Annotated in this window: 55 protein-coding genes and 1 tRNA gene (1 of these 56 only partly in view); 24 read left to right on the plus strand and 32 right to left on the minus strand. The window is 65.4% G+C overall.

All coding sequences use genetic code 11. The annotated features are described in order from the left end of the window. Both clpA and VF643_RS15320 read right to left on the minus strand, forming a co-directional pair. A partial coding sequence (gene clpA / locus VF643_RS15315; protein WP_331044257.1) for an ATP-dependent Clp protease ATP-binding subunit ClpA occupies positions 1 to 2040 on the minus strand: 2040 nt, incomplete at its 3' end. 135 nt (positions 2041 to 2175) lie between these two features. Next, entirely contained in the window at positions 2176 to 2370 is a 195-nt protein-coding gene (locus VF643_RS15320) for a DUF1192 domain-containing protein (protein WP_331044258.1), read from the minus strand. Between the two features lie 75 nt (positions 2371 to 2445). Here VF643_RS15320 and VF643_RS15325 point away from each other — a divergent pair, with 75 nt between their 5' ends. Next, positions 2446 to 3459: an NAD(P)H-quinone oxidoreductase gene (locus VF643_RS15325; protein ID WP_331044259.1), complete on the plus strand. Its 1014-nt coding sequence runs from the start codon at positions 2446 to 2448 to the stop codon at positions 3457 to 3459. A 44-nt stretch (positions 3460 to 3503) separates the two neighbouring features. Here the strand turns inward: VF643_RS15325 and VF643_RS15330 are convergent, their stop codons facing one another. Then, positions 3504 to 3776 carry a hypothetical protein gene (locus VF643_RS15330; RefSeq protein ID WP_331044260.1) on the minus strand — a complete coding sequence of 91 codons (273 nt, stop codon included), beginning with the start codon at positions 3774 to 3776 and terminating at the stop codon, positions 3504 to 3506. A 214-nt stretch (positions 3777 to 3990) separates the two neighbouring features. Here VF643_RS15330 and VF643_RS15335 point away from each other — a divergent pair, with 214 nt between their 5' ends. Genes VF643_RS15335 through VF643_RS15350 form a run of 4 tightly spaced genes read left to right on the plus strand, consistent with a single transcriptional unit; the run spans position 3991 to position 7263 of the window. Then, on the plus strand, positions 3991 to 4662 hold the full coding sequence (locus VF643_RS15335) for a DUF1013 domain-containing protein (RefSeq protein ID WP_331044261.1): 672 nt from the start codon (positions 3991 to 3993) through the stop codon (positions 4660 to 4662). Between the two features lie 7 nt (positions 4663 to 4669). Then, positions 4670 to 5722, plus strand: a complete 1053-nt coding sequence (locus VF643_RS15340) for an MBL fold metallo-hydrolase (protein ID WP_331044262.1) — start codon at positions 4670 to 4672, stop codon at positions 5720 to 5722. A 50-nt stretch (positions 5723 to 5772) separates the two neighbouring features. Next, positions 5773 to 6639: a dienelactone hydrolase family protein gene (locus tag VF643_RS15345; RefSeq protein ID WP_331044263.1), complete on the plus strand. Its 867-nt coding sequence runs from the start codon at positions 5773 to 5775 to the stop codon at positions 6637 to 6639. A gap of 9 nt (positions 6640 to 6648) precedes the next feature. After that, a complete protein-coding gene (locus VF643_RS15350; protein WP_414713882.1) occupies positions 6649 to 7263 on the plus strand; it encodes a glutathione S-transferase family protein in 615 nt (204 codons plus the stop codon). 58 nt (positions 7264 to 7321) lie between these two features. Here the strand turns inward: VF643_RS15350 and VF643_RS15355 are convergent, their stop codons facing one another. From VF643_RS15355 to VF643_RS15370, 4 genes are all read right to left on the minus strand, one after another. Further along, complete coding sequence (locus VF643_RS15355; RefSeq protein ID WP_331044265.1) at positions 7322 to 7534, minus strand: DUF1289 domain-containing protein; 213 nt, start codon at positions 7532 to 7534, stop codon at positions 7322 to 7324. Then, positions 7522 to 8028, minus strand: a complete 507-nt coding sequence (locus VF643_RS15360) for a thioredoxin family protein (RefSeq protein WP_331044266.1) — start codon at positions 8026 to 8028, stop codon at positions 7522 to 7524. The genes VF643_RS15355 and VF643_RS15360 overlap by 13 nt, the downstream gene beginning before the upstream one ends. Positions 8029 to 8141: 113 nt before the next feature. Next, positions 8142 to 9581 (minus strand): DEAD/DEAH box helicase, encoded by a 1440-nt coding sequence (locus VF643_RS15365; protein ID WP_331044267.1) that lies wholly within the window; start codon positions 9579 to 9581, stop codon positions 8142 to 8144. A 114-nt stretch (positions 9582 to 9695) separates the two neighbouring features. Then, positions 9696 to 10118 (minus strand): hypothetical protein, encoded by a 423-nt coding sequence (locus tag VF643_RS15370; protein ID WP_331044268.1) that lies wholly within the window; start codon positions 10116 to 10118, stop codon positions 9696 to 9698. Between the two features lie 66 nt (positions 10119 to 10184). Here VF643_RS15370 and VF643_RS15375 point away from each other — a divergent pair, with 66 nt between their 5' ends. Next, positions 10185 to 11645 (plus strand): FAD-binding oxidoreductase, encoded by a 1461-nt coding sequence (locus tag VF643_RS15375; RefSeq protein WP_414713883.1) that lies wholly within the window; start codon positions 10185 to 10187, stop codon positions 11643 to 11645. Positions 11646 to 11701: 56 nt separating this feature from the next. Beyond that, positions 11702 to 12466, plus strand: a complete 765-nt coding sequence (locus tag VF643_RS15380) for a SapC family protein (protein WP_331044269.1) — start codon at positions 11702 to 11704, stop codon at positions 12464 to 12466. Between the two features lie 181 nt (positions 12467 to 12647). Here the strand turns inward: VF643_RS15380 and VF643_RS15385 are convergent, their stop codons facing one another. Beyond that, positions 12648 to 13493, minus strand: a complete 846-nt coding sequence (locus VF643_RS15385; protein ID WP_331044270.1) for an N-formylglutamate amidohydrolase — start codon at positions 13491 to 13493, stop codon at positions 12648 to 12650. A gap of 108 nt (positions 13494 to 13601) precedes the next feature. On the opposite strand from VF643_RS15385, the gene cpdR reads away from it, so the two are divergent. The 3 genes from cpdR to VF643_RS15400 all read left to right on the plus strand — a co-directional run bounded on the left by cpdR (position 13602) and on the right by VF643_RS15400 (position 15882). Next, on the plus strand, positions 13602 to 13976 hold the full coding sequence (cpdR, locus tag VF643_RS15390; protein WP_331044271.1) for a cell cycle two-component system response regulator CpdR: 375 nt from the start codon (positions 13602 to 13604) through the stop codon (positions 13974 to 13976). 72 nt (positions 13977 to 14048) lie between these two features. Then, a tRNA-Val gene (locus VF643_RS15395) sits at positions 14049 to 14123 on the plus strand. A gap of 721 nt (positions 14124 to 14844) precedes the next feature. After that, a complete protein-coding gene (locus tag VF643_RS15400; protein WP_331044272.1) occupies positions 14845 to 15882 on the plus strand; it encodes a site-specific integrase in 1038 nt (345 codons plus the stop codon). Between the two features lie 82 nt (positions 15883 to 15964). Here the strand turns inward: VF643_RS15400 and VF643_RS15405 are convergent, their stop codons facing one another. The 3 genes from VF643_RS15405 to VF643_RS15415 are packed head-to-tail and all read right to left on the minus strand — an operon-like array spanning position 15965 to position 20158. Then, positions 15965 to 17533, minus strand: coding sequence for an ATP-binding protein (locus VF643_RS15405; RefSeq protein WP_331044273.1), 1569 nt, complete (start codon positions 17531 to 17533; stop codon positions 15965 to 15967). Further along, the gene (locus VF643_RS15410; RefSeq protein ID WP_331044274.1) at positions 17530 to 19140 is read right to left on the minus strand and encodes a radical SAM protein; all 1611 of its coding nucleotides are present in this window, start codon (positions 19138 to 19140) and stop codon (positions 17530 to 17532) included. Before VF643_RS15410 ends, VF643_RS15405 begins: the two co-directional genes overlap by 4 nt. Then, positions 19133 to 20158, minus strand: coding sequence for a DGQHR domain-containing protein (locus VF643_RS15415; RefSeq protein ID WP_331044396.1), 1026 nt, complete (start codon positions 20156 to 20158; stop codon positions 19133 to 19135). Before VF643_RS15415 ends, VF643_RS15410 begins: the two co-directional genes overlap by 8 nt. Positions 20159 to 20500: 342 nt before the next feature. Here VF643_RS15415 and VF643_RS15420 point away from each other — a divergent pair, with 342 nt between their 5' ends. After that, positions 20501 to 22471, plus strand: a complete 1971-nt coding sequence (locus VF643_RS15420) for a PIN-like domain-containing protein (RefSeq protein ID WP_331044275.1) — start codon at positions 20501 to 20503, stop codon at positions 22469 to 22471. Then, positions 22468 to 24021, plus strand: coding sequence for an ATP-binding protein (locus tag VF643_RS15425; RefSeq protein ID WP_331044276.1), 1554 nt, complete (start codon positions 22468 to 22470; stop codon positions 24019 to 24021). Before VF643_RS15420 ends, VF643_RS15425 begins: the two co-directional genes overlap by 4 nt. Positions 24022 to 24092: 71 nt before the next feature. Here the strand turns inward: VF643_RS15425 and VF643_RS15430 are convergent, their stop codons facing one another. Beyond that, a complete protein-coding gene (locus tag VF643_RS15430; RefSeq protein ID WP_331044277.1) occupies positions 24093 to 25550 on the minus strand; it encodes a caspase family protein in 1458 nt (485 codons plus the stop codon). Between the two features lie 387 nt (positions 25551 to 25937). On the opposite strand from VF643_RS15430, the gene VF643_RS15435 reads away from it, so the two are divergent. Then, complete coding sequence (locus VF643_RS15435) at positions 25938 to 26840, plus strand: DNA N-6-adenine-methyltransferase (RefSeq protein ID WP_331044278.1); 903 nt, start codon at positions 25938 to 25940, stop codon at positions 26838 to 26840. 36 nt (positions 26841 to 26876) lie between these two features. Here the strand turns inward: VF643_RS15435 and VF643_RS15440 are convergent, their stop codons facing one another. The 3 genes from VF643_RS15440 to VF643_RS15450 form a co-directional block, all read right to left on the minus strand. After that, entirely contained in the window at positions 26877 to 27800 is a 924-nt protein-coding gene (locus VF643_RS15440) for a DUF5655 domain-containing protein (RefSeq protein WP_331044279.1), read from the minus strand. Beyond that, a complete protein-coding gene (locus VF643_RS15445) occupies positions 27797 to 31330 on the minus strand; it encodes a class I SAM-dependent DNA methyltransferase (RefSeq protein WP_331044280.1) in 3534 nt (1177 codons plus the stop codon). Before VF643_RS15445 ends, VF643_RS15440 begins: the two co-directional genes overlap by 4 nt. 85 nt (positions 31331 to 31415) lie before the next feature. Next, positions 31416 to 32339: a hypothetical protein gene (locus VF643_RS15450; RefSeq protein ID WP_331044281.1), complete on the minus strand. Its 924-nt coding sequence runs from the start codon at positions 32337 to 32339 to the stop codon at positions 31416 to 31418. 392 nt (positions 32340 to 32731) lie between these two features. Here VF643_RS15450 and VF643_RS15455 point away from each other — a divergent pair, with 392 nt between their 5' ends. From VF643_RS15455 to VF643_RS15475, 5 genes are all read left to right on the plus strand, one after another. Next, entirely contained in the window at positions 32732 to 33322 is a 591-nt protein-coding gene (locus VF643_RS15455) for a hypothetical protein (RefSeq protein ID WP_331044282.1), read from the plus strand. 280 nt (positions 33323 to 33602) lie between these two features. After that, the gene (locus tag VF643_RS15460; protein ID WP_331044283.1) at positions 33603 to 34433 is read left to right on the plus strand and encodes a hypothetical protein; all 831 of its coding nucleotides are present in this window, start codon (positions 33603 to 33605) and stop codon (positions 34431 to 34433) included. Between the two features lie 453 nt (positions 34434 to 34886). Beyond that, positions 34887 to 35171, plus strand: coding sequence for a hypothetical protein (locus VF643_RS15465; RefSeq protein WP_331044284.1), 285 nt, complete (start codon positions 34887 to 34889; stop codon positions 35169 to 35171). Between the two features lie 15 nt (positions 35172 to 35186). After that, a complete protein-coding gene (locus VF643_RS15470; protein WP_331044285.1) occupies positions 35187 to 35786 on the plus strand; it encodes a hypothetical protein in 600 nt (199 codons plus the stop codon). A gap of 247 nt (positions 35787 to 36033) precedes the next feature. Further along, the gene (locus VF643_RS15475) at positions 36034 to 36591 is read left to right on the plus strand and encodes a MobA/MobL family protein (RefSeq protein WP_331044286.1); all 558 of its coding nucleotides are present in this window, start codon (positions 36034 to 36036) and stop codon (positions 36589 to 36591) included. Positions 36592 to 36746: 155 nt separating this feature from the next. Here VF643_RS15475 and VF643_RS15480 read toward each other — a convergent pair whose 3' ends face one another. The 3 genes from VF643_RS15480 to VF643_RS15490 form a co-directional block, all read right to left on the minus strand. Then, complete coding sequence (locus VF643_RS15480; protein WP_331044287.1) at positions 36747 to 37316, minus strand: hypothetical protein; 570 nt, start codon at positions 37314 to 37316, stop codon at positions 36747 to 36749. Positions 37317 to 37851: 535 nt separating this feature from the next. Further along, positions 37852 to 39096 carry a type II toxin-antitoxin system HipA family toxin gene (locus VF643_RS15485; RefSeq protein ID WP_331044288.1) on the minus strand — a complete coding sequence of 415 codons (1245 nt, stop codon included), beginning with the start codon at positions 39094 to 39096 and terminating at the stop codon, positions 37852 to 37854. Beyond that, positions 39093 to 39353, minus strand: a complete 261-nt coding sequence (locus VF643_RS15490; protein WP_331044289.1) for a hypothetical protein — start codon at positions 39351 to 39353, stop codon at positions 39093 to 39095. The genes VF643_RS15485 and VF643_RS15490 overlap by 4 nt, the downstream gene beginning before the upstream one ends. A gap of 373 nt (positions 39354 to 39726) precedes the next feature. On the opposite strand from VF643_RS15490, the gene VF643_RS15495 reads away from it, so the two are divergent. Beyond that, the gene (locus VF643_RS15495) at positions 39727 to 39867 is read left to right on the plus strand and encodes a hypothetical protein (RefSeq protein WP_331044290.1); all 141 of its coding nucleotides are present in this window, start codon (positions 39727 to 39729) and stop codon (positions 39865 to 39867) included. A 126-nt stretch (positions 39868 to 39993) separates the two neighbouring features. On the opposite strand, the gene VF643_RS15500 is transcribed toward VF643_RS15495, so the two are convergent. Genes VF643_RS15500 through VF643_RS15510 form a run of 3 tightly spaced genes read right to left on the minus strand, consistent with a single transcriptional unit; the run spans position 39994 to position 40966 of the window. Further along, positions 39994 to 40167, minus strand: coding sequence for a hypothetical protein (locus tag VF643_RS15500; protein WP_331044291.1), 174 nt, complete (start codon positions 40165 to 40167; stop codon positions 39994 to 39996). 60 nt (positions 40168 to 40227) lie between these two features. Next, on the minus strand, positions 40228 to 40545 hold the full coding sequence (locus tag VF643_RS15505) for a DMT family transporter (RefSeq protein ID WP_331044397.1): 318 nt from the start codon (positions 40543 to 40545) through the stop codon (positions 40228 to 40230). A gap of 34 nt (positions 40546 to 40579) precedes the next feature. Then, positions 40580 to 40966 (minus strand): MerC domain-containing protein, encoded by a 387-nt coding sequence (locus tag VF643_RS15510; protein ID WP_331044292.1) that lies wholly within the window; start codon positions 40964 to 40966, stop codon positions 40580 to 40582. Positions 40967 to 41073: 107 nt separating this feature from the next. Between VF643_RS15510 and VF643_RS15515 the strand changes: the two genes are divergently transcribed. The 4 genes from VF643_RS15515 to rpsI all read left to right on the plus strand — a co-directional run bounded on the left by VF643_RS15515 (position 41074) and on the right by rpsI (position 44825). Next, positions 41074 to 42567 carry a tryptophan halogenase family protein gene (locus tag VF643_RS15515; RefSeq protein WP_331044293.1) on the plus strand — a complete coding sequence of 498 codons (1494 nt, stop codon included), beginning with the start codon at positions 41074 to 41076 and terminating at the stop codon, positions 42565 to 42567. 31 nt (positions 42568 to 42598) lie between these two features. Then, on the plus strand, positions 42599 to 43639 hold the full coding sequence (locus tag VF643_RS15520) for a COX15/CtaA family protein (protein ID WP_331044294.1): 1041 nt from the start codon (positions 42599 to 42601) through the stop codon (positions 43637 to 43639). 143 nt (positions 43640 to 43782) lie between these two features. Next, entirely contained in the window at positions 43783 to 44262 is a 480-nt protein-coding gene (rplM, locus tag VF643_RS15525; protein WP_331044398.1) for a 50S ribosomal protein L13, read from the plus strand. Then, the gene (rpsI, locus tag VF643_RS15530) at positions 44262 to 44825 is read left to right on the plus strand and encodes a 30S ribosomal protein S9 (protein WP_331044295.1); all 564 of its coding nucleotides are present in this window, start codon (positions 44262 to 44264) and stop codon (positions 44823 to 44825) included. The genes rplM and rpsI overlap by 1 nt, the downstream gene beginning before the upstream one ends. Before the next feature lie 718 nt (positions 44826 to 45543). Here the strand turns inward: rpsI and VF643_RS15535 are convergent. The 5 genes from VF643_RS15535 to modA all read right to left on the minus strand — a co-directional run bounded on the left by VF643_RS15535 (position 45544) and on the right by modA (position 49416). Further along, on the minus strand, positions 45544 to 45924 hold the full coding sequence (locus tag VF643_RS15535; RefSeq protein WP_331044296.1) for a response regulator: 381 nt from the start codon (positions 45922 to 45924) through the stop codon (positions 45544 to 45546). 1 nt (position 45925) lies between these two features. Continuing rightward, a complete protein-coding gene (locus VF643_RS15540) occupies positions 45926 to 47314 on the minus strand; it encodes a sensor histidine kinase (RefSeq protein WP_331044297.1) in 1389 nt (462 codons plus the stop codon). Positions 47315 to 47382: 68 nt separating this feature from the next. Next, on the minus strand, positions 47383 to 47979 hold the full coding sequence (locus VF643_RS15545; RefSeq protein WP_331044298.1) for an ATP-binding cassette domain-containing protein: 597 nt from the start codon (positions 47977 to 47979) through the stop codon (positions 47383 to 47385). After that, positions 47969 to 48667: a molybdate ABC transporter permease subunit gene (gene modB / locus VF643_RS15550; protein WP_331044299.1), complete on the minus strand. Its 699-nt coding sequence runs from the start codon at positions 48665 to 48667 to the stop codon at positions 47969 to 47971. Before modB ends, VF643_RS15545 begins: the two co-directional genes overlap by 11 nt. Continuing rightward, positions 48664 to 49416, minus strand: a complete 753-nt coding sequence (gene modA, locus VF643_RS15555; RefSeq protein WP_331044300.1) for a molybdate ABC transporter substrate-binding protein — start codon at positions 49414 to 49416, stop codon at positions 48664 to 48666. The genes modB and modA overlap by 4 nt, the downstream gene beginning before the upstream one ends. Positions 49417 to 49497: 81 nt before the next feature. Here modA and VF643_RS15560 point away from each other — a divergent pair, with 81 nt between their 5' ends. Continuing rightward, positions 49498 to 50496 (plus strand): hypothetical protein, encoded by a 999-nt coding sequence (locus tag VF643_RS15560; RefSeq protein ID WP_331044301.1) that lies wholly within the window; start codon positions 49498 to 49500, stop codon positions 50494 to 50496. A gap of 74 nt (positions 50497 to 50570) precedes the next feature. Here the strand turns inward: VF643_RS15560 and VF643_RS15565 are convergent, their stop codons facing one another. The 6 genes from VF643_RS15565 to pnuC all read right to left on the minus strand — a co-directional run. Beyond that, positions 50571 to 51986, minus strand: coding sequence for a hypothetical protein (locus VF643_RS15565; RefSeq protein ID WP_331044302.1), 1416 nt, complete (start codon positions 51984 to 51986; stop codon positions 50571 to 50573). Beyond that, entirely contained in the window at positions 51916 to 52935 is a 1020-nt protein-coding gene (locus VF643_RS15570) for an HNH endonuclease signature motif containing protein (protein WP_331044399.1), read from the minus strand. The genes VF643_RS15565 and VF643_RS15570 overlap by 71 nt, the downstream gene beginning before the upstream one ends. Continuing rightward, complete coding sequence (locus VF643_RS15575; RefSeq protein WP_331044303.1) at positions 52935 to 53963, minus strand: DNA cytosine methyltransferase; 1029 nt, start codon at positions 53961 to 53963, stop codon at positions 52935 to 52937. The genes VF643_RS15570 and VF643_RS15575 overlap by 1 nt, the downstream gene beginning before the upstream one ends. Before the next feature lie 21 nt (positions 53964 to 53984). Then, the gene (gene lepA / locus VF643_RS15580) at positions 53985 to 55808 is read right to left on the minus strand and encodes a translation elongation factor 4 (RefSeq protein ID WP_331044304.1); all 1824 of its coding nucleotides are present in this window, start codon (positions 55806 to 55808) and stop codon (positions 53985 to 53987) included. 66 nt (positions 55809 to 55874) lie between these two features. Then, positions 55875 to 56402, minus strand: a complete 528-nt coding sequence (locus VF643_RS15585) for an AAA family ATPase (RefSeq protein ID WP_331044305.1) — start codon at positions 56400 to 56402, stop codon at positions 55875 to 55877. After that, positions 56402 to 56526: the end of a nicotinamide riboside transporter PnuC gene (gene pnuC / locus VF643_RS15590; RefSeq protein ID WP_331044306.1), read on the minus strand. Its footprint extends 463 nt past the window's final position; the window shows 125 of its 588 coding nt (coding positions 464–588); the start codon falls outside the window, past its right edge; its stop codon occupies positions 56402 to 56404. Before pnuC ends, VF643_RS15585 begins: the two co-directional genes overlap by 1 nt.

The following is a 56526-nucleotide window of genomic DNA, read 5'->3' on the forward strand; positions in this document are numbered from 1 at the left end:
GAGCTGCAGTTCGAGCTGCAGGATGAACTTGTCCACCACGCGCGCCACGACCTCGGGCGGAAGGTAACCGAAGGGCACCACCGCATCCAGACGGTTGCGGAATTCGGGCGTGAACATCTTCTGCACCGCCTGCTCGTCCTCACCCTCGCGGCTGAGCGTGCCGAAGCCCAGCGTCTCGCGCGCCATGTCGGAGGCACCCGCGTTCGTCGTCATGATGAGGATGACGTTGCGGAAATCGACCGACTTGCCGTGCTGGTCGGTCAGCCGGCCGTTGTCCATCACCTGCAGCAGGATGTTGAACAGGTCGGGATGCGCCTTCTCGATCTCGTCGAGCAGCAGCACGCAATGCGGGTTCTGATCGACCGCATCGGTCAGCAGACCGCCCTGGTCGAAGCCGACATAGCCCGGGGGCGCACCGATCAGCCGCGAGACGCTGTGCCGCTCCATATATTCGGACATGTCGAACCGCTGGAGCGGGATGCCGAGGATCGCGCTCAGCTGCTTGGCAACCTCGGTCTTGCCGACGCCGGTGGGGCCGGTGAAGAGGTAATTGCCGATCGGCTTCTCCGGCTCGCGCAGACCCGCTCGGGCCAGCTTGATTGCCGAAGACAGCTTCTCGATCGCGCTGTTCTGCCCGAACACCACGCGCTTCAGATCGGTTTCCAGCGTCGCCAGCGCCAGCTTGTCGTCGGTCGATACCGACTTCGGCGGGATGCGCGCCATCGTGGCGATGACCTGCTCGATCTCCTTGGGCGTGATCGTCTTCTTGCGCTTGGCCAGCGGCACCAGCATCTGCATCGCGCCGACCTCGTCGATCACGTCGATCGCCTTGTCGGGCAGCTTGCGGTCGTTGATGTAGCGGGCGCTCAGTTCCACCGCCGATTTGATCGCATCGGGGGTGTATTTGACCGAATGATGTTCCTCGAACGCCGAGCGCAGCCCGGCGAGGATCTTGATCGTGTCCTCGATCGTCGGCTCGTTGACGTCGATCTTCTGGAACCGGCGCAGCAGCGCGCGGTCCTTTTCGAAATGGTTGCGGAATTCCTTGTAGGTCGTGGAGCCGATGCAGCGTATCGTGCCGCCGCTTAGCGCGGGTTTCAGCAGGTTCGACGCGTCCATCGCGCCGCCGCTGGTCGCACCCGCGCCGATGACGGTGTGGATTTCGTCGATGAAGAGCACCGCATGCGGCAGCTTCTCCAGTTCGCTGACGACCGCCTTCAGCCGCTCCTCGAAATCGCCGCGATAGCGGGTGCCCGCCAGCAGCGATCCCATGTCGAGCGAATAGATCACCGCGGGCAGCAATACGTCGGGCACTTCGCCCTCGACGATCTTGCGCGCCAACCCTTCCGCAATCGCGGTCTTGCCGACGCCGGGATCGCCGACATAGAGCGGGTTGTTCTTGGAACGGCGGCACAGGATCTGGATCGTGCGATCCACCTCGGGGCCGCGGCCGATCAGCGGATCGACCTTGCCGATCTTCGCCTTTTCATTGAGATCGACGCAGAATTGCTTGAGTGCGGATTCGTTCTTGCCCTTCTGCTCGCCCGGCTTCTGCGGCTTTTCCTCCTCGGCGCCCTTGGGGGTGGAGGCCTCCGCCGCGCCGCCCTTGCCGACGCCGTGGCTGATGAAGCTGACCGCATCCAGCCGGCTCATGTCCTGCTGCTGGAGGAAATAGACCGCATAGCTCTCGCGCTCGCTGAACAGCGCGACGAGCACGTTGGCGCCGGTCACCTCGTCGCGGCCCGAGGATTGCACGTGCAGAATCGCGCGCTGCACGACCCGCTGGAAGCCGCTGGTCGGCGACGGATCGGTCGCGGTATCGACTTTCAGCGCGTCGAGTTCGGTATCGAGGTAATGCGCGACGGTGCCCTTGATCTCGCCCAGATCGACCTTGCACGCGGTCATAACCTTGGACGCATGCTCGTCGTCGATCAGCGCCAGCAGCAGGTGTTCGAGCGTGGCATATTCATGGCGGCGCGCGCTGGCGGCCTCGAGGGCCTTGTGCAGCGTGGTCTCCAGCGCGGGGGCAAAAGATGGCATAAAGCTACTCCAGAAGGCCGCGTGGGGACGCGCGGCCCGTTGCCGACCATGTCGGGAGCCACAGGCCCCGCATCAAGCACCCGCACACCGTGATCGCAGCCGCGACTCCGCCGCGCGGCCGGTGGGCGAAGTTACTCATCGCCGGAATAGCTGGTCGGCGCTTGCGCGATGGTTAACGGCGCGTTCTATTTTCACGCGGGCGCGGGCGATTTCGCCTTCCAGCGTCGTGATCCGCATTTCCAGCTCGGCTACCGACAAAGGATCGAGATCCTGCCGCGCGAGTTGTGCGAGCAGATCGTCGGGACGGGGAAGTGCGTCGTCCAGGTCCATGATCGACAGCGTTGACCGGGGGCCGTGCGATGTCAATAACGCGGTTGCGGCATCCGCCTGGGGGAACACGACCGAATGGACGCGATACCGGATACCATGCGCGCGATCGACCCGGAGGCTCCGGGCGGGCCGGAGGTGCTCATCGTCGTGGACCGGCCTGTGCCGCGCCCCGCTTTGGGCGAGGTGCTGATCCGGGTCGCCGCGGCGGGCGTGAACCGCCCGGACGTGATGCAGCGCCAGGGCCGCTATCCGCCGCCGCCGGGCGCGCCGACGATCCTGGGGCTGGAGATCGCAGGCACGATCGTTGCAGTCGGCGAAGACGTGGGTATGGAACAGATCGGTCAGCGGGTGTGTGCGCTGGTCGCGGGGGGCGGTTACGCCGAATATGCCGTGGCGCCGGCCGGCCAATGCCTTCCGGTTCCCGAATCGCTGACGATGATCGAGGCTGCGGCGATCCCCGAAACATTGTTCACCGTGTGGACCAATCTGTTCGAGCGGGCCTATGCCACGGAGGGCGATGTCGTGCTGGTCCACGGCGGCACATCGGGCATCGGCACGATGGCGATCACGCTGTGCGGGTTGTTCGGCATCGACGTGATCGTGACCGCTGGCTCGCCCGAGAAATGCGCCGCCGCGCTGCGGCTCGGCGCGGCCCATGCCATCGACTATCGGGCGGAGGACTTCGTAGCGCGGGTGCGCGAGATCACCGGCGGCAAAGGCGTCGCGGCGGTCCTCGACATGGTCGGCGGCGATTATCTGCCCCGCAACCTGCAATGCCTGGGCGATGACGGCCGCCACGTTTCCATCGCGGTGCAGCGCGGTCTGGAGGCGACCATCCCGATCTTCGAGATCATGCGCCGCCGCCTGACGATCACCGGATCGACGCTGCGCGCGCGCGATACCGGGTTCAAGGCACTGGTGGCGGACGAACTCTCGCGCACCGTCTGGCCGCACGCCGAGCAGGGTCGGCTGAAACCGGTGCTCGACCGTACCTTTCCGCTCGATCAGGCTGCGGATGCGCACCGCCGGATGGAGGCGGGCGATCACGTCGGCAAGATCGTGCTGACGGTCGGGGCGATGGGGGACTGACCCGGCCGGGGAACTCGCGGCCGAGCGAGTTCCCCGGTGAAGTATCAGTTGCTGTCGGGGGAATCGTCGCCGTCGTCGTCGGCAACGACGGTCAGGACCAGGACGCTCAGCGCCGCCAGGATACCGATGTTGATGAGGGTCGCTCCGCCGAGCGCACCGCCCAGCCGGCTCTTGCCCGCCGTCGTCGTACCGGCCCGTGCGGACTTGGCCACCGACAGTGAGGCGGCGGGGTTCGGCGCCGCCGCGGCTGCGGTGGAGATCGTTAGGAATGCAGTGGTCGCCAGGGTGGCGAGCGCACGCGCGAGGCGGGTCTTCATGATCGGTAACTCCCTTTTGATACGGCGACTTTCACGGTTACTGGCGCATGATCTTGCACTGCGTCAATGCGCTGCGCGATGGCACCGGGATGTTGCACGATCGTGAATGGTGCACGGCGCTTGCCCTTGGGGCCTGTGCGCACTAAGTCGCTGGGGAATGCGCGGCCGCTCCGATGAGGGGCGGCCCTTTTTATTTCGAGTCAGGAGTAACCCGGTGGCCCAGCCGCTCATGCCCCACGCGACCGCGTCCTGGATGGTCGACAATACCGCGCTCAGCTTCGAGCAGATCGCGGACTTCTGCGGCCTCCATATCCTGGAGATCCAGGCGATCGCCGACGATACCACCGCGACCAAGCTGACCGGGCGCGATCCGGTGCGCGCGCACGACCTGACCCAGGACGAGATCGACAAGGGCCAGGCCGACCCGAATTACCGCTTGCAGATGCTGAAAGGGCCGGAGCAGGTCCGCCGCACCAAAGGGCCGCGCTACACCCCGGTCAGCAAGCGCCAGGACAAGCCCGACGGCATCGCCTGGATCATCCGCAACCATCCCGAGATCACCGACGGCGCGATCGGGCTGCTGATCGGCACGACCCGGACGACGATCGCCGCGATCCGCGACCGCAGCCACTGGAACATCGCCAACATCACGCCCAAGGATCCGGTGACGCTGGGCCTGACGACGCAGCGTGAGCTGGATGCCGCTGTCGCCAAGGCGGCGAAGGCGGCGGGGATCGAGGCGCCGGTGACCGACACCCGGCTGGAGGGCGACCGCGAGTTGTTGCTGGGCCAGCTGCGTGCCGAGCGCCAGGCCGCGCGCGAGGCCGAACTGGCCGGCGACGCGCCCGTTCCCAAGCCGATGTTCGACGATCCGTTCAAGCGCTGATCCCTGCATGAGCGCTGCGGCGGGGCGCGGCACACGCGCAGCGCTCGCCTATCCATTTGCGGGTGCAGAGCCGCCCGTCGGCGGCACGATGCGGGTTGCGCCAGGTGTCCGCTGGGTGCGGCTGAAGATTCCCGGACCGCTCCGGCACGTCAATTGCTGGCTGATCGACGATGGTGATGGCGTCGCGCTCGTCGATACCGGCATGGACACGCCGGACGCCCGCGCCGCCTGGGACAGCGTCTTTCGCGGGAACCTTGCGGGCGTTCGGGTCACGCGGATGATCGGCACCCATTTCCATCCCGACCATATCGGACTGGCGGGTTGGATGTGCGCGCATCAAAACGCACCGCTGCTGATGACGCGGGGCGAGTGGCTTTATGCCCGCATGCTGATCGCCGACGCGTGCGACACGGTGCCGGACGAGGCGGTTGCCTTCTGGCGCGCGGCCGGCTGGGACGACGAACAGGTGGCTGCGATGCAGGCGTGCGGATGGGCGGGATTACGCCGCATCGTCACGCCCCTGCCGCTCGGCTTCACCCGGCTCATCGACGGCCAGCGGCTCGCGATCGGCGGGCGCGACTGGCGCGTCGTCACCGGATCGGGACATAGTCCGGAACATGCCTGCCTGCTCGACGAGGCGAACGGCGTGCTGATCGCGGGCGACCAGGTGCTGCCGCGGATCAGCCCGAACGTGTCGATAACGATTTCCGAACCCCATGCCGATCCGCTGGGCGAATGGTTCGCCTCGATCGACAAGCTGCGCGCGCTGCCGGCCGACCTGCTGGTGCTTCCCGGCCACGGCGATCCGTTCACGGGGCTGCACGCGCGCCTCGACGCGATGGCGGACGAGCACCGCGAGCGGCTGAACGCGCTCGAACTATTCCTCGCAGAGCCGCGCCGGGCCGTGGACGCCTTTGCCGTCCTGTTTCGGCGGACGATCGGGCAGGACATGCTCGGCATGGCGACAGGCGAAGCGCTGGCGCACCTGCGGCGGCTGGAGCGTGAGGGGCGCGCCTTTGAGGAGATGCGTGACGGGGTACGATGGTGGCGCGCGACGTGACGCGCTAGGCTATCGCAACGAATCGGGAGCGGTGAATGAGCGACGCGAACATGCGTGACAGGGCCGTCCAGCTCTACGACGCCTTCACCCACGAGCACCGCGACCGGCGGACGCTGCTGCGCCAGATGACTGCGCTCGCCGGGTCCGCCGCCGCTGCCGAGGCGCTGATCCTGGGCATTGCCGCATCGCCTGCCGCCGCTGCGCGGATCGACCCGGCGGACAAGCGGCTGCGGGCCGATCGCTGGGAGGGCACGATCGCGGGAAAGCCTGCCGCGGCTTATGTCGCCTCACCCGTCAGCGGTGCCAAGCGCCGCGGCACGGTGATCGTAATCCACGAGAACCGTGGGCTGACCGCGCATATCCAGGATGTCGCCCGCCGCATCGCCCTGGCCGGGTTTGACGCCGCCGCGCCCGACTTCCTGGCGCCGCAGGGGGGTACGCCTGCGGACGAGGATGCCGCCCGCACGCTGATCGGCTCGGCCGATTACGACCTCGTCATCGCGCAGGGACTGGGGTTCGCCGAACGCTATCGCACCCGGCGCGGCGGCACGGGCAAGGTCGGGATGGTCGGCTTCTGCTGGGGCGGGGCGCTGGTCGATCGGCTGGCGGTCGCCGGCGGCCCGGCGTTCGCGGCGGGCGTATCCTATTACGGGCCGGCGCCGGCGCCGTCCGAAGCCGCCAAGGTCCAGACCCCGCTGATGCTCCATTATGCAGGCAAGGACACACGCGTCGCTGCGACCGGCGAACCTTGGGCCGCGGCGCTGAAGGCGGCGGGCAAGCCGGTCGAGGCGTTTACCTACGCCAACGTCGACCACGCCTTCAACAACGACACGTCCGCCGAACGCTATGACAAGACCGCGGCCGATCTCGCCTGGGGCCGCACCATCGCCTTCTTCCACCAGCATCTCGACGCCTGAGGATTGCCAATGACCCTTACCTTCTACACCAACCCCATGTCACGCGGCCGGATCGCGCGCTGGATGCTCGAAGAGGTCGATGCGGATTACGAGACGGTCGTGCTCGATTACAGCGGGTCGATGAAGGCCGCCGATTTCGTCGCCATCAACCCGATGGGCAAGGTGCCCGCGATCGTTCACGACGGCCATATCGTCACCGAGGGCGCGGCGATCTGCGCGTATCTGGCCGATACCTATGCCGAAATGGGGCTGACCCCGACCGCGGCCGAGCGCGCGAATTACTACCGTTGGCTGTTCTTCGCGGCAGGCCCGGTCGAGGCAGCGGTGACCAACAAGTCGCTAGCCTTCGAGGTGCCGGAAGGACGCGATCGGATGGCGGGCTATGGCACCTTCGACCTGATGGTGCACACGCTCGAGCGCGCGGTCGGCGCGCACGAATGGATCGCCGGCGACCGCTTTACGGCAGCTGACGTCTATGTCGGAGCGCAGGTGATGTGGGGGCTTCAGTTCAAGTCCATCCCGACACGCCCCGCCTTCGAAGCCTATGCCGCCCGGCTGGGCGCGCGCGAAGCATATCGACGCGCATCGGCCAAGGACGACGCGCTGATGCCGGCCGCGCAGTAGGACGTTCGATCCTCCCCGGCATGGGGAGGGGGACCAGCCGAAGGCTGGTGGAGGGGGCTCACCGCGAGCGATTCACCGCTTCGCGGCGGTCCCCCTCCCCGTACCGGGCAGGAATGTCGGGGATCAACCGGGCCATCACCGCGTCCCGCGCCACGTCACCCATCGTCGTCCACCGGACGATCTCGTCTAAGGTGCGCCCGCACCCCACACACCGATCGTCCTCCACGGTGCAGATGCCGGTGCAAGGGGAGGCGAGCGTTACGCCACCCATCCCGCAAGCCAATCCGCCAGCGCCTGCGGCGTCAGCGAGCGCGCGTCCGACAAAGCGGTTTCGCGACCGGCGTTGAGCAGGCGGTTGCTTTTGGGATCGACGACCAGCACCGCGGGCACGCCCTTCAGACGGCTGGTGATGCCGTAGCGCGCCGGAATCTGGAGGTTCTTGTCGAAACGGCCGACGTCGACCGTGACCACCTCGAAATGCCGCGCGACGAACGGCTTCATCTCGGGCAGCTCCATTACGCCCGCCAGCAGGCGGCAGTCGAGGCACCAATTACCGCCCAAGTCGATAATGAGCCGCTTGCGCGCCTTGATCGCGCGGGCGCGGGCGGCGGCAACCTGCGCGTCGGCATTGGCGGCTTCGTCATAGGGCAGGGGCAGCGGCTTGCCGAGTTGCTCGAACGACGCGGCGCGGACGTGAGGCGCAGCAACGCGCGCATCGGCGGGAACCGCGATCAGGGCAGCGGCGATCAGGAGCGGGCGGATCATGTCGATTCTCCGGAAGAGGGCGCGCATGTCATCGCCCGGCCGGGACGATGGTTGCAACACAGCTTCGCTTGGGCGCGCACAACCGGTGTGATCCGATCGGCTGTGGGGCGAGATCATCGACCCAGCGTGACACCCAGGAAATCGGGAACAGGGCCGTTCCAGCCCTCGTCAGGCCCGTCGTCCGCTTGGCGGAAACGCGGTTCGGGGCGACGCTCCTCGCGGCGGGGTTGGCGATCACGATGTTCGGCGCGGGGTGCGCGTTCCTCGCGGACGGGTGCGGGCGCCGGAGCCTGCGTCTCCACGGCCACCGCCTCGACGCAAGCCTCTTCGACTGCGGCCTCCACCGCGGGAGTCTCTGCTCTGGGCTTGCGGGTGCGCTCGCGCCGCGGGCGTTCTTCCCTGGCTGATTCGCGCGCCGGTTCCGGGGCGGCGACCGCGGCCTGATCCAGCCTTTGGATCGTCTGTCCGGTCAGCTTCTCGATATTCTGGATGTTCTCGGCATCGTCGGGCGCCACGAAGGTATAGGCGGTGCCGGTCGCGCCCGCACGGCCGGTACGGCCGATGCGGTGGACGTAATCGTCGGGGTGCCAGGGCGCATCGTAATTGAAGACCGTGCTCACGCCCTTGATGTCGAGCCCGCGCGCCGCGACGTCGGAGGCGACCAGGATGTTGACCACGCCGCTCTTGAACAGTTCGAGTTCGGCCAGGCGCTGCGGCTGTTCCATGTCGCCGTGGATTTCGCCCGACTTGTAGCCCGCCTGTTTCAGCACCTTGTTGAGGTCGCGCACCGTCGTCTTGCGGTTGCAGAAGATGATCGCGTTGGTCACCTCATCCTGCGCCAGGATGCGGCGCAGCGTCTCGCGCTTAGCGGTCTGGCTGGCGACGGTGACCAGATATTGGGTGATGTTGAGGTTGGTCGATGCCGGCCGCGACACCTCGATCCGCTTCGGGTTATCGAGGAACTTGTCCGCCAGCTTCTTGATCGGCGCGGGCATCGTCGCGGAGAACAGAAGTGTCTGGCGCTGCTTGGGCAGCTTGGTGCAAATTTCTTCGATATCGGGGATGAAGCCCATGTCGAGCATGCGGTCGGCCTCGTCGATGACCAGCATCGAACAGCCGTTGAGCAGTATCTTGCCGCGCCCGAACAGGTCCATCAGCCGCCCCGGCGTCGCGATCAGCACGTCGACGCCCTTTTCCAACGCCGCCAGCTGGTCGCCCATCGACACGCCGCCGATCAGCAGCGCCATCGAGAGTTTGTGGTTGGCGCCGTATTTCTCGAAATTTTCCGCCACCTGCGCGGCGAGTTCGCGGGTCGGCTCCAGGATCAGCGATCGCGGCATCCGTGCGCGGCTGCGGCCGTGCGCCAGGATGTCGATCATCGGCAGCACGAAGCTGGCCGTCTTGCCCGTGCCCGTCTGGGCGATGCCGATGATGTCCTTCATCATCAGGACAGGCGGGATCGCTGCCGCCTGGATCGCGGTCGGCTCGGTATAGCCGGCGTCGTTGACCGCTTTCAGCAGTTCGGGGGAGAGGCCGAGATCGGCGAAGCTCATGCAAATGTCCGGATTGGGGGCAAGCGACATCGCGCGCCAACGCGCGGTGCGCTCGCGGATTGGCGGCCGAAAGTCAAGGTTTGGCAGTGACCCAGGTTCGGCCGCCGCCGCTTCCTATCTCTTCGCCTCCAGCGCCTTGAACGCAGAAATGCCGCACTTCGCCCCCGATCGCGCGCGGATCACGTCGCGATCGGCGCAGACGTGGCCGTCGGCGCCGGGTTTCAGATAGATGCCGGAATAGAAATCGAGCGACTTGCACTCGCCGTCCAGCTTGGCTCGCAACCACTTGCCGCCATAGAGCACCATGTCGACGGTTCCCGGCTTGGTGATGAGCACACCTGCCAGATTGGCGGGGGCGACGCACTTGGGGCCTTTGCGTTCCTTCCACACGATCGGCTTGGCGGGCGCCACCGGCATGCGCCTGACGCGCACGACGATACGCTCGTGGATGGTCAATTGCGCCAGCAGGACTGCTGGCGCATCGGACAGCATCGGCGCGAGCGCGAGCAGCAGGGTGGGCAAAGCGGGATGGGTCATCGGCAGGCGAGCCAGACCGTAGGGGTGGACGTTGAACGGATGATGAACTCGGATTAACCGCGTCCCATGAAAACCTCCGCCCAGATGAATCCGGCGCAATCGGCGATGATCGCGGCGCTGGCGGACACCGTAGATCGCCGCGTCATCGTTACCGATGCGGCTTCGATCGCGCCCTGGCTGGAGGATTGGCGCGGCCGTTACCATGGTTCGGCGCCTGCGCTGCTGGCGCCGTCCACGACGGCCGAAGTGGCGGCGATCGTGCGCGCGGCGGCCGAATACCGCGTGCCGCTGGTGCCGCAGGGCGGCAATACCTCGATGGTCGGCGGCGCCACGCCGCCCGCGGACGGTTCGGCGCTGATCCTGTCACTGCGCCGCATGGACCGGATCCGGGCGCTGGACGACGAGGGGGGGCTGGTAGTCGTCGAGGCCGGGGTGATCCTCCAGACCTTGCAGGAGGCGGCACTGGCCGCGGGGCGGCGGTTTCCACTCACGCTGGGCGCGCGCGGAAGCGCGACGATCGGCGGCCTCGTCTCGACCAATGCGGGCGGCACCCAGGTGCTGCGTTTCGGAACGATGCGCGGGCTTGTCGCGGGTGTTGAGGCGGTGCTGCCCGACGGGACGATCCATGACGGCCTCGCTGCGCTCAAGAAGGACAATCGTGGCTATGACCTGACGCAGTTGCTGGTCGGGGCGGAGGGTACGCTGGGCATCGTCACCGCCGCCACCCTGCGGCTCGTGCCCGCGATCGCCGCGCGCGCCGTGGCGTGGGTCGGCGTGCACGGCCCCGACGTCGCGCTGCGCCTCCTGCGCATGCTGGAGCGGGGTACTGCTCTGATCGAAGGGTTCGAACTGCTGCCCGCCGAATCGCTCGACGCGGTCGTCGCGCATGTCGCTGGTGCCCGCGCGCCACTGTCGGGCACGCACGCCTGGCATGTCCTGATCGAGGCGGCGACCAGCGATCCCGGGGTCGATCCCGCCGCGATCCTGGAGCCGCTGCTTGCCGACGCTCTGGCGCAAGGCTTGGGCGACGATGCGGTGATCGCTGCCAGCGAGGCGCAGGCCGAAGCGTTCTGGCGCATCCGCGATTCGATCTCGGCCAGCGAACGGGCGCAGGGACCGGCGACCCAGCACGACATCTCCGTGCCCGTCGATGCGATGCCGCGCTTCATGACCGGGGCGGCTGCGGCATGCCAGGCGCGCTTTCCCGGCACGCACGCCAGCGGCTTCGGCCATCTCGGCGACGGCAACGTCCATTTCCACGTGCGCGCGCCCGCGGGTGCCTCGCCGGAACGCTGGTATGCCGAGGAGGCGCAAGCGGTAACGGCGTTCGTCCACGATCTCGTCGTCGCCGCCGGGGGTTCGATTTCGGCCGAGCACGGCATCGGCCAGATGAAGGCCGCCGAGCTCGAACGCCTGAGCAGCCCCGCACGGATGGCTGCCTTGCACGCGGTGAAGCACGCGTTCGACCCTCACGGGCTCTTCAATCCCGGTAAGCTCGTTCTTGCGCCCCGGGCCTCAACGCCATAGAGCACCGCGCCATCTAAGCGGCCGGGGGGCCGTGGGTATTTTCCGGAGAGACTGTCATGGCCAGCGCGCCGCTTCCGCTTTTCTACAACGGGCTCGAGCCGCTTTCGAGCGAGACCCACGCGAACTACCGCGTGCGGGCGCAGAATGCCGCGCCGTTCCTGATCGGGCAGCACGCCATCCCGCTGACGATCGACGAATTTCCGCTGGTCCAGCGCGCGATGCCGATTGTCTTCTCGGTCGGTGACGAGGCGATCCCGCTGGCGCTGATGGGGCTGAACGAAGGCGTCAACGTGTTCATCGACGATGAAGGCAAGGCGATCGGCGACGGTTTCTACGTTCCGGCCTATGTCCGCCGCTATCCCTATATGCTCGCCCGCCTGCGCCCCGATGCGCAGGAACTGTCCTTGTGCTTCGATCCCACCTCCGACGCCGTCGGTGCGTTCGACGAGGGGCAGCCGTTGTTCGAGAACGGTCAGCCGAGCCAGGCGACCAAGGACATTTTGGCCTTCAACGAGACGTTCGAACAGGCCGGGCAGCGCACCCAGCAATTCATGGCGGAACTGCGCGCGAGCGACCTGCTGATGGACGGGGAGGTCTCGATCCAGCCGGAGGGCGCCGAGCAGCCGTTCATCTATCGCGGTTTCCAGATGATAAACGAGCAGAAGCTGCAGGATCTGCGCGGCGATCAGCTGCGCAAGATGAGCCAGTCGGGCATGCTGCCGCTGCTCTATGCCCACCTTTTCTCGCTCTCGCTGATGCGCGACATCTTCGCCAAGCAGGTGCAGCAGGGCAAGGTGCCCGAGCCGCAGCCGGGTTTCTGACGCCCGCCTATTTTACTGCGAATTTTTCGCAATTGGCGGTTGAAAGCCCCGTCCGGGGGCATATATCCAGTGCGTACGGCGTCGTGTCCCCCCCTTTCGCGGCCCGTATGACGCGCTTTCAGCGCGTCTCCTCCCTGAACCTAGGCCACCTCGTGCTTCGTGCACGGGGTGGTTTTTTTATCTATTCCGCTGCCATCGCCGATGATCCCCGGCCAAGTGCCTCGTCCTCCAGCGCATCCAGTATGTACGCGACGATCGCCACAGTCGCCGCAAACCCCGGCCCCCGGCAGTCGAGCGCAGTATCGAGATACAGGGACCGGTCGAGTTCGAGCTGGATGGCATGCACGTCGCGCGTCGGTGCGCCGTGCGCGTCCAGGATGTGGCCGCCCGCATAAGGCGCATTGCGCGCGACCTGATGCCCGCTCGCCACTGCCGCCGCCTCGACCCGCGCGACGAAGCGCTCGTGGGCAGAGCGTCCGAAGCGGTCGCCGATCACGATCCGTGGACCCTGCCGCCCAAGCGAAGGCATCGAGTGGAGGTCCAGCAGCACCGCGACGCCGAACCGGGCGCGCGCCGCCGCCAGAGCCTGCGCCACGGCGTTGTGATAAGGGCGGTGATCCTCGACGATTCTCTGAACGATCTCGGCGTCGCTGAACCGGCGTAGCCACAGGTCGCCGGCGTTGGTCGCCCGGCGCGGCACCAGCCCCAGGCCGCTACGGACCTTGGCCGAGCGCATCGCCAGCGCGACGACGCGTGCGCCCTCGTCGACCCGCGTATCGCGCTCGTCCTCGCTGCGGTTCAGGTCGATCCACGCGCGTGCGCGCCGGGCGACGATGGTCGTCCGCACGCCCCGCGCGGCGTGTGCGATCCCATCGACGTGCCGGTCCTCCAACGCGGTCGCGACGCGTATGTGTACCCGAAGCGCGGCGAGCAGCGCGGCCGGATAGTCGCGCCCGGCATGCGGCACCGACAGGACCACCGGACTCTGCGGCGGCAGGGCGCCCAGCACGTCGAAGCTCGCGTTCATTGCGATGAAGCGTAGGCGCGGCGCGGCCACCGGGCAACAAGCCGCTGGAAATGTTAACCGCTGGCGCGGTATGGGGCGAGGCTTGGGAAATTCGGGACCGCGGGCGCGATGATCAGGATTCTGCTGGCCGAAGACGATCAGGTGATGCGCGAATATCTCGCGCGTGCGCTTGAGCGTTCGGGCTATTCGGTGGTGGCGGTGGATTGCGGCACCGCCGCGATCCCGCTGCTGGAGACGCAACGGTTCGACCTGCTGCTGACCGACATCGTCATGCCCGAGATGGACGGCATCGAACTCGCCCAGCGCGCGTCCGAGATGTGCAGCGATCTGCGCGTGATGTTCATCACCGGTTTCGCTGCGGTGACGCTGAAAGCCGGCAAGGCGATGCCCCAGGCGCGCGTCCTCTCCAAGCCTTTCCACCTGCGCGACCTGGTCTTGGAAGTCGACCGTATGTTCGAGGTCGGCAACGCCAGCGGTCTTTGAAGAGCCGTCACGAGGAAATCGTAAGAACCCCGGTTGCGCTCGACCGCCCCTGCCGCTAGAGGCCGCCTCCTCGGGCGTGTAGCTCAGTGGTAGAGCACTGTGTTGACATCGCAGGGGTCGCAAGTTCAATCCTTGCCACGCCCACCATAAAAAGCCTTGGTAACTCAACGAGTTACCGAGGCTTTTTTGTATCTGAAGGGTCGGCAAAATCGGACTCCGTGCCCAATATATGCCCAGCAAAATCGGGCATTCCGGCTGCCGGTTGGGCAGATTCTGGGCACGCGCCGGGCAATGAATCCTGGGCGAAAACAGGTCGCTTGGCGAAATCGGCAGATGGACATACAATAGGTTTAAGCGCCCCTCTCGTCCGCGTGCGGGGTGGCGGGCTTGACGATCATGAGGAAACTTCGCGTGTGCGGGTCTCCGGCCGTCGTCGGGTGCTAGGCCGGGGATCCGTGCGCGCCGACCACCGGGTTTCCCCCATGTCGAATAAAGACCCTGCACCGGGGGCTGCCAGCCCAGCCGATGCAGTGGTGCCGCTCGGGCCACAGGCCGAGGCACCCATGGCTGGCTGTCCGCCGATGGCGTGCAACACGACCGGCGCGGTATACCAGCCCGGACCAATCTTGCCCCATGCGGTGCAGGATGGGGCCGATGGAGCACGTTCGCCGCCCAGGAAGGCCAGCGTCGGCGCCGCCGACACGCTGCTGACGCCGCAGGACATTCTCGAACGGTTGCGCATCTCGAGCGCCGAGCCGTCGAAATGGATGCGACGCACCTTCGCAAAACACGGTGTGCCCTTCATGCAAACGTGCGGTCAGATCCGCGCGACGGAGGCACAATACCGACTGCTCCTGGAAAAGATCACATGCTCTCCATCCGCCCCCGTGGGAAGAACAGCATTCTCTACATCCGTGGCCAAGTCTCGCTCGGCGACAAGCGGATCGACGTCAAAGAGTTCAGTTCAGGAACGTGTGACGCAGATGCTGCGTCGCACCTGATGGCAGAATACGAGACGAAGCTGCGCCACCAACTGATGTTCGGTCCGGCAGCGGCCGTCGCGCAGGGGGTGATGGCCGACGCCTTCGACAGCTATCTGTCCAAGGCCAGGCCGCCCGGCGCCTCGGACGTGCTTCGCATGGGCAAGCTTAACGCCATCATCGGCGACCACGCCCTGCGTGAGCCGAAGCAGGCGTGGGACCACTTTCGCCGCGCCTATCTCACCGGCCACGATCCGGCTGGGCAGGATCGCTACCGATCCGTTTTTCAGGCGGCGATCAACGTCCACCATGAGCTGCACGACCTGCCGCCGATCAAGATCAAGGCTATCCCGTTCAGCAACGAACGGAACCGCTACCTTACCAAGGAGGAACGCGATCGCCTGATCGGGTCGTACGTGGGCCACGTCCAGCCGATCATCACCATGCTCGCCTTCCATGGTCCCCGCGTCCAGACGGCACTCCAAATCCAGTGGGGTGTCAACGGTGTCGATATGGCGCGCGAGGCGATCCGGCTGAACCACAGCAAGAACGAGGTGATCCAGTCGGTGCCGATGCACCGCCGGGTCAAAGACGTGTTGCTGCCCATCTGGGAAGACCGCGGCAGACCTGCCAAGGGTCACGTATTCCTCAACAAGCACGGCCAGCCCTACCAGGACACGCGCCTCGCGCCGATTCCGGGCGGCAACCCGCTCAAGCGGGCTCACGCAACGGCGCTAGGACGCGCCGACGTTGAGGATTTCACGGTCCACGATTGGCGGCATCACTGGGCGTCGCACTGCGTGATGGCGGGGATCGACCTCATCACCATCATGCACATGGGCGGCTGGAAGTCGTTACGGATGGTGCAGCGCTACGCCAGCGTAGGGATCGAACATATGCGGGAGGCGATCGACAAGTTGTCGTAACATGAAGCGGGCATGGACCCTGTCAACCGCACACCACGACGAGGAGTTAGGTCTTGAAACGGCTCAGTCGCAAACGACTCTCTCAGTGGGCTGCCGTCACCTTGGCTGTGATGCGGTCGATGAGCTTGCGTGCGGCCACGCGGTTAACCGAGCACTCGTAGATGAGCTCGAACATCCGCTCGTAGCTCGTGCGCTCGGCCCGGGGGAGCATCGCGAACGGCGAGTCGTCGAAGGTCCGGGGTGCGGCGTTGGCCTCGAGTGCCGAGCGGAGCGTCGCGGCCGCTGACGTCAGGGCCTCGCGCTCCTCCCCGTCGAGCAGGGGCATCGCGGCGATGCGGTCCAGCTCCGCCAGGGTGGTAGATGCCATACGGGCGACGGTGTCGCGCTCGGCCGCACCGATCGATCCCTGTGCAAGGGCGTCGATCGTCTCCTGCACGGCGGCCTCGCCCAGCTGGAAGCGGCGCACCCAGTTCCTCCTGATCGAGTTCGAGCGGCACCGCCTCGAGATCTCGCGGGCGAGCGGCGCCAGCTGGTTGATCAGGTTGTTCAGGTGCGCGTTCTGCTCGAAGTCGTCGCGCCGGCCGTTGGGCACGATCCGGCGGTCGAGGACGTGCACCTCGCCCACCGACCAGGCGTTGAAGCGCTGCTCGGCGAACAGCTCCTCGAGCACGGCGCCGCCGCCGACCTGCACGTCCCCCGAGCGCAGCCGCAGTCCCTTGACGAGGTTGGCGACTGGGATCGCGCCCTCGTAAGGGTGGTGGAGGACCCAGGCGAGCGCCGCGGGCGCACCGTCCATGTCGGGGACCTGCCTGATCTCGACGCCCTCGTAGGCCAGCATCCGGCCGCCGCCCGCGTCGAAAGTGTCGCGGTGGGGGCGATAAAGCGGCGTCTCGGTTCCGTTCACATGGATGTGCAGGTTGGCGGGCTGCATGGCGGCCCGCATCGCGGACGAGATCTCCGTCCCGAAGCTGAAGTCAGGCGAGAACGGCACAGGAGCTACCTGCGAGAGGTACTCGGCAACGGCGGCGGGCGTCATCAGCCGGTCCGACCTCAGCCGGACGATCCCGCGCAACTCGACCTCAAAGAACCGCTCCGGCTCGTCGTCGGCCGGGATTCGCGCGACGGTCACGACCTGTGCGATGAGGTCCGCGACGCCGCCCGAGAACTCGGTCGAGCGCAGCAGCGCCTTGAGGCGGCGGCAGTCCCACCGCAGCTCGGAGACCTCACCCTCCCCGGCGACCCTCGAGCGGAACACCAGCTCTTGGGCGTAGCCGAGGCCGGCGAGGCGGCCGACGCCGCGGAACCCGCGCGCCTGGGTGCCGCGCTTGGCGCTCCCGCCGAGGCCGGTGAGCGTACGGACGAAGCGGTCCCATGGGACGCCGGCCCCGTTGTCGCGGATGCGCACGGTGCGCGAGGGCGTCTCGAACGCTATCGCGACGACGCCGGGCTCGTCGGCAGGGATCAGCCCGTCGGTGCGCGCCAGGTCGACCGCGTCGGCAGCGTTCTGAACATACTCGCGGTAGACGGTCATTGGGTCGACGTACATCGAGCTCGAGACCAGCTCGAGGATGTCCTTACCGATCACGATCTTCTCGAGCTCAGGGGCCACGCCCGCCGGCGGCCGGGTGGTCTTGCGTAGCGCTGTACTCATGCTGCGGCCCTCTGGGGTTCGTCGACGACGATCGCGTCGTCCGCGTCGAGCCCGGCGTCCTCGACGCGCTCGTCGTCAGGCACGCCGATGTCGGATGGGGAGATCTGCGTCGCGGCGCGCTGTCGGTCCCAGATCCTGAACAGGTCGGCCTTGGGCACCGGCACGTAGAAGCGCAGGATGTCGCCCACAGCCCGCGTGGTGGCGCGAGCTGGGAGGGTGGGGAACAGGCGCGGGTCGACGGACGACAGTAGTTCCATCAGCTCGCGGCGCTCGTAGCCGTCAAGGCGGCGGTACTCGTTCCTGTATGTGTCGAGCAGGCCGCTGCTGTCGTGGTGCTCGTACCAGTCGCGGTTGAAGATGAGGTCATGCGGCATAGCGAGGATGTCGGCGTAGTCGGCGAACGTGTCGCCGTAGGCGCGGCGGAAGAAGGTGGGCTCTCCGCTCACAATGCCGTGGGTGGCCTGCAGGATGATCTGCATCGAGCGCAGCTGGAAGCGTGTCCACTTCTCGCCGACGTGGCCGCGGTCGGGGCGGTCGGTCGGCTGGTAGCGCATGGGGAACGACCACACGCGGATGCCCAGCTCCTCGTTGAGCGTGACGTTCAGGCGCATCCGCTCGAACAGGTCCTCGGGGCCGTCGTGGAAGTTGTATAGCATATAGTTGGACAGTTCGGTCAGCCCGTGGTCGGCGGCGTAGCGGACGGCCTGCTCGTAGGGCTTGCGCACGCCGAGGTGGTCGAACGCGATTCGCAGCGGCCGCAGGCAGATCGACGCCAACTCGCGCAGGTACATCGGGTCCTTGCACAGGATGCGTGCGTCGACGCCTTGGTTGAAGTCGACGCGCCGCAGCACCGGCGGGCGTCCCGGGCGGTGGAGCTTCGCGCCCGGCGTGAAGCCGAGGTCGCGGATTTCCGCCATAATCTCCTTAAACCGTGGAGACGCGACGACGTTGTTGTCCATCAGGATCAGATCCTTCTTTGGACCGTAGCGCTCCTCGATCGCCCGTACGATCGCGGTGAGTGAGTCGGTGTCGCGCATAGCCCCCTCGAGCTTGGGCACGCCGCAGAAGTGGCACTTCCTGATGCAGCCGCGCGAGCAGTAGGCGAAGTAGGCGTCGCGGACGGGATAGCGGTATTCGATCTGGTCGAGGATCGAGTAGTCGGGGACCAGATCCTCGATTGGCGTGCCCGTTAGGTCGTCGGCGTAGAGCTCCTCCGAGAAGTCGTCGAGCTCGAGCGCAGTTGCCGGCGGTCCGGTCAGCAGGCCCTTGATGAAGCGCACGCCCGCCCACTTGGGCTCGTGGAGGAATCGCTCGTGCATGAGCGACGCGGCGATGCCGCCAACGAAGACCTTGTCGGCGTGTCCGTTCGCGATCTCGAGCGCGAAGTCGATGGTGGCGGCGATCTTCACGTACTCGAACGAGAACAGCGTGGTGACGTAGATGCGGTCCCATGCCTCGCCCATGACGCTGCGGTCCTCGCCCTTGATGAACTTGACGCGGTCGCGCTTGCCGTGCTCGCCGTGGTACTGGGCGAGCTTCATCAGTCCCAGCGGTGGGTACTTGTTCTTGTAGCCGGGCTCGATGAGCAGGATGTTGCGGTTAGCCATTGGCGACGGCCTTTACGGTCAGCCGTCGGCGCACCGCGCGGATGTGGGCGGCGGCCGCCTTGGCGCCGGACTCGCCGCCAAGGCCCGCGAGGTCGCCCGCGGACGTCCAGTCGATCTCCGTGGCGAAGTCGGTCAGCTTCTGCGCAAAGTAGCGCTGGTCGGTGGGCGTCCCGTCGCGGCGCTCCAGCCACAGGTCCGCAGCCACGTCCATAAGCGCGTAGACGCCGATCCCCTTCGCGAGAAGGTAACGGCGGGGCTTGATCCACGGCTCGTGGAGCACCGCGGCGATTGCGGTCCAGTAGTCCAGCACAGTGCGAGCGACGGTCTCCACCGACTCCGTCTGGAGGATGCGCGAGCGCGAGAGAAAGCGCTTCACCGCCTTTTGCAGTGTCCGCAGCGACGCCCGCCGCGTCATCCCCGAGGTCGACGCGCCGCCGAGGTCGAGCTGTCGGTGCCACGGTGAGGCGGGCTCGTTGTTGAGGTGCAGCGCGATGAACAGCTCGGGCCGGTCGCCGGCCAGGTCGCCGGCGAGCCGGCCATCGTGGAAGTCGAGCAGGCTGGCGCTGAGGCCCTTCGCCTTGCCGTTGATCACGCTGAAGATCTCCATCTCCTCACGCGCGTCGAGGCCGACATAGGCCATGAACGGCAGAACCACGTTGAGGTCGTCGAGGTGGCCGAGCCGGTGCTGGCAGTCCACCTGCGTCATCACGCGCGTCGCGGCCGCATCGATCTCGATGACGGCGGCCCCGCCATCGGAGCGCACCACCGTCCATGAGTCGGCCGTCTCGGGGCGCAGATTGAAGGTGAGCGGGATCGTCGAGCTCCTCGGGCGCTGGATGTAGCGTCGGAAGTCGAGGCTATGCTGTGCGTTGAAGCGGCGCTGATAGCCCCGCCCTGTGTCCTCGTCGAGCACATCGGCGTAGCTGAGGCGGTGCAGTTCGCGCGCCGGAGCGAAGCCCATCAGCACCGGCCGGCTCGCGGACGCGCCCGAGATGCATTCGATTCTGAGCTTTTCCATCACCGCGCATCCCACAAATCTGCATTCCTTGGATGCAACTTGCAACGAAACGCCCATCGTGGGCACCCTGCGCGGCGCAACCGATCGGATAAACGGAACGCTTCACCGCGACGTCGGCACCTGGGGCCGGCGGGCGGCGCCGCGTCGCGACAATTGTCTTTCTGCATCGCACGGGTGCGGGTTGATGCGGGGCGCGACGGCGAAGCTCGGCGGCCCAGGGTTGCGCGGTTGCTGGCCGGTTGACGGGGTTGCCGGACCGAAGCATCATCGAGGCAAGCGGAGGAATGACTGGATGATCGCATGGCCGACGCGGAGTCGCCGCGTCGCGCGGTGGGTTGCTAGATGACCATCCTGGACGCGATGGCGCGCAGGCTTGGCCTCGCCAAGGCGCCTCCGCCGTTGCTGGCGATACCGATCGCCGAGGAGAGTGCAGAGGACTTCCTCGCTCGTGTGGCGGACCTGCTCTCGGAGGCGGATACGCACGTCTACATCGACACCTCAATGCTGATGTGGCTGACAAAGATTGGCGACGTCGCGCGGAACCAGCTTATCGACTGCCTGGAGAGTGAGTGCCGTGGGCGCCTCCATGTGCCGCTCTGGGCGGGACACGAGTATCTCCGCCATCACGTTTCGAAGACAGTGGTGACCAATCTGGCCGAGACCGCTGACAAGTTGCGGAAGGTAGGCGGCCTGTACTCGGTCCTGCATCCCTATCTCGATGTTCCGCTCGGGGAGGGGACGCCCAACGCGAACCGCGTTCAGGCCCGCCGCGTGCTGGCGCAAGCTTCGGGACTGGCCGATCTGCTGGGTGCCTGGTCGGCGGCCTACCCGGCAAACGCGACCGCAGTGATCAGCTTCGTGAACCGCAATTCAACCGGTCGCACGAACGTTTTCGACGAAATTGACGGAATCGAGGCCGTAGGCGGCGCCCGCTTCTCGGGCCGGCTGCCGCCGGGTTTCGGCGATCGTAACAAGAAGGAGAAGCTGTCGGGTCGCGCGGCGGCGGCGAACGCGCGTCACGAGCTGGTCACTGGCGAGGACACGCGTGTCCAGGAGGATGCGGATGCGGAGGCCGAAGAAGACCCCAAGATGGTCGGCCATAACAAATGGGGCGACCTGATCCTGTGGAAGGAGGTCCTCCAGCATGCGAGGCTGCAACGTGCCCGGACGATCGTGCTACTGACGAACGACCGCAAGAACGACTGGTATCTGGGCGGGGGCACTAACGCCGGCATGGATGCCGAGATGCTGGCGGCGGAGCGGTTGAAGCCCATCCCCCGTCCGCACCCGGTGCTAATGGCCGAGGCCAGATCGGTCGCCGGCGTCCGGAACCTCGCGCTTCTTGACTCGCCCTATCTCGGTTTTCTGCTCAAACGTTTGCGTCCAGCCGCAGCGGACGCATTTAAGGACGTCGCGCTCGTTCAGCGCATGACGGTCCCGCGCGGTGACGTTCCGGCGGACGGACCGCGGCCGCCCGGCCCAGTGGTAAGGGCGGAGTGGCGGGACGGGCCGCGGGTCGTCTACACCAAGGCAAAGCTGCGGGACGTGTTGACAAGGTCACGTGGTGAGGTGACCGGCGAGGCGGCGACTCTCGTGGCGCTCGCTACCGCCGCCCTGGACGGCGGCGAGGGTCTCGGCGCGATGCTCAACGAGGCGAACTTGAGGGATCGGGACGACGACGCGCTGGTATCGTTCGCGCGGGAGGTCGGCGACCGATCGCGCGCCGGCGAGGCAGGTTGGACGAGCGCTGCTGCCGACCTCTGCTCGGCGCTACTCTCACTTCCTCACAAGACGTCGGGAAACCTATACGCGGGACTGCTCGCGTCGGCCTACCTCAATCGTAAGGACAATGAGGCGAGGCTCCCGCCCTCCAGTCCCGCCCTCGATACTCTGTGGGGCTTGGAGGGAGTGGGGCACCTGAAGGCGGCGCTCACGGCGGTACGGACCAGGTTGGAGCGGTCCGTGCATAGACCGATCTATCTGCCGGGCACTCGCGATGCCGTAATCCCGGCCACGATCGAGATTGAGGCGAACAGCGAAGGCCCGGAGGAGCTGGGCCAGCTGCGGATCGCTGGTCAGCGGGTTCTGGAGCCTACCCAGTTCCGCAAAGAGTGGCGGCTGCGGGAGTTGATGGGCGGCGAGGAGCGGGTGTCGGGCGAACGGCTGGTCCGCGCCGCTTGCGCCCATTTCGGCGTGCCGTTCGAGCAGGTGGCGCCGACTGACGACTTCGGCAGGCTGTTCGGGCTGCGCCCTGAGATTGGAATGCGTGATCCCGCCAATGTCTACCTGGTGGGCCCCGAGGAGGAATCATGACGGCTATCCGCACGATCCAGGTGCAACCCTACTTCGGCGGCTTCATCTTGGAGACGCTGACTGTCGGGATGTACGGCGAGTCCCGCAACGCGATCCGGGAATACATCCAGAACGCTTTCGATTCGATCCGCTCCGCGACGCCGGACCTTCTGGCGGAGGGCGAAGGGCTGATCGAAATTGAGATGCACGCGGATCGCGACGGTCTGACCATCCGCGACAATGGTGGCGGGATATCCGCAGGTAACTCCGTTGGCGTGCTCACTGCGGTAGGTGCCTCTGGCAAAAGCCACAGGAGTGACGCCGGCTTCAGGGGCATCGGCCGGCTCGCCGGGATCGTGTTCAGCTCGAAGGTCACGTTCACCACGCGTGCGGCCGGCGAGGACGAGAAGACGGTCGTGGTGTTCGACGGCGACCTGATGCGCGAGCTGATGTCGCCAGGCAAGGGATCGAGCCTTCCTGCCGAGCAGGTCCTGATTGAGTGCGTCGCCGCCACGATCGGGCCAATCGAGGCGGGCGATCCACCCCACTTCCTCGAGGTGCGCCTCGAGGGCTTCCGCGACCCGCCCGACGAGTGCACCGAGTTTAATAAGCTCAGCGCCTTCGTTTCGCAGGTCGGGCCAGTCCCCTACGCACCGGACTTCCCGTTCCGAGCACAACTCCGGCAGTTGGAGGCACAGGTCGGCATCGCGATTGACGAGGTTCGCGTGACGATACGGCATGGAGCGAGGAATCCCGTGCCGATTTACAAGCTGTACGGGCCGCGGCACGAGGTGGCTCAAGCCGGGATGGTCAACGTGGACCGGTTCTGGACGCAGTTCGACGAGGAGGGCCGCTGGTGGCTGTGGGTCGGGCAGAAGGATCAGCCTGGGTCCTATCTCGATCCGAACGTCAGCGGCATCCGTGTGCGGATCAAGAACATCCAGATCGACGGCACAGAGATCTTCCGCGAGGTTTTTCAGAAACACGCGAAATCGTTCGTCCGCTTCCCCGACTGGTTCGTCGGGGAAGTGTTCGTCGCCGCTGGCGCGCTCGTGCCAAACGCGCGGCGTGACACCTTCGAAGAGGACGCCGCGTGGAAGCAGGTGCGCCGGCAGCTTGGCGTCGTCGCTTCGGAGCTCGGGCGCGACGCCTACGCAATATCGAACGCGGGTCAGATGACGCTGGAGAAGCTGTCCGACAAGGCGGAGGAGATGGAGAAGGCGTTTGGGTCGGCGAAGAGCGCCGGCTTCCGGTCGCAAAACCGTTTGATCGAGATATCGGCCGAGGTCACCAAGCTCCAAAAGCGGGTAGCAACGGCCTCCCGGGATGCTGATCCCACGACATCGGCCTCGCTACAGGCCGTCGGGTCGCAGCTTGCAGACGTGAAGGTCGAGGCGATACGCGCTCTGGGCGGCGCAGGGCCCAAGCTGGACACCGAGGCAATCGAGCTCGCGGCGCGCGAAGAACTATTGCGCGAGGTCTGGAGCAACCTAGAGCGCGGGCTTGCGCCGCAGTGCCTGGCGCAGGCGCGCAAGGTCCTGACGGAGGAGTATGGCGACGACTTTTCATAAGCTATGCCTAAAACCCGACCGGGCGGCCTGCGTTGCCTTCCGATGGCGCGCGCTTTCGCTCGTGCAACCCGCTACTTGCGAACGCTCCACCCGAGCGCCATCCGCAAATCATCTCCGTCGGCCGCGGCGGGGGGCGAGTAGGTGACCTTCAGGTTGCGTGACGGCACCGCCAGATCCTGCGACAGCCTCTTGGCGAGTTCGTCCGTTGTGATCGCGTAGTACATAGGCTCCCCCTCGTCCGTGTCCCAGGCGTCATCGCCGGCCTTCAGCACGTCGACGCCGCCGACGTATACTGCGTCGACGCGCCGCCCATGCTTCTTCTTCACGGTTGAGACCGTGACAGGCAGATCGTGGCCCTTGCCCGGGACTACGTGGAAGTCGGCATTGGCAGCGATCAGCGCATCTGCTATGAAATCGAAGCTGGGCATGAACGCTGGCACGCGCTGCAACTCGAAGACGGCGTCGAAGAACTGGCTCTTGATCTTCGGCCGAAGTTTTCCCTCAGCATCGAAGAATATCTCGAACAGCATGCCGTCGAGGATCGCCTTCCGCTTCGGCTCCTCGTATCCGCCGGTCTTGGCGACGAACTCGCGGACGTATTCCATAGCGGCTGCGGAGGTGCCGCAGGCCGCCTGGTAGATGTTGCGGCCCAGTACGAAGAGGCTGTTCGTCGCCATCTTGTTGGCCGCCTGCGTCGTGAGGAGTGCCAGGGCTGGGTTCTGCCGGTACCAGTCGTGCGTCTTCAGCCCCGCGATGACCTTGTGGGACTTCTTGGCGGCGTCGAGGACGAAGAGTTTGTCCGCCAGCGCCGTACCGTCATACTCAGTGATGAGCTTGCCCAAACTCATGTTGAAGTAGAACTCCCCTGCGAGCGAGGTGTGCTCCCACGATGTCTGCCTTCCTTTCGTGGCGGCCGCGACCGTGTTCCTTACACGCTTGAACATCGTCTCGATCGAGCAGTCGGGCGCGTCGATGTGCTCGAGCAGCGCCGCAGTGTAGGTTCCGTTGCGGCCGTCGCCGTCATCTGCCATCTCGCCCGGTGAGGTGGCGAAGCCGATGATCGTGCCCTTCGGTGCGTAGACCGACGCGAGGCCGCGAGTCGCGGCGCTGCGTTGCCATTTCCGTTCCCATGGATTGTTGCGGCAGGCGTCAAGGACGATGATCTTCGTGGCTGTCGTTGACTTCGCCATGACGTCCACGACCTTGTCCATGGACAGCGAGCTGTGCTTGGCATCCGTCTCGCTGTCCATGTCGGTGTCGAGCGCCAGCAGGTAGTTGGCGCCCTCGATCTGCATGCCGTGCCCGGCGAAGAAGAACAACCCGACGTCGTGGGTCTCGAGCGACGCTGCGAACTGCTTGAGCTTCTTGTCCATCTCTTTGGCGGAGCAGTCGGTTGCGGTGATAACGGCGAAGCCATAGCCCTTGAGCTTGGCGCTCAAGTCGTCCGCATCGTGCACCGGGTTATCAAGGTTATGGCCGTCCGGGTAGGTGGCGTTGCCAATCACGAGGGCCGTCATGCTGCGCTTCATCGGTCTTCCTTGGGCAATGCGATATTCAACATCAGTTTCTGACTCAGTTTGACTCGGTATGCGAGCCCCAGCCTCCTATGACGACGGGCGACGGATGGCTGTCGCGAGTAGGCAGCCACCCAGCTCATTGTGCCTAGCAGTTGACGGATTTGCCTGCTGAGCATACGTACGCGCTTACGGGTAACCGTTGCGTCGAGATGCCATCGTCTCCCAAGGAACGGCTGAGTCGACAAAAAGGGCGAGAGTAACTGGCTCGCTTTGCATGCAAGCTGTCGTTGACGATAGCCTGCATCCCTGCCCGAAAGGGAGGTATGGGATCCGGTAACGGGTCAGGCCAGACCATCAGGTCTCACGGTCTCTTCAATTGTACTCGAAGAGGAGACCCGAATGACCATGCCTGCCCAGAAAGTATCGCGCAGTGCCGCATCGGATGCGGTTTCTGCGAACGTATCGGCGAACCCAGCATCTCGAGATGCGGCGGGCAAAAGGCCGCCGCGCCACCGGGTCAGAGGGGCGACTTCCTCCTTGAGTGCCAAAACCGCTAAAAAGCTGGCGGTGGATCAGAGAAAAGATGAGCGGCGTCGTAAAGCCGAAGCCAAAAAGGAAGAGAAGGCTGAAAATCTTCGGCAGAAAGAAGTTAAGCAGAACGAGACTGACGATCGCTTTACGTCACCAGACTTCATTCGCGCAATCGAGGATAGCCTTGGTCAGATTGATTTTGATCCTTGCTGGCACGAAGACAGCGCGGTGACACCGAGAGCGTATTTGGATGTTCGCCAAGGACATAATGGCCTTCGAGATAATTGGTCCGGGGACTTGGTTTTTGTCAACCCGCCTTGGTCCAAGCAGGACAAATGGGTTAGGCGAGCTTACGACCAGTGGCTGATGGGGAACGTGCGCACGGTGGTGTGCTTCGTGCCCGCCAAGACCGATACCAAGTTTTTCCATAGCACCTTAATCAAGGAGGCCGACCTATACTTTATCGAAGGGCGCCCCTGTTTCTTTAAGAAAGATGGAACATCCGAGGGAACAAAGGTCGCTACGATGCTTGTCATGTTCGGTGCCACGGATCAGCAAAGGATGCGCTTTGCCGAACTCGTTTCAGGCGCATGGTGGCTGCCAGGCCAAGCTGCGTCGGGTCGCATCAAAAAAGCTCCTGCTAGCTCGCTTGAAGCAACTAAGGATTATGGTCCGCTCTCTTGCGTCGCTCCGTTTGCCCCTAACGCTTCCAACTGGACCGTTCTCTGCAGTCCTTCGGCCGGGCCAACTCCGATCGCGAATTTAGCGTAGCTCCGTCAGCGTGGTGCCAAGCGCTGAAGGACAGAGTCAGCCGTTCTGATACGCCGCGTCGAACAGCGGCTTGGCTTTCTCGAGATCGGCCATCGACTGGATGGTGATCTCGAGATCGCCGGTGCCGAAATGATTGATTTCGCGCATGTCGCGGGTGAAGCCGGACTCCATCTCGAGCGTCCCGGGATCGATGCGGACGTAGGCCAAGACCTTGCCCAACTGGTTGCGCAGCTCGACGCACGCAAAGTTCTTAAGCCGTCGAAACGCGACATAGAAATCGGTGGTCTTGGTCTGAACGTCGTCGCCCTGTGCCTGCAGATGGTCTGCGACCGCATGGTACAGATCGAGCAGCCCCGGGGACGCCTCGGCAATCTGTTGGCTGACCGTCTTGTACTTCTTTCCCGACCCTGTTGAAGACACCGACGAAGCTGCCTCTGAAGTGACGCCGGACGCCGGCTTCGCCGTTGTCGCGGTCAGCTGCTCCAGCAGCAACAGGTCGTCGCCATATCGGCGATATCGCACCAGATCGATCGTGCGGTTCATCTGCTTGACCGCATGCTCATCCCACTTCTGGAAATCCCCCGCGACGCAGATCAGCCGTGATCCTGGCCAGTCCACTTTCTGGGCGACCTCCTTGCCTAGCTTCTCCATCACCAGCCACTCGAAATCCTTCCGGTGGCCCATCAGCCAGTCGAGGTAGAACAGCCCCTGGTTGATGACGTTCTCGTTCGAGGCGCGCTTGTACTCGATGACCACCGGCGCGTTGTTCTCGTCGATGCCGAGCGTGTCCATTCGCCCGTTCTCGTTGGTGATGAACTCGGAGGCGAGAAAGCGCACGCCGAGCAACGCTTCGAGATTTGTCTCGAACAGCGTCTGCAGCGACTTTTCCAAGGCCATCGCGCCGCCGGATATTTCAGCGACACCCGCTGACGTGGTGCGAAACAGCTTCAGGTCACTCATGCGGCGTATCGTCCATCGTTCAGTCGGCGGGCCATCCCGAGGCCGGCCAGGGCATCAAGTACCGGGCGAACCGTGGCCGCGCGCTTGCCTTTGAAGCTGCGCGCGATGTCGCCAGCTGCCATCGGCACGGTTGCGATGGCAAGGATCGACTGCACAGCGCCGACCTGTTCGGGCAGGGTTGGGGGCCAAGGGATGATATTGCTGACCGGCATCGCGGCGGCGTCGCCTAGGTCGAGCGAGGTCGAGACCGGCGCACGGTAGCCCGGGTCCTGGAACTCAGGACGCAGGTAGCGAACAAACCCGCGGGTCTCTTCTGCCGCGCGCTCCTTGTTCAGCGCCACTAGGCGGGTGAGGACCGTCTCGTCGTCGAGCGTCCCCGCTGCATGCTCAGCACCCCAGCCATAGGCCTGCGCGACGGCGGCATCGATCGCATCGTGATGCTGGCGGATTAGCGTCACCAGCCCGCGATCGTGGATCCCGCGCTCGACGTCGGTGAGCGGCCGACCAGCGCGCAGCGCTTCGACCACGTTGTAGAGCTTGGTCAGCGACAAATCGGGATGTTCGGCGAGCACTCGCTTGCGCAGTGTGTCGAGCGAATCGGCTTCGGCGCGGAGGCGATCCTTGACTGTGTGAGACACACTGGCCGGAAAGGGAAACGGGTCGAAGCAGCGGGATTTGCTGTAGCGCGGGTCGTCGCCCACGCCCATCCGGCCACCGCTCCCGATCGCCCAAGGGACGTGAAAGCGGCTGGACAGCACTCCCAAGTGGTACGCATCGGCTGTCGCGATGCAGACCAGCATGTTGTCCGGCAGTGTGGACGCCGGCAGGAACTGGAAGACTCGGTGCTTTGCCGTTTCGATTGTCGCGATATAGCGATCAACTCCGGCTAGCGCGCGGCGGATTTCCGGCCGCGTTTTGCCGAACAGCCACCATTCCTCGGCATATTTGCGGGCGTCGGCGGTGCTGCTTTTGCCAGCTTGCCCATCGCGCTGCGGTTTCACAGCGCCAATTAAATGCTGATATACTGCCGGATAGCGATCTCTGACGGCCGCCTCGTTCAGCCCGAACAGGTCGATGACCATCACGCCCCGGGAGCGTGACGCCAAGTCGCGGCCGTTGCGGTAGTCGAAGATCACCTGCGGCTCGATGCCGAGCCCCGTCCGCACACGTGGCGCAGTCTGGCCTCGCCCTTCCGCGATCATCACCGACGCCGGATCTAGGGTCGCAGCCTCGCCAGACGTGACGATGAAGCCGTCGCCATGCAGCTTCACACCGGGCGAGCAGATACGGTCGTTGGCTTTCAGCGGCACCGTCGCTGTCAGGTCTGCGCCAGTACGCAGGTCGCTGCCAATCACTCCCGCCCGTTGGGCGAAGTCGATCCGGTCTGGGGCATGCCGCTCGTCGACGACCGAAAGCAGCAGGCCTTCCCCCTTGCCCTTGGTCGCTACGGTCATCGCGATCCGCACCGCGGCGCCATCCTTCTCGTCGATCCACGGATGGTTGGGGATGGCGTAACGCAGCGATACCGCGTCCTTCGCGTCGAGGTGCTTGGCGATGACGCGGCGGCTGAACAGCTGGGTAATTGAGTTGGTGGTGACGAAGCCGAACCGGCGCGTCTTGCGCGTGCGCACGGCGGTCGCCGCACGGTCCCACCAGTGCATCACGAAATCGGCGCTTTCCGGCACGTCGGTCGTGCGGAACAGCGCATCGAAATAGCCGCCGCCCAGCCGATCGCGGACGTCCTTTCCGCCGATGAAGGGCGGATTGCCGACAATGAAGTCTGCGGCTGGCCATTTCGCAGCACGCGGGTTGACGTAGCGGTAGACTTCGACCCGCGCCGTCTCGTCGGGCACCGGCTTCCCCGTGACGGGATGCGACTTCATCGTCTCGCCATCCCAGCGCGTCACCGGCGCCCCGTGGTCATCGCGCTCGACGATGCGGTCGTCCCAGTCGATCAGCGCGTCGCGGTTCTCGATCGTGCGGATGTCGCGCAGGATCGGCTCGGGCGGCGGGCGGTCGGTGCCATTAACGCGGAAGTGCCACTGCAGATAGCCGATCCACAGCACCAGCTGCGCAATCGCCGCCGCGCGGGGGTTAATCTCGATACCCAGGAAGTTCTCGGGCGTGACGGTGTGGCCGGTCAGCTCGGCGAGATACTGGTCGTCGCCCAGATCAACGAGCAGGTCGAGCACCTCGCCCTCCAGCTCCTTCATCCGCGCCATCGCGACGTAGAGGAAGTTGCCGGTTCCGCAGGCGGGGTCGAGCACCCGGGTACGCGCCAGCGTGCCGTGGAATGCCTCGACGACCTTGCGCGCCTCTTCGGGCTTGCCTTGGTCGATCAGCTCGGTCGCGGCGACGCGGACGCCTGCCCAGTCGGTGCGCAGCGGCTCGATCAGCGTCGGACCGACCAGCCGCTCGACATAGGCCCGCGGAGTGTAGTGCGCGCCGAGCTTGGAACGCTCCTTCGCGTTGAGCGCGCGTTCCAGCAGTGTGCCGAAGATCGCCGGCTCGACCTCGGTCCAACGATGCTCGGCTGCCTGAATCAGCACGTCAAGTTCCTCAGCTTCGAGCGGGATCGCGCTGCGATCCTTGAACAGATAGCCGTTGAACTTCTTGAGCGGCACGCCGAGCGCCGGAGAGAAGTCGCCGCGGTCCATCGCGGTCCACAGCGCGGTCAGCTGGTGCTCCAGGTGCTGCGGCTGCGCGCGCTGCTGCCTCAACAGTGCGGTGAAGCTCGCTTCGGGGATCAGCCCGCTGTCCTCGGCAAACATCGTGAACAACAGGCGCATCAGGAAGCCGCTGGTCCGCTCGGCATTGTGGCCGCGCTTCTCCAACCGTCGGGCGACGGTCCCCAGCAGGTCGGCGATGTCGCGCGTGACCTGCGCCGCACGCGCCGACGGGTCCAGGCTGGACGGCGCATCCCAGATTGCCGCCAGTCGCTCCCGCACGTCGGGATCGCGCAAGTCCTCCAGCATGATCCGATAGCGTGACCGGTCAGGGAACTGGGCGTACGCCTTCCCGGTGCCGCTGAAGTCCGCATAGACTTCGATGCAATATCCGATGTCGGTGACCAGCAGGAACGGCGGCCAGCCGTGGTCGACGGGCAGCGCCTTGGCATAGCGCTCGGCCTGTCCCTTGGCCTGCACCATGGCCTTGGCCCAGCCCGGAGTGCCGCGGCGGGCGGTGCCGCGCTTCATTCGAGCGGTGGCGGTCTGGCCGAACAGGTCGAGGTCGTCCTCGCCCCGCGCGGCGGCCGCGCGATCGGCGTCGCTGCCTTGCTTTGCCTCGAGGATGAAGGTTCCGCGCTTGTAGGCGTCGATCCGACCGAAGCTGGCGCTGCCGTCGCCATTGTCCTGGAACACGCGGCGTTCGAACACATAGTCGTTGTGCGTGTCATCGGTGCGACTGCCCGTCGGCGGCGCGACACCGATCAGCGCACACAGACCGTTGACGAAGCTCTGCGTGTTGGCGAGCTCGGACCCGCCGGTATCGCGCCAGTGCGCGATGAATGTCTCGACTGCGTCCCCCATCACGCCATCTAGTGCGGCGAACGGTTCGGGCGCAATTCATTGCTGTCGATGATCGCCAGCAATCAGGCTGGAGGGCGCTGATCGGTCAATAAGGTACATCATCAGGGGCTTCGCTTAGCACTTCGATCCGGACAACACCGTTTCGGCTCCAAGGCGACTGGACCTCCATGCCGTTGAAGCGGCTCAAATCCGAGTCGTCCTCCGCCATGCGATGAGCCAACAACAACGCCCAAACGGGACCTTGCATGCCGGTGACGGACTTGTTGGTCCGCTTTGCCCATCCCTGAATGATCGTGTTCCATGCCCCGACCGTCTCGAGGCGATCCCTTCCAAGGGGCGGCCTAACGCGATCCGGCGTAAAGGTCGCAATATCGGTCGACGGAGGCAGGGGAAACGGCTCGGGCCACATTGCGTCATCGGGCGACAGTTCGACCAGCTCGACACCCGCGAACATCGCCGGCAACGCCGCCCAATTGCTGACCGGATGATCCGAATAGCTGTCTGGCAGCGCGGCGCTCTTGGAAGGCCGGCGTCCGTCGTTGAAGTCGCGGATGGTCTGCGCGACCATGCGCCCCAAGGCGCGCGAGACGGGATGCAGGTCGGCCTGGCCGATCTTCTCGGTCCGGAGATGCCGCAGCAACTCCCGCTCATATTCAGGGACACCGCCCTGCTCAGAAGCTGCAATTCGAAGCTCGTCGCCAATCTCCCGTCGCTGAACGTCGATCTCGTTAGCAACCTGCCGCACCTTGTCCCCGAACCGGCTGACAGTGACATACCGAGCGGCTAGCGTGGCTACCCGCTGATCACGCGACATCTTCCCGTCCAGCGGAGGAAAGCCGGTATGAGGGCCGGGATGATCCCTCAGCATCTCCAGTGCTGCGTCCAGGCGATCAAAATCGCCATGATCGCGCCACGCGGCCGCGGCCTCGAACAGCTCCTCGAAGCGTTCGCGTAGCTCCCAACTGGCCTGCGCCTCGCGCGTGGCATGCCAGGCGTTCGACTTCCTCACGCGATCCACTCCGTTGGAACTTACAAATAGCGGCATAAGGGCTACATTTTTATCGTAGCATGGGAAAACCCGACTGGCCACGGTCAAGGGCTAGAGAGCGTTGGAAAATAGCGCTCTCGTTCGTTGAAGTCCAATTTCCAACGCCTCCGTGGCGGTCAATTGTTCAGGCGCAATACCGCAAACGTGACGGGTAGGGTCACGTTTGCTGCGCCGCCCCGTCGGGGCGGGTGTCCTCGCTGCACTCGTCTGGGTCGGCGCTGGTGCGCCTCTGATCGGACGCGCGGCGTCCTCGGGCGCCCTGCTGCGTCTTCGACCGCATCGGGGCTTCGGAGCGTTCGCTTGGCGCGAACAATGAGCGAACATATAACAGCCGACACTGTCGGAGATAAATCGTGAAGGACCTTACCACCGCCCTCAAATACCTCGCTCGCCGCTTCAATGGACGATGGAGCGTCATCGATGATGCGCTCGCCCGCATCCGCGCAAACGACGGCGACCGGCTAAGCGCCGCCGGAGAGCCAGCGCGGCGGATGCTCCTTAACGCCTTCCGCGTACAAACCTACGTGGACGACACCCGCGACCGCCTCCGGACAGACCGGGCCAATGCGATCCGCAAACTTGAAAAGCCACTCGCGGCAGCACTCGGTCACATCGTCACGATCGAGCTGGCCGACCAGATGATCGCGGAAGTCGATGCCGCGGAGCGTCGCCGTTGGCTGGAGCAGGACGCTGCGGAGCGGCAGGAAGATGATAGCGCGGAGTATGGTCCGCTGATCAACGCCCTGCACCGACATGGCGTGGCGCGAGGCAACTACACCGTTCTTACCCCCGTCGAGATCGAGGCGATCGCGCGGTACATCCGCCGCAAAGTCGAGCAACGCCTCGAGGCGCTGCCGCCCATTCGCACCGCTGCGGATATGCGCGGTCCGGGCGGAAAGCGTCATCCATTCTGGAACGCCTTTCGGATGCCGGAACGCGATTAAGTCGAAGAAGCGGAGAGGTGCGTAGTCGAGCCGGAACTGCTGTCGAGTTGGCGCAGGTTACCGGCCAAAAGCCAGAACATGCGAGATGTTGCTCGCCGCGCTGTGGAGGCAGTTACTCTGCGCCATTCCTCTCAGGTCGCTGCTCGTCCTGCGTAGAACCTCTTTGCTCGCGGGCTTCGTGATCGATCAGGAGTTGGGGAAAAGCTGCATGTCGCGGCCACCGCTCCGGTCGATCCGCACCGCCATTTGGCGGTGCGCCCTTCGACACGAGGAATAGCATATGGGTATTTGGCAACAGCGTCCCCGCGACGATCACCCCACCGGGCGCGTGGTCGCGTTCGATATCGAAACGATCGTAGATCATGAGCCCGCTGATGGGGGCTTCCCTCCCATCCCTCAGCACCGACCGGTGACGGCGGCGTTCTTGGCCGCAACGCGCGCCGCCGATGGCAGCCACGACTTCCAGCTGGACGTGCTGGTCTGCCGCCCCGGTGAAGAGGAGCGGTTCTATCGCAAGGTTGATACCTGCCTACCGGCCGGAGTGGTGGGCATCGGCTGGAATTCGAAGGGCTTCGATCTGGCGGTTCTTCGAATCCAGGCGATGTCCCACCAAATCTTCGGGCTCGAAGGCCTGGCGCGGCAGGCTCAGGCTGGCCGCTACGACACGATCCATTGCGACTTGGCTGATCAGATGTCCGGTTATGGTTCGTCCCGTACGCTGTCGCTGGCGGCCGTTTGCGAGACCCTACAGATCCCGGTGAAGACGTCGACCCACGGATGCGACGTCGGCGCACTGTGGCGAGCAGGCGATGTTGACGCCGTCATGCGCTACGTCTGCGAAGACGTGATCGCCACGTGGATTTGCTGGCTGCACTGGGCCGCGTGGAAGAACGCTGATCCGAGCGAAATGGCGCTGCCGCTGGCGGACTTCGCCGTCTGGCTGCAGACGACGCCCGCGTTCGAACCGTTTCGAGGGTTCGCCGAGTGCCCGCCGGCCCGCTGGGCGCTGGCAAATGCGCCGGGCTTGCGCGCCGCAAGGGCATCAGCCGATGCCGAACGTCGGCTCGCCCAGGAGCGTGACGAGCAAGCCTTCGCCGCCAGCGCACGCTGATCCGCCGGGCGACAAAGCCCGGCTCATCCATCAACTTCGTCATCCGCTGCCGGCAACGCCGGTGGCGCGACGACGTGTGTCCACCGGAGCACGCATGATCACTCATCCCGCTTACATCACCGTCACCGCCGCGACCGTTGCAATGCCAGCCTCTACCGATGGTGTTCACGCCGTTGGTCGGCATCTCATCGGCATTGCGCTGTTCATCGCCGAGCTTCGCAAGGGCCGCTGGCGCTTCGCGCGACGCGCTCACGCCATCTCGGCCGGCGAGCCGGAAAGCGCACTGCTCGGATGGGCCACCGCCCGCCTGCCGGATCATGCGGTGCTGATCGGCTGGAACGTCGATCACATGCTCGTGCCGGCGCTGCTGGACGCCGCCGCCAATGCACACCCACCATTGCCCACCAATTCACCGGAAGGCTCCACCACCTGCTGCACGGCGGCGTCGTCGATATGGCGCTGGGGCATGGCGGTGCGGGCGCACCGACGCTGGCCAACGTGGGTGCCGACATGGCGATCTACGCGCCGATCTGGAACGTGGACGCGGTCACTGGCGCCTGGTCAGTCGGCGCCATCGACCAGTTCCGTCGCGATCTCGCCGACGAGGCGCTGGCGATCTGGCGAGTCTTCGTTCGAACCGCGGGCGCGTCCGGGATGGACGCTGAGGCTGCAACCGACGCCTGGATCCTTCGCCGCCAGCACATGAATGGAGTGGCGCAGGCCGGCAGCGTGCCCTGACCCGAAGCAGGAGGCTTGGGGTCCGTTGAAGAGCGGAAAAACCCCGGCTCGCAGGCCGCCACGATCGAACAGGAGACGACAATGCCCTCACCGTATCTCACAATGGCGCAGAACTGGTGCTTCGCGTTACGCACCTTGATGAACTACCCGCCCTACGCGCCGCCGTTCCACACGACGGCGTGGTGCTCGAGCACGCCGCGCAACATCTTCGAAGCGATGGAACTGACGAAGATCGCGGCCGCGAAGGGGACTGACCTCATTCACGTAGCTTTCACCCTGGACACCAACGAGCCGCTCGGCGTGTCTCTCGCGATCCGCGAAAGTGAATGCGTCGTATGGATCCCTAACGTGCGTCTGTACGCCCCGGACGAAGCGGCGCCGATCCAACTGCTCGCTGATGATTGCCGCTGGTTGATCGGTCCCCGGCTGTTCCTCACCAGCGCCAAGCTGCCGCCCAAACACCGCAGGGCAAAAGGAGAGGAGATCGCATGGCGTCGCTGGCGGCACGCGGCCGCGACGATTGCACCGCTTGGGGTGGAGGGATCGGTCTGGGTGCCGCCGGGCGGCACCTTCAAAGACGCCATCCCGCACGAGCGGCTCAACATCGCCGCCTGACACCCCTCACCATCAGCATCGTGGCTCAACAACGCTCTCGACGACGCCCCCCTGATCCGGGCGGCGTCGTCGCTTTTAAGGACACGCCAATGTACATCTCTCAAGCCGATCTCGCCGACACTCGTCGTATTCTCTTGGCGTCGCCGCCGCGTGATCGCCGCCCGCCCGACGCAATCGACTTCAAGGTCAGGCCGATCTCCGAAGACTGGCGGCTCGTTCACCGGATGCCAGCCTACAAAACGGCTACGTGCACACCGCCTACATCTGGCGGGACTCGGATGTATCCGATCGGTTCGGCCCCATGCCCGCCAGGTTCGCAGATCGCCGCTGCGAGCTGCGAGGTGCCGGTCTGTTACTGCCGGCCAACGCCCCGCTGTGGGCGACCGAGGGCTACCGGATTTGGCAGGATGCCGACGAAGCGGCTTTCGCGACCGGTGATCCGACCGCCGTCAGCGCCTGGCACGTCATGGCGCAGATTCCGGAGACGGTGTCCCCGTCGCACTGGCGCTGGATGTTTACTGGCTTCCTCCAGCGCGAGCTCGTTCGTAACGGTGCTGCGGTGGCCTGGGCTCTTCATTCCCTGCAAGGTGAGAGCAGCGATTGGCTGGTATCACCTCACGGCCATGCCATCGTCACCGCACGACACTGGAAGGCGGGTGCGGCAAAGGGGCAGCGTCACCCGGCTTGGATCGCCTCGTCGGAGCAGCAGAGACGACTGGGCGCGGCGTGGCGACAGCGGTGCGCGACGACCAGCCTCATGGCGCAGGCGGGTCTTCGATGGTCCACGCTGCCGATCATGTCTTAGGTCAACAAAGAGGATTGTGGGCGCGCGATCTGCTTGCGGTCCCGAAGCAGTACTAGCCAGAGGATCGCACGCGCGTTCCGCACGCTGTCCCGTCGATTTCTAATCGACGGCCAATGCGAGGAGCCCGGACCGGCGAACCAGTCCGGGCTCCTCGACTAAATCATCCGCGGCTCGTCGCTCGCCACGTCCGGCTGAGGGGCGGGCCCCGGCTGCATATAGCGCTTCAGCAAGTCGTCTCGCTCCTGGCGGAACGTGGCGGCCAGCACCTCCTGCTTCGTGCTTCGAATACGAACGTGCTCGATCACTTCATTGGCTGCGCGCAATTGCTCAAGCGCATTGTCCCGCTCCTGTTCGGTCGCCTCCAAACTCACCAACAGGCTGAGCTTGTCAGCCTCTGCCGTCGCAGCACGGTGGTCGGCCGTTGCGACGAGGTCGGCTGCAGCCTGTCGATCTTCGTAGACGATCTCTCCCAGCAGGCTGGTGAAGACCGCCACGAGCTTTCGCCCCTTGTCCTCACTGAGCACGAACGGCGGCAACGGTGCCGCGCCCAACTGGCTGGTGCGCCAAAGTCCAACATATTTGTAGACCGTCGCGCGACCCTTGGTCCCCAGACGGTCGACGACCATGTTGGCGTTGATGGCGTGGAGCGGCTTGCCTTCGGCGAGTAGCTTTTCGCATTCCTCGGTGACCTGTTCCGGGGTCACCCATTCGTCCTTCGTTTTCATACGTCACTTCGCTTCGCGGGTCGGCGCGCGTTCACTTCATCCAGCATGTTCACGCCGTTCAGGACGTACACCTGATGCAGGACGTTCAGTGCGCCGACATTGTCATGAAGATCTCGGCGTCTGCCGGAGATCTCGGTAGCGCCGCTCAGGTTGAGCGACGACGACGCAGATCGGCTAGGGCGCTGCCCACCGGGCTGGCGAAGCGACCAGCCAGCGATGGTGGGCTGCCGGCGTGCGTGCTGTCGCCCTCCAGGGCCGCAATCCTTGCGGCAGTCGCGCCAGAACCATGCCGATGATGAGCATCGCCGCTGACGCGATGAGATGAGCAAAGCCCCTTGTCGCGGTGGGCAGCATCCGCCCTACAAGCGCGAGCACCGTGCCGATGGCATCGATGGCTGCCACGTTCAATCGCGGGAGGCGGCGCAATGCCGGCATGACATCGGAATGGGCGGACGCGACCATGAAGCTATTGTATGTTGACGGCCTCTGTTTCCCAACCGCCATTTCGCTCAGCGCCAGTTTCGCTTAAGGCGGCTCAGCCGAATACAGCGGCCATGTGAGCAAGCCGGCCGTCGATCTCGGCACGTGACGCGGTCACGCCGAGTTCCGTGGCGATCACCGGCCAGTCGGCCAGCGCATGACGTACCGCGTCGATGATCTCGGCGATCGTTCGATCCGACAGGCCGTGCCGCCGGCCCAGCGTCACAACCTGCGTCCGGGTCGGCGCGCGGCCTTCGCCTTCGACGGCGAGGTAGTGCTCACCGCCCGGGCCATTCGAGAAGGTCAGGTCGTAAGCGGGAGCAAGGCGCCATTCGCCGTCGGCATCCATCAGGTAGCTGTGCTGTCGCGTATGATCGTCGCGATTGTGCGCCAGAACGTTGAATACCATTCGGCGGAAGGCCTGCTCGACGTCGCCGGCGTGGCGGGTGATCGCCGAGGTCGCGCGCAGGAGGCCATCGTAATCGATGCTTGGCACGTCGGGGAGCGCCTCGAGCGCGCCCGCCAGTGATACCATGTGCAGGCGGCGGCCCGGTGACGGGCGATCGAACCGGCAGGTCGCGAAATAGCCGAAGCCGTCTCTGGCCGGCAGCAGCCGCGAGGGCGCCATGTCGATCCCCGCGGCGCGTGCGATTCGAGCATAGGCTTCCTCGACGGGGCCGATGTCGATCGGATCGACTGTGGCGCGGAACTTGACGATCCATTCGTCATTGCCATCGGCAGCGGCGTTCTGGCCGAGCGTGCCGTCGGCGGCGATGCCGATGCTCACTTTTGGTCGGGCGCCACCAGACGTCCCGCCTAATCTGGCCAGCGTGTCGATCAGGTCAGTGTCCTCACCCAGCAACACACCCTGCGATTGCTCGGCCAGCGCGTCGAGATCGATCGTGTCGATCTCCTCAGCAGGCGTGGTGGCCGGTCGATAGACCAGGGCGCCGCGGCCGCCGTTGCCGACTAGGGCAAGCCGATCAACGGCGGTCAGGGTCGCAAGCCGGATGCCCAGCTTCTCCAGCCGCCGCTTCATCAGCAACTGACCCCAGGCATCGGGCAGGCTGTCGGCGAGGAAGCCGTGCAACCCGTCAAAATTCCGGCCGCGTGCGGCCTGCAGGCCGGGTTCCGTTGGGTAGAGTAACGGATCGATCCGCTGTTGCGCGTCGATCACCTCGGCTGACCATTCCAGCTGCGCTAATCCGCCGGCCATCGCGAGCCGGCCGATGGGCGAGGAAGGCTTGCCTTCGTTTAAAAGCAAGCCGATTTCCAGTGGGGTGCCGGGCGCGAGCTTCACGACGATGCCTTAGATGACGGCGCGCGCAGGCGACGCTTAGGCGCTGCTGCCTGCGCCGCCCGCTGCTGTTGTAGCAGTGCGTCCATCGACGTGGCGGCAGGCTCGGGAAACAGCGCGGCGAGGTCGCGCTCGCAACGCAGCGCGATCGCCGCACGGACCAGATCTTCGATCGACGCCTTGCCCTCGCTCTCCAGCCGGCGCCAGGTGCGATAGGCGACGCCGGCTCGGGCAGCGGCGTCAGCCTGTGTGTAGTTCATACCAAGCCGCCGGACCCTAATACGTTGACCTAGCGTAGCGGCGAATTCGAGCGGCGTCTGTAACACTGTCCATATGTGGACTATAATCATGCAAATGTCAATTATATCGTCCAATTTTGGACGATGTGGTCAGCAAGCGTTCGCGGTTAGTGGTTGAGACGAAATCGCTTACGATGGTGCGAGAACGCTTATTTTCCGGCTTCGTCGTGCGAGATCGATTACAAATTGCAACGATCATGCGAAACCGATTACGGGCGGAGACAGATATGCCGCTTGCCGGCGCTCCGCTGTTCGCCATCGGCTGCTGTCGCCAAATCCGGTCGTTGACCGAGCGCGACCAAAGTGCGAATCTGAATCGAAGGAGTCGCGACCGATGAGCGATCTGGGCAAATACTGGGCAGGCGAACCCTCCGTTACGGCCAACCCATTGAACAACAACCCGGAATCCGGCGTATTTCACCGCATTGACATCGCAGGGGTCGCAAGTTCAATCCTTGCCACGCCCACCACGTAAGTCGTTTCTATCCGGTCATCTTTGCCTCCAGGGTGAGGGGGCCGGGTAGAGCGACTTCGCCGCAACTCAGGCGAACTTCACCGCGCAACGCCGGGGCCGATATCGTCGAGATTTTCCGACGCCGGCCTAGCGCCCGTCAGCAGCAAATGCTCGCGCCAGCGCAGCCGTGGCCGCCTGGGCCAATCGCTCGCGCAGCACGACCTCCGATGCGATGCGCGGGCGCACGCCGTGTTCGCGCTGATACATCTGCTCGGCGATGCCGCCCCCTGCGCTCGCGCCATGCTCGACCGCGTCGCGCATTGTCAAAGCCCAATGCCGACGCTGCCCGCGTGCCTTCGCGGTCTGCGGTGCGGCGCCCTTTCAAGGCGACGACATTTTCAGCGCGACCAGGCCGGTCACGATCGTCAGCGCGGCGGCGACGCGGGCGATGCTGATTTGCTCGCCCATCAGGGTGATGCCGACGACGAAGGCGCCGACCGCGCCGATGCCGGTCCAAATCGTATAGGCGGTGCCCAGCGGCAGCGTCCTCATCGAGATCGACAACAGCGTGAAGCTGGCGATCATCGCCACGATCGTCACGATGCTGGGGGCCAGGCGGGTGAAGCCCTGGCTCTGCTTCATCGCGGATGCCCAAACCACCTCGAGCAGTCCGGCGGCGATCAGGATAATCCAGGCGATCGTTCGGCTCCCGCGGGCGATGGCCCGCGCCGGTTTAGCGGTGTGCCGCGTCCACGCAACCGCGGCGATTGAGGACGTGCGCGGTCCCGAGCAGTACGACCCCGGCCACCGTCCATATCGCCTCGCCCGCGCCGTGCGGCACCGCCAGCGCGGTTCCCATCAGGCCGACGCCCGCCGCGCCCAGCGCCAGCGGAACCAGCCGGCGATGCGCCAGCACGCCACGCCCCAGCGCGACGACGCCGAGCAGGATGGCGAGCGCCAGCCCCACCTCATGGACGATCGGCGCACCCAGCACGTCGCCGGCCGCCGACATCAGGGCGAGCAGGATCGACGTCGCCACGCAATGGACCACGCACAGTCCCGAGAGCGCGATCCCGACTCGATCGAGAAGGGGGGAGGGGCCTGCGGGTACGATCATCATGAGCCATATGGACCAGCAAAGGTTTAGATACAATATCTCATGTCGTGGCTGCGCGGGCGGTCGCATGGGTTCTTGCCGGGCCGCGGGTGATGGACCAAGTATCGCGCATGGATCAGACCCACGGCGCGGGCTTGCGCATCGCGATCCTCGGCGGCGGCACCGCGGGGTGGATGGCGGCGTGCGTCGTCGCGCGTGCCTGGCCCGCCGCGCAGGTGACCGTCATCGAATCGCCCGAGATCGGCATAATCGGCGTCGGCGAGGGATCGACCCCGCAGCTCGCGCATCTGTTCGCCGGCTTGGGAATCGCGGACGCCGCATGGATGCCGGGGGCGGATGCGACGTGGAAGGCGGGCATAGAGTTCGCCGGCTGGTCCGACCGGCCCGGCTTCGAACGCTATTTCCATCCCTTCGCCAATGCGGTCGACCTGCATACCGAACCCGCCTTTCACCGCGCCGCCGCCGCACGGCGGGCGGGGCGCGACGTCGCTGCGCATCCCGACGGGTTCTTTCTCAACAGCTGGCTCGCCCGCCACCGCAAGGCGCCGCTGCCGCCCCCGCATTTTCCCTTCGCGGCGGGCTATGGCTATCATTTCGACGCTCTGCGCGTCGGCCATGTCCTGCGCGATCACGCCGGGCGCCGCGGGGTCTCGCATCTCGCGCGGCGGGTTGTTGAGGTCGAAGTCGATACGGGCGAGGTGACGGCGCTCGTCCTCGATGGCGGCGATCGTATACGGGCGGACATATTCGTCGACGCCAGCGGCTTTCGCTCGGTCATCGCCCAGGGTGCGCTCGGCGTCAGGTTCCTGCCGTTCGCCGGCAATCTGTTCAACGATTCGGCGGTGGTCATGCCGACCCCGCCCGGCGCCCGCGGCCCCCGCCCCTCAACGCGTGCGACCGCGCTGTCGGCGGGCTGGGCATGGGACATTCCGCTGACCTCGCGCACCGGCAACGGCTATGTCTATTCCTCGCGCTATCTGGATGCCGGCGCCGCCGAGCGCGAGCTTCGCACGCATCTCGGGCTGGGCGATGCGGACGTGGCCGCGCGGCATCTGTCGATGAAGGTCGGGCGCGTCGAGACGAGCTGGACCGGCAATTGCCTGGCGATCGGCCTGGCGCAAGGATTCGTCGAGCCGCTGGAGGCGACCGCGCTCCATGTCGTGCAGACGACGATCGAGGCCTTCGTGCAAAGCTATGCCGACGGCGGCTTCACGGCCCGGCATCGCACCGCCTTCAACGCCAGCATCGCGGCGCGGCTGGAGGGCATTCGCGATTATATCGTCGCGCATTACCGGCTCGCCCGGCGCAGCGACACGCCGTATTGGCGCGACGCGACGTCCAACGACCGGCTTTCCGATTCGCTGAAGGCGATCATGACCTGCTGGTTCACCGGCGGCGATCTGGTGCGGGAGATCGCGGCGCAGGACATCGCGCGATATTATGCGCCACTGTCCTGGGGGTGTCTGCTCGCGGGCTATGGCGTCTTTCCCGATCGCCCCGCCGCTGCCGCCGCTCCTGCCAGCCCCGACTTCGCCGATTTTCTCGCCCGTTGCGGTGGAAATTTCCCCGATCATGCCGATGCGCTCGCCCAACTTGCCGGGTGACGCGCCTTTGCGAAAGGCGTAATCGGCGGATATGCTTCAAGCCAGCGCCGCCTTTCTTTCGCCCGCCCGCCCGCGTGCCGTCGCGCGCTGGCTGATCCTGGTCGCGGCGCTGATCGTGGTGATGGTGGTCGTCGGCGGGATCACCCGGCTGACCAATTCCGGGCTGTCGATCACGCAGTGGAAGCCGGTCACGGGGATCGTGCCGCCGTTGAACGACGCGCAATGGCAGGCCGAATTCGCCAATTACAAGCGCATCCCCGAATATCGCCAGATCAACGCGGGCATGACGCTGGCGGGGTTCAAGGCGATCTTCTTCTGGGAATATCTGCACCGCGCGCTGGGCCGCGTCATCGGCCTGGCGTTTGCGCTGCCGCTGGTCTGGTTCGCGATCCGGCGGCGGATTCCGGCGGGATATGGCTGGCGGCTGACCGCGCTGCTGGCGCTGGGCGGGCTGCAAGGTGCGATCGGCTGGTGGATGGTCGCCTCCGGCCTGGCGGTGCGGACCGACGTCAGCCACGTCCGCCTCGCGGTCCATCTGCTGACCGCGCTGACGATCCTCGCCGGGATCGTGTGGACCGCGCTCGATCTGCTGGCGTTGCACCGGGACCGGTCGGCGGCACCGGCGCGGCTGCGCGCGCCCGCACTGGCGGCGCTGGCGCTGCTGTTCGTGCAATTGCTCTACGGTGCCTTCACCGCGGGGCTGGACGCGGGCTATGCCTTTGCCAGCTGGCCGCTGATGGGCGACGCGCTGTTCCCGGCCGGCGTACCGATGGCCGATCCGGCGTGGCGCAACGCGATCGACAACCCGCTCGTCGTCCAGTTCATCCATCGCTGGTTCGCCTTCGCCGCCGCCGCCGGGCTGACCTGGCTCGCGGTGCGGGCGTGGCAGGGGGCGCCGCGTACCGCGCTGATCGTCGTGGCGCTGGTGGTCGTGCAGATGCTGCTGGGCATCGCCACCCTGCTTTCGGGGGTGCAGATCGACCTGGCGGTCGCGCACCAGGGCAATGCCGCGCTGCTGCTGATCGCGACCGTCTGCGCCGCCCATGCCCTGGGCAGCAACCGGGCGCGGTGAGCCGGTCTTCGCGCCGGGTAACGGGATACCCGTCAGCAAAGCCGCACTTTCCTTGACTTTCGGCCACGCCGGCGGCAATGGCCGTCCGTTCGCGCCGTCCGCCAGGGCGGCGCTGCTCGTTTGAAATCCGAAAGGTCAGCCCCATGAAGGCGCTCATGAAGACCACCAAGTCGGCCAAGCCGCATGAGGTGGAAAAGAAATGGCATATCGTCGATGCCGAGAATCTCGTCGTCGGTCGTGCTGCGGTGGTCATCGCCAACATCCTGCGCGGCAAGCACAAGACGTCCTTTACCCCGCACGTCGATTGCGGCGACAATGTCGTCGTCATCAACGCCGACAAGATTCGCTTTACGTCCAACAAGGCCGAGAAGAAGATCTACTACAAGCACACCGGCTATGCCGGCGGCATCAAGGGCGTGACCGCGGCCAAGGTGCTCGAGGGCCGCTTCCCCGAGCGCGTGCTGGAAAAGGCCGTCGAGCGGATGATTCCGCGCGGGCCGCTCGGCCGTGAGCAGATGCGCAACCTGCGCATTTTCAAGGGCACCGAGCATCCCCACACCGCCCAGAATCCGGAAGTCCTCGATATCGCGGGCATGAGCCGCAAGAACAAGGTGGGCGCATAATGACCGACAACCGCCAGTCCCTCGCCGATCTCGCCGCGCTGACGCAGGCGACCCCGGCACCTGCAGTCGCTCCCTCGGGCGGTGCATCGGCTCCCCAGGCCGAGGATTATCTCGCCGGCAACACGCCCGAGCCAGCCGCCCCGACGATGCCGCTGCGCGAGCAGATCATCGACAAGCAGGGTCGTGCCTATGCCACCGGTCGCCGCAAGGATGCCGTCGCCCGCGTCTGGCTGAAGCCCGGCACCGGCAAGATCACGATCAACGGCCGCGACCAGGAAGTGTATTTTGCACGCCCGACGCTGCGCCTCGTCCTCAACCAGGTGTTCGGCGTGACCGAGCGCGAGGGCCAGTATGACGTGGTCTGCACGGTCAAGGGCGGCGGTCTTTCCGGTCAGGCCGGCGCCGTGAAGCACGGCATCAGCCAGGCGATCACCCGCTACGAGCCGATCCTGCGCGCCCCCGTCAAGGCCGCCGGCTTCCTGACCCGCGACAGCCGCACCGTCGAGCGCAAGAAGTACGGCCGCGCCAAGGCACGCCGCAGCTTCCAGTTCTCCAAGCGCTGACGGACGTCGGATGGCGCACGCCATCCGGTGCCGCACGCGATAGTCTACCAGGGCGGTCCGGCGACGGGCCGCCCTGTTGCCGTCAGGGCCGGGTCGATCTCACGGAGATCAAATCGCCCCCACGGCCCGACCTTATGGGATAATGGGTGGTCGGTCAGCACGGCTTCATCCCCGCCCCGGAGTGGTTTGGCATCACTCCCTTCTCTACTGGGCTCCTGCGAAAGCAGGAGTCCAGGATGGCAGGTCGCACCGTCGGTGGCTGTGGAGTCCTGCTTTCGCAGGAGAACAGATGCCGGAAGGCGAGGCTCGGCTGGTCCTAGAGTCGTTTGCGACCACGTTGACACGCGATAGCCCCTACCCTTCAGGAGTGCCGGGTGAACCGCGCCCCGCGCGGTTCAGGTCAGGCCGGGGGCCTGGCCGACCCGGCACTGGGTTGGGGTGGGGGCTTCCGCAGGCTGTATCGCTCGTGGAGAGCCCCCACCCCCAGCCCCTCCCCTGAAGGGGAGGGGAGGAAACCTGGCCGCGAACGACTCTAGTTGGCGCAGGTTGGCAAGAGATTTCAGTCTAAACCGTTCGTCCTGAGAGCCGCTGAGCGAAGTCGAAGCGGCGTCTGGAAGGGCAGGTGAGTCCCCACGCCCTTGAAACCGGCCGTTGCACCCGGGTAAGCCTCTCCGCTCGAACGAGCCAAACCAGGGCAAGCCAACGTCCTGCGCCCGGCTCAGCCGGCCGGCACCGCCCGCCGGATCGCGGCCAGCACCTGACGAGGATCGAACGGCTTGGAGACGAACATCGCGTTTACCGGCAGTTGCTGTACGCTGGGTCTCGCCACGCCCGATGCCACGACCAGCAGCGTCGGCGGATAACGATCACGAACGTAATGCGCCAGTTTCACGCCGTCCATCGAACCCGGCATCTGGACATCGGTCAGCACGATCCGGATCGTCGGGTTGGTTTCCAGCACGGTGATCGCGTGGTCGGCGCTTTCGGCATCGAACACCTGGAAACCGGCATCTTCGAAAAAATCGACGAGGTCGAACCGGACGATCGCTTCGTCATCGACGATCAGAATGGCGGTCCGCTCCAGAATCTGGGCGGCCATCTTATGCACTCGCCATCGCGTCGGCCTTGGGCATGGGCGCGTCGATCCTGAACACCAGTCCCGCGGGATGGTAGTCGAGCGACGTTTCGCCGCGAAAATAGGATTGCAGCGATCGTTCGATCATCCTGGAACCAAATCCCTGCCGCTTCGGTGGTGATACCGGCGGGCCACCAGCTTCCTGCCACAAAAAGGTGAAACGCCCGTTACCTTCATTATGGTCCGGATCGCACGTCCATTTCACCGCAACGGTTCCAGTGTCGTTCGATAGCGCGCCGTATTTATAGGCGTTGGTCGTCAATTCATGGAGCGCCAGGGTCAGCGCCAGGGCGATCTGCGATCCGAGTTCGATGTCGGGTCCGTCCAGCGTGACGCGATCGGTGAACCCCTCGATCGAGGTCAGCCCTGCGCGGGCAATGTCGCGCAACGTGGCGCTCTGCCACGCCGTTGCCGTCAGCACGTCCGTCGCCTTGCCCAGTGCCGCCAATCGCGCGGAAAAGGCCGCGCCGGCATCTTCCAAGCTGTCCGCCCTCCGGAAGGTCTGGCTCGCGATCGACTGCACCAGGGTGAGTATGTTCTTCAGCCGGTGCCCCAATTCGCCGTTGAGCAGCCGCTGCTGCTCCTGCGCTGCCATCAAGGCCGTCGTGTCGCGCGACACCGAAAGGATGCGATCTGGCAGCCCCGTGGGGCCAGGTATCGGCGAAACCGATACGTCCCACCATCGCGGCGTCCCCCGGAAGGTATCGGCCTTGGCGACGAAGTGACTTGGCTGCCCCCGCCTCGCCGCCGCAAGCGCTTCGAGCGCTTCGGCATTCCCCACATCGCGCCAGAAATCGGGCCACGGGCAGCCCTTTACCGCCTCGAAGTCCGCAATCTCCATGACCTTCATGCCGCCTTCGCTCATGAAGGTCAGGCGGCCCTCCAGGTCGAGCACCTTGATGCAATCGGTCGAACTCGCCAGCACGCTGGACAGGAACGCCGCGCGCTCGGCCAGTTCCGCTGCGACCATGCGCGTGCGCCGCAACCCGGCGCGCAGTTCGCCTGCCAGAAAAGCGACGCCGAAAGCGACCAAAAGGAACAGCAGCGAGCCGGTCCATTGCGGGCCGTTCAGCCACAAGGGCTCGGCAGGGCTGGCGAGCGATACGCCTGCCAGCACCGCGGACAGCACGCTCGCATAGATCGCGGGCGCCTCGGCGAGCGTCAGCCCGATTATCAGAATGGCCGGAATGAACAGCAACCAAGGCAGAATCGACGTGACGAACAGCGCGCGAAGGATGGCGACCGCAACGATCAGCGCTGTCGCCGCAGCATAGCGGACGATCGGCGACTGCGGATGATCGATCGACCATCCGACGATCCCGTCGAAGAAGGGCAGTCCCTCGGTTCTCGTCATCTGTCCCGCTGTGCCCCGACCCAGCCATCCTTACGACCGAAAGCCGATGGGGACAACGGCGCGGCAGTTCACATCCGCACCACGCGCGTGCCGATCCGCTCTGCCTCCTCGGGATCATGCGTCACCATCAGGATCGGCAGGCCCGCTTCGTCGCGCACGCGCTCGATGGCGCGCATCGCCTCTTCGCGCCGCGTGCGGTCCAGCGAGGCGAGGGGTTCGTCGAGCAGCAGGAAACGAGCGTCGCTGAGCAGGGCGCGGCCGATCGCGACGCGTCGTGCTTCACCGCCCGACAAGGTGCGCGGCCAGCGATCGAGCACATGCGCGATGTCGAGCATCGCCACCGTCGCGGCCAGCCGCGCGTCGGTGCGGGCACCGTAGAGCAGGTTGGCGCGGACCTTCAGATGCGGGAACAGCCGCGGTTCCTGGAAGACATAGCCCGCGCGACGGCGCTCGGGCGGCAGGTCGATTCCCGCGCCGAACAGCGTCTCCCCGCCGACCCGGACGTGGCCGCTATCGGGCCGCAGCAGCCCGGCCACCATGTCGAGCACGCTGGTCTTGCCGATCCCGGACGGCCCGAACAGCACCGTCGCGCCCGTGCCCGCCACGAATGCCACGCGCACCTCCGCCTCTCCGCGGCGCACCGCGACGTCGATGTCAAAGGACACGGACACCCCGCCCGCTGCGTCGCGCCAGTGCTTCGGATGCGACCAGCGCCGCCAGGCTCAGCGCCACCGACACGGCCGCCAGCCGCCACACGGTCGCCTCTCCCCCCGGCCGCTGGAGCGCCGCATAGATCGCCAGCGGTAGCGTCTGCGTCTCGCCGGGGACGTTGGCGACGAAGGTGATCGTCGCCCCGAACTCGCCGATCGACCGTGCAAAGCCCAGCACCAGCGCGGCCAGCACGCCGGGCATCGCCAGCGGCAGCGTGATCGTCCGCGTCACCCGCGCGCGCGATGCGCCGAGCGTGCGCGCCGCCTGCTCCAGTCGCGGATCGACCCCTTCCAGCCCCAGCCGGATGCCGCGCACCATCAGCGGCAACGCCATCACCCCCGCCGCGATTGCCGCACCCGTCCAGCGAAAGAGGACGCTCGCCCCGAACCACGTCTGCAGCCACCCGCCGATCGGCCCCGCCGGCGCGAACGCCAGCAGCAGCACCCAGCCGGTCACCACCGGTGGCACGACCAGCGGCAGATGGACGATCGCATCGAGCAGCACCCGCCCCGGAAACCGCCAGCGCGCCAGCACCCACGCCAGCGCGAACGCCACCGGCAGCGTCCCCGCACACGCCACCCCGCCGACCAGCAGCGTCAGCCGCACGATCCCCCATTCCTCGGGCGAGAGGAGGGAAATCATCGCGGCCGGGTGAAGCCGTGTCGCGTCAGGATCGCCACGCCCTCACGCGACAGCAGGAACCGCCGGAACCCTTCCGCCTCGGCGCTGCCCCCAGTCAGTCGCGCGATCGGATAGCGGATCGGCGGATGGCTGCCCGTCGGAAACACGCCCGCGATCCGCACCCGGCCGCTCGCGCGTGCATCGGTGGCATAGACGATGCCATAGGGCGCCGCGCCACGCTCGACCAGCGCCAGCGCCGCCCGCACATTCTCGGCCCGCACGACATGCGGCGCCACCTGCGCCCACGCCCCCAGCCGCGTCAGCGCAGCTTGGCCGTATCGCCCCGCCGGCACTCCGGCGGGATCGGCCATCGCCACCGGCCCGCGCGACAACACCCGCCCCAGCGTGCGCAGGGTCAGCCGCTCGGCCGTCCCCCGCGCCGCCACCACGACCAGCCGGTTGCCCGCGATGTCGGCGCGCGTGCCGGGCACGATCCGGCCGGCCTTGGCCACCACGTCCATCCACGCCCGGTCGGCGGAGGCGAACAGGTCTGCCCGCGCCCCCGCCTGCACCTGACGCGCCAGCGCGGACGACGCCGCATAGGACAATATCGGCCGCGGATGTCCTTTTCGCGCCCAGGCACTGGCCGCGGCGTCGAACGCCTCCTGCAGGCTCGCCGCCGCCAGCACCAGCGGCCCCCGCGGCGCCTGCGCCCATGCCGGAGCCGCGGCCATGGCGATCAGGGCGGACAGAAGCAGGCGGCGGCGCATGGGCGGCTCTTCGCACCGTGCGCGAAATGATACAACGCCCTCTGTCCTACAGCCGCGCGCTGTGCCTAATAGCGTGTCGCCATGAAGAACCGCACCCCGGTCCGCAGCGACCATTCCGCCCAGGACGCGCATCTGCCCGTCCCCGCCTTCACCCCGGTCACGCGCCGCAAGCCGCGCCACGACGGCTGGACCGCCGATCGCCAGCGCGCCTTCATCGCCGCGCTCGCCGAGACCGGATCGGTCAGCCACGCCGCGGCGCGCATCAACATGGCCAAGGAGGGCGCGTACCAGCTGCGCATGGCTCCCGGCGCCGACTCGTTCCGCAAAGCCTGGGCCGCCGCGCTCGATTACGGGGTCCAACAGCTCGCCGACCTGGCCATCGACCGCGCCCGCGAAGGCGTGCCCGTCCCCGTCTTTTACAACGGCGAGCAGGTCGGCGAGAAGCGCGCCTACAACGATCGGCTGCTGATGTTCATCCTGCGCCACCACATGCCCGGAAAATACGGTCCCGCGCTGGCCGGCGGCACCCGGTCGCAGGCCACGATCGAGCGCGAGGCCGCCGAGAACTGCCCCACCTGTCGCGCCGCCCGCGAGGAGGTCGTGGACGACAAACCATCCGACGAAGCCGAGGCCTGGCTCGACAGGGTTCTCAAGCTCTATTTCGGCAAGGTCGGCCAGGAGCATGCCGAACGCCGCGCCGGCCGATGGCAAGCCGCCGACTTCTTCCTGCGCCAACTCACCCATATCGAACTGATCCTCGATCTGGGCGGCCGCAGCGGCGAACTGATTACCCGCTTCACGTCCGATCCGGAGGGCAAGAAGAGCAATCTCTACGCCAGCGACCTCAGCCACCACCTCGCCGCCCAGCGCGCGGAAATATGGGCCGCCGCCAAGGCCCAACCTCGCCCGCCGGTCCGCCTGCCGCGCGTTCTGCCGAGTGCGGGAATGTGGAGCGGCAACACCTACGCCGCGCGCGAAGCCGCCCGCCAAGCCTGCGAAGCCCGCATCGCCGCCGCCCAGGACGAATGGGAAGCCGCATGCGAGGAGGCGACCTGGCGGGCATGGTGCGAGGGGCGGTGAGGGGGGCGACCAGTGGCCGTTGGCAGATGGGCGGGTTCTGATCCTGGCAGAGCAATTGGAATCCCCAAGCCGATCTACTCTCCGCCAAGCCTCAGCCAACTGAAAGCTTCCCGAAAGTCATAGGATCGCACGACTTTCCCGGAGTTCAATTTATCCTTGCGATAGTCAGCGCGGCTGCCCCAGGCAGCTTCGGCCTCAGCCACGCGCGCGCGGCAAAGCGCCAGGATTGATTCACGCACGGGAAAACGATCGACGATGTCCTTCGTAACGTGAAAACCATCGCCGACGCTTCGCCAATATTCGAAGAACAGCGGCGATGCGAGGATTTGAAGCAAGACCATCGAGTCTGCCGTGTCACGCGTGGCGATGGCCATGCTCGAAGGGCACGGCTCCATCACCTCGCGGATACCAATGAAGTTGCGCGCCACACTCGCTAAGGCAAAGCATGGCATGCTCGTTTTGCTCAAGAACGTCCCAAGCGGCCGTGATCCCTCGGACGGCATCAGATATTGCAGCAATCCGTCGCAGCTCGGACGAGGTATCTGGTCGTCGTGCACGTAAGACTTATAGTCGCGATAGTCCGGCGCGGTCGTGAGAACGGTCGCTCTGTCCGCTCGCGGCCAACGACGCAGGCTGGCGGACCGGCGCAGCGCGGGGTCGCCACCGAGCATCAGGATCGTGCAGCGTTGGCTGTTTGCCTTGTTGCTGTTCCCGCTCTCGGGCTTGCCTGCCTGAAACAGGCAGTCGGGGATGTTGTCGTAACTCGAGACCTGAATGCCGAGGCCGCAGGAGTTCAGCCTTCGGCGTAGTGGTTTGTAATCGCGGCTAAAGCAGATCGACAGCGGCAGGATAAGACCGATCGCCTTGTCGCGGGCCGGATAGTCCAGCATGGCCTCAAGGAAGGAGGCGAACAGGTTTCGCCATCTTGAACTACTCGGATTGCTCACGAACGGCGGGTTGCCGATGAAGCATACGCGATCAAAAGACGTTTCGTTGACCCAATCCAGAAAGTCGCGCTGCACAAGGACTATTCCACTCAGGTCCAGGCCCAAGGCCGCCTCGATCTCCGCTATCTTGGCGTTGACGAAGCGCAGTGCAGCAAGATTGAGGTCGATGACGCTCATGCTGAGTCGTTCCAGGTCCGAAGGGAGAACCCCCAGGGCCAAAGCCTTGCGAAGCAACGTAAAGACGAAGATCCCGGCCCCCGCCGATGGCTCGACGAAGCGCGTGCGCAGTATAAAGCTGGTCAGCTGGTCGGCGCTGCGGATATCATGCAGCCTGAAGAACTGGTCCCAAACGTGGTCGGCAACATCGGCGGGCGTATAGAAGGAGCCGCTTGCCTTTCGTCCGAGCGCCGATGCCTTTGGCGCGTGCGCGACGAGGTTCTGCTCGGCGCGCTCAGTCTTGGCGATTACGCGGTCAAGCGTCGATTCCCAACCTGATCCGAAATCCTTTCTCGAGGAAGCCGTCGTCCGGGCGGCTAGGGGCATGGTCAGGCACCTTATACTGGTTGGCGGCCAGGGAAGCGATGGCGTCCAGGCCGGTGGCCTGCCCGATGTTCTTGAGATGTTCAACCCTTGCATGGTTCAGATGCAACTTACCTCCGGTAATCGGCAAGAGCAAAGCGTCGTCATACAGCCTGTGATGCTCGACGCACAGCGCGAGGCCATTGCTGACCGAGTCGATGCAATTAGCATGGCTGTGTGGAACGATATGTGCTGCTTGGACGAGGCCGAGTTGTCGTCCGCACACGCAGCATGCACCGCCATATGCTTGCATGACTGCATCGCGAAAAGCCGGATTGCGCGCAAAGGCCGTGCGGGTGGAGACGATTAGCCGACGTGCATCACCAAGCGTAACTTCGAACTGTTTCGTTCCACTCAACCCATCGGCGGCTACGAACGCGCTGACTTGACTTATCGCTGAACGGAGTTCAGCCGCACTCTTGCTCGCGTGCAGCGCGCGCCAGTTTTCCAGATAGACTCCGAGAAACTCGGAACGCAAACTGACTTTTGTGGTCTTGCGTTGTAATTTAAGAGCTGGAGCTATGTCGATAGCCGCCTGGCTCTGAGCCGCTTTTTCACCGTCTGATAATGGAACGTAAACCGTAACATAGTCTTGCGGCTGCAATGAAAGTACATACTCCGGTTCCCACCCCGCAAATACGCCGTCTTTCGGAAAGAATCCGATGAAGAGTGGGATATCGCCGACTGTTTGGCGCTGGCGCTGCAGATTGATCGTTGCCCGTGGAACTTGGATACGCCACTCGTCGGCATTAGCACGGGCGGCAAAGTGAATTTCCGAAGCATGGACTGAGTAGCGTTGGCCATTCACCAGAACAAGGTAAGGATTGGTCGCGCTGAGCAGCAAAAAATCTTGTGTGTAGGCCCGAAGGGCATCTGCGAGCAGGAATTGCATCGAGCGCTCGTTGATCCCCATCACAGGTGCTCCAGGAGGTGCCCGACCATTGCCTTGCCGAGCAGGCAAGGAACGGCGTTTCCTATCTGCTTCTGTATCGCCCGCCGGCTTCCCGCAAACTTGTAACCCTTGGGAAAGGTCTGGATGGCGGCCGCTTCCGGTACTCTCAAGCGCCGATTGGTCCAGTGGAACGGTCCAACCCAGGGTCCAGGCTGTGCGGCGATCGTAATCGACGGCAAATCAGGATGGAGCTTATGAAGAAAGTTCCAGAAGCGACCGCCGGACCGGAATGTCCTGCCGCTATAGCCTTCCAGGCGGCTCAGCGCGATATAGTTTGCGCCGGGAGGGACAGCTACCAACTCCTTGTAATAAGTGCCGTGTTCGGCACTTTCGCTCGGCTCGGAATAGCTCGCATCTCCAAACTCGGAAATGAATTCGCCTACGCCAAGATACGCGGCAATTCCGCTCCGGTCGGGTTGTGCCGCGTGCGTCGGTACAGGTGGGGGCACCGCTGTTCCGTTCTTGCGGACGCCGAATACGAAGACACGCTTGCGCTTCTGGGGAACACCAAAGTCGGCGGCGTTCGCGCGATACGTGGTGCAACGATAACCCAGCCCTTCCGCCATCGCCAGGAAATCGTGGAGGCTCTGCTTGTTGGTCGGGTGAAGCAAGCTGTCGACGTTCTCGAACAAAAAACCGTTCGGCTGCACTTCTGACACCGTGCGTAGAAACTCGGAAAGCATGTTGCGTGGATCGCGCTCGATCAACCTGTTTTCGTTCTTTACCCAGTAGCCGTTCTTGGAAAAGGGCTGGCACGGCGGGCCGCCGATCACGATCCTGTCATCTCCGTCCCTAAACGGACGAAAATCTACATCGGCGATGCTGCGCTCATATACGATGCCTGCTGATCGCCCGACGTTGAGACGAAGTGTCTGTGCGGCATCAGGATCATTTTCAACGCAAGCCTGAAAGTGAACGCCTGCCTGCTTTGCTCCGACGTCAAGTCCTCCTGCACCCGAGAACAAGCTGATGCACTGTACTTTACTCACGATACCCCCGAACCTTCCTGTTCACCCATCATCCCCCATCCTCAACGCGGCGATGAACGCCTCCTGCGGGATGCTCACCGAGCCGTATTCCCGCATCTTCAACTTGCCCTTCTTCTGCTTGTCCAGCAGCTTGCGCTTGCGGGTCGCGTCGCCGCCATAGCATTTGGCGGTCACGTCCTTGCGCATCGCGCTGATCGTCTCGCGCGCGATCACCTTGCCGCCGATCGCCGCCTGGATCGGGATCTTGAACAGGTGGCGCGGGATCAGTTCCTTCAGCCGCTCCACCATGCCGCGCCCGCGTGTCTCCGCGGTGCCGCGGTGGACGATCATGCTCAGCGCGTCGACCGGCTCCTCGTTGACCAGGATGCCCATCTTGACGAGGTCGCCCTCGCGGTAGCCGATCTGATTATAGTCGAAGCTGGCATAGCCCTTCGAAAGGGACTTCAGCCGATCGTAGAAGTCGAACACCACTTCGTTGAGCGGCAGTTCGTACGTCGCCTGCGCGCGCCCGCCGACATAGGTCAGGTTCTTCTGGATGCCGCGCCGGTCCTGGCACAGCTTCAGGACGCTGCCGAGATATTCGTCGGGGACGTAGATCGTCGCCTCGATCCACGGTTCGGCGATCGACGCGATCTTGTTTGGCTCCGGCATATCCGCGGGGTTGTGCAGGTCGATCTGGGTGATGCCGGCGGGATCGGGATGGCTCAGCTCGATCTGGTACACCACGCTCGGCGCGGTCGTGATGAGGTCGAGATCATATTCGCGCGTCAGCCGCTCCTGGATGATCTCCAGATGCAGCAGCCCCAGGAAGCCGCAGCGAAAGCCGAAGCCCAGCGCGGCGCTGGTTTCCATCTCGAAACTGAAACTGGCGTCGTTTAGGCGCAGCTTGCTGATGCTCTCGCGCAATTTCTCGAAGTCGTTGGCGTCAACCGGGAACAGGCCGCAGAAGACGACCGGCTGGACCTCCTCGAACCCGGGCAGCGGTTCGGCGGCGGGGCGTTTCGCGTCGGTGATCGTGTCGCCGACGCGGGTCTGCGCGACTTCCTTGATCTGCGCGGTGATGAAGCCGACCTCGCCGGTCGCCAATTCGGTCAATTGCTCGATCTTGGGGCGGAAGCATCCGACGCGGTCGACCAGGTGGACCGTCTCGGTCTGCATGAACTTGATCTGCTGGCCCTTTTTCAGGATGCCGTCCATGACGCGGACCAGGATCACGACCCCCAGATACGGGTCGTACCAGCTGTCCACCAGCATCGCCTTCAGCGGCGCGGCGGCGTCGCCCTTGGGCGGCGGTATCCGGGTGACGATCGCCTCCAGGATGTCGGGGATGCCGATCCCGGACTTGGCCGACGCCAGCACCGCGCCGCTGGCGTCGATGCCGATGACGTCCTCGATCTCCTTGCGCACCTTTTCCGGCTCGGCCGCGGGCAGGTCGATCTTGTTGATGACGGGGACAATCTCGTGGTCGTGCTCGATCGACTGATAGACGTTGGCCAGCGTCTGCGCCTCGACCCCTTGCGCCGCGTCGACGACCAGCAAGGCACCCTCGCAGGCGGCCAGCGCGCGGCTGACCTCATAGGCGAAATCGACATGGCCCGGCGTGTCCATGAGGTTCAGGACATAATCCTCGCCGTCCTTGGCCTTATAGGCCAGGCGCACCGTCTGCGCCTTGATCGTGATCCCACGTTCCTTCTCAATGTCCATGTTATCAAGGACTTGCTCGGACATTTCGCGGTCGGTCAGCCCGCCGGTGGCCTGGATCAGCCGATCGGCCAGCGTCGACTTCCCATGGTCGATATGCGCGATGATAGAGAAGTTACGAATGCGGTCGAGCGGAGTGGACATGGGGGGAGCGCCTAGCGCAGGGCCGTCGCCAGTGCTAGTCAGCCGAGAGCAACGGCGGCCGGATGTTTACGCGTTCTGCCGGCACCCGGATCGCTCGATCGCGTGAAGGACGTTGATGAAGCGGTGCGATCCTTCGCCGCCGACCACCATCCAATTCACGCCCCGCCGCTCCAACTCGCGCTTCGACAGATCGAAGAAGCGTCGCCGCGCGTCGTCGGTGCCGAACATCCTCGTCCCGTCCTCTACCCAGGGCAGGTCGATGTCGAGCAGCAGATACAGGTCGGCGTAATTGTCCCACCGGTCGAACCATGGATCGCGGCGCCCGAACAACATGTCGGCCCACACTGCCGTCATAAGGGGGTCGGTATCCAGGATCACGGGATGATCGCCGGAGGCCACCGCGGCGCGCACCTTCGAATCGTGCGCGTGGGCGATCATCACCAGGTCCGCCATGGTCAGTTCGGTGCCGAATGCCTCGCAATAGGTACGGCCGAACTCCGCGACGCATTTGGTGTCGAAATGCTGCGCCAGCCGCTGGGTCATGGTCGACTTTCCCGTGCTCTCGGGGCCATGCAGACAAACGGTGCGCAGCATCAGGCGAACACCGTCCCGCAACCGGCCCGATTGCGCCGCGCCGCCGCGCGCCAGTCCATCAGACCCCACACTGCCAATGCCAGAAAGATCACGTACAACACCGCCATCAGCCACAATCCCTTCG

The sequence above is a fragment of the Sphingomonas sp. genome, assembly GCF_036387595.1.
In the GTDB taxonomy this organism is placed as follows: domain Bacteria; phylum Pseudomonadota; class Alphaproteobacteria; order Sphingomonadales; family Sphingomonadaceae; genus Sphingomonas.

Coding starts and splice junctions, on each gene's coding strand:
- VF643_RS15350 (WP_414713882.1), top strand. CDS start 6,649: ATGACCCTTACCTTCTACACCAACCCCATGTCACGCGGCCGGATCGCG.
- VF643_RS15560 (WP_331044301.1), top strand. CDS start 49,498: ATGAAGAACCGCACCCCGGTCCGCAGCGACCATTCCGCCCAGGACGCG.
- VF643_RS15385 (WP_331044270.1), bottom strand. CDS start 13,493: ATGAACGCGAGCTTCGACGTGCTGGGCGCCCTGCCGCCGCAGAGTCCG.
- modB (WP_331044299.1), bottom strand. CDS start 48,667: ATGATTTCCCTCCTCTCGCCCGAGGAATGGGGGATCGTGCGGCTGACG.
- VF643_RS15345 (WP_331044263.1), top strand. CDS start 5,773: ATGCGTGACAGGGCCGTCCAGCTCTACGACGCCTTCACCCACGAGCAC.
- VF643_RS15375 (WP_414713883.1), top strand. CDS start 10,185: ATGAAAACCTCCGCCCAGATGAATCCGGCGCAATCGGCGATGATCGCG.
- VF643_RS15540 (WP_331044297.1), bottom strand. CDS start 47,314: ATGACGAGAACCGAGGGACTGCCCTTCTTCGACGGGATCGTCGGATGG.
- VF643_RS15330 (WP_331044260.1), bottom strand. CDS start 3,776: ATGAAGACCCGCCTCGCGCGTGCGCTCGCCACCCTGGCGACCACTGCA.
- VF643_RS15585 (WP_331044305.1), bottom strand. CDS start 56,402: ATGCTGCGCACCGTTTGTCTGCATGGCCCCGAGAGCACGGGAAAGTCG.
- VF643_RS15415 (WP_331044396.1), bottom strand. CDS start 20,158: ATGGAAAAGCTCAGAATCGAATGCATCTCGGGCGCGTCCGCGAGCCGG.
- VF643_RS15440 (WP_331044279.1), bottom strand. CDS start 27,800: ATGAGTGACCTGAAGCTGTTTCGCACCACGTCAGCGGGTGTCGCTGAA.
- VF643_RS15370 (WP_331044268.1), bottom strand. CDS start 10,118: ATGACCCATCCCGCTTTGCCCACCCTGCTGCTCGCGCTCGCGCCGATG.
- VF643_RS15425 (WP_331044276.1), top strand. CDS start 22,468: ATGACGGCTATCCGCACGATCCAGGTGCAACCCTACTTCGGCGGCTTC.
- VF643_RS15405 (WP_331044273.1), bottom strand. CDS start 17,533: ATGAGTACAGCGCTACGCAAGACCACCCGGCCGCCGGCGGGCGTGGCC.
- modA (WP_331044300.1), bottom strand. CDS start 49,416: ATGCGCCGCCGCCTGCTTCTGTCCGCCCTGATCGCCATGGCCGCGGCT.
- VF643_RS15320 (WP_331044258.1), bottom strand. CDS start 2,370: ATGGACCTGGACGACGCACTTCCCCGTCCCGACGATCTGCTCGCACAA.
- VF643_RS15365 (WP_331044267.1), bottom strand. CDS start 9,581: ATGAGCTTCGCCGATCTCGGCCTCTCCCCCGAACTGCTGAAAGCGGTC.
- VF643_RS15510 (WP_331044292.1), bottom strand. CDS start 40,966: ATGATGATCGTACCCGCAGGCCCCTCCCCCCTTCTCGATCGAGTCGGG.
- VF643_RS15490 (WP_331044289.1), bottom strand. CDS start 39,353: ATGAACTACACACAGGCTGACGCCGCTGCCCGAGCCGGCGTCGCCTAT.
- VF643_RS15410 (WP_331044274.1), bottom strand. CDS start 19,140: ATGGCTAACCGCAACATCCTGCTCATCGAGCCCGGCTACAAGAACAAG.
- VF643_RS15380 (WP_331044269.1), top strand. CDS start 11,702: ATGGCCAGCGCGCCGCTTCCGCTTTTCTACAACGGGCTCGAGCCGCTT.
- VF643_RS15430 (WP_331044277.1), bottom strand. CDS start 25,550: ATGAAGCGCAGCATGACGGCCCTCGTGATTGGCAACGCCACCTACCCG.
- VF643_RS15495 (WP_331044290.1), top strand. CDS start 39,727: ATGAGCGATCTGGGCAAATACTGGGCAGGCGAACCCTCCGTTACGGCC.
- VF643_RS15400 (WP_331044272.1), top strand. CDS start 14,845: ATGCTCTCCATCCGCCCCCGTGGGAAGAACAGCATTCTCTACATCCGT.
- cpdR (WP_331044271.1), top strand. CDS start 13,602: ATGATCAGGATTCTGCTGGCCGAAGACGATCAGGTGATGCGCGAATAT.
- VF643_RS15445 (WP_331044280.1), bottom strand. CDS start 31,330: ATGGGGGACGCAGTCGAGACATTCATCGCGCACTGGCGCGATACCGGC.
- VF643_RS15520 (WP_331044294.1), top strand. CDS start 42,599: ATGCTTCAAGCCAGCGCCGCCTTTCTTTCGCCCGCCCGCCCGCGTGCC.
- VF643_RS15570 (WP_331044399.1), bottom strand. CDS start 52,935: ATGGGGATCAACGAGCGCTCGATGCAATTCCTGCTCGCAGATGCCCTT.
- VF643_RS15465 (WP_331044284.1), top strand. CDS start 34,887: ATGGCGCTGGGGCATGGCGGTGCGGGCGCACCGACGCTGGCCAACGTG.
- VF643_RS15435 (WP_331044278.1), top strand. CDS start 25,938: ATGACCATGCCTGCCCAGAAAGTATCGCGCAGTGCCGCATCGGATGCG.
- VF643_RS15480 (WP_331044287.1), bottom strand. CDS start 37,316: ATGAAAACGAAGGACGAATGGGTGACCCCGGAACAGGTCACCGAGGAA.
- VF643_RS15360 (WP_331044266.1), bottom strand. CDS start 8,028: ATGATCCGCCCGCTCCTGATCGCCGCTGCCCTGATCGCGGTTCCCGCC.
- VF643_RS15565 (WP_331044302.1), bottom strand. CDS start 51,986: ATGCCCCTAGCCGCCCGGACGACGGCTTCCTCGAGAAAGGATTTCGGA.
- VF643_RS15420 (WP_331044275.1), top strand. CDS start 20,501: ATGACCATCCTGGACGCGATGGCGCGCAGGCTTGGCCTCGCCAAGGCG.
- VF643_RS15515 (WP_331044293.1), top strand. CDS start 41,074: ATGGATCAGACCCACGGCGCGGGCTTGCGCATCGCGATCCTCGGCGGC.
- VF643_RS15535 (WP_331044296.1), bottom strand. CDS start 45,924: ATGGCCGCCCAGATTCTGGAGCGGACCGCCATTCTGATCGTCGATGAC.
- rpsI (WP_331044295.1), top strand. CDS start 44,262: ATGACCGACAACCGCCAGTCCCTCGCCGATCTCGCCGCGCTGACGCAG.
- VF643_RS15500 (WP_331044291.1), bottom strand. CDS start 40,167: ATGCGCGACGCGGTCGAGCATGGCGCGAGCGCAGGGGGCGGCATCGCC.
- VF643_RS15325 (WP_331044259.1), top strand. CDS start 2,446: ATGGACGCGATACCGGATACCATGCGCGCGATCGACCCGGAGGCTCCG.
- VF643_RS15340 (WP_331044262.1), top strand. CDS start 4,670: ATGAGCGCTGCGGCGGGGCGCGGCACACGCGCAGCGCTCGCCTATCCA.
- lepA (WP_331044304.1), bottom strand. CDS start 55,808: ATGTCCACTCCGCTCGACCGCATTCGTAACTTCTCTATCATCGCGCAT.
- VF643_RS15460 (WP_331044283.1), top strand. CDS start 33,603: ATGGGTATTTGGCAACAGCGTCCCCGCGACGATCACCCCACCGGGCGC.
- rplM (WP_331044398.1), top strand. CDS start 43,783: ATGAAGGCGCTCATGAAGACCACCAAGTCGGCCAAGCCGCATGAGGTG.
- VF643_RS15355 (WP_331044265.1), bottom strand. CDS start 7,534: ATGGGTGGCGTAACGCTCGCCTCCCCTTGCACCGGCATCTGCACCGTG.